Raw genomic sequence first — 57,671 nt, 5'->3', positions numbered from 1 at the left:
AAGACGGATACACCATTCAAATAGCCAACCAAGCAACTGTAGAAATAGGATGGATAAATGCCGCTATTTTAAAAGAATTCGAAATAAAAGACAAAGTATTCTATGCCGAATTCAACTGGGACAAAGTAATCGATTTATTAAAATTGAATAAAATTAGTTTGAGTCCAATTCCTAAAACACAATTCGTAAGAAGAGACTTCTCCTTATTATTAGATAAAGCTGTTAAGTTTGATGCTATATCTGCAATAGCGACTAAAGTAGATAGAAAAATATTAAAAGAGGTAGGTTTATTTGATGTGTACGAAGGGAAAAATTTAGAGGAAGGCAAGAAGTCATATGCCGTATCATTCATTTTCCAAGACAATGAGAAAACATTGACAGATGGACAAATAGATAAGATAATGGATAAAATTCGTTTACAGCTTGAACAACAATTGAAAGCGGAGTTAAGGTAATATAGATTACCTATTGACTTTTCTTACCGATCCATCTTCATAAATATAAACCTTTGCGCCAATATAACTTTCTGTTACTTGCTGTCCAAATAAATTCACAATCATGAATACTTTTGATTGATCAACACGATTATCTATTGATTCCATTCCAATGATTTTCGACTCACCATCTATATCAACTTGTGTTAAACGATAATAATTTATAGATTTATTATAGTCAACATCGGAGATGGAGTAATGAGTCATTTTTGAAGTATTACCAGCCCCCTTAACGCGTGCAACAGTTTCCCATTCAATAAAATCTATCGATCTCTCAATTAAAAAATAATCAGAATTTAGTTCCGAAGCTGTAACCCAATTGAACAAATTCACACCTTGATCATTAAAAAGTAAAACATCGGTAAGCTCTACAGGCAAGGGTGTACAATCAAGTGAGGCGCCATCAGTCAAACTCCAATTTAAATCGAATGAGGAACCATCCGATGTAAAATTGTCAATTACTAGAATAAAAACCTCCCCTTCTAACGCAGTTATAGCATTAACAAAACCATCACCAAAATCATTTTCCGAATTGTCCCCAGCGCCAACTTGAAGTCCTGTATCACCAGTCGTACCAGCATACGAACATCGCAAGGGACTTTCATCGATAGGACATGTAATCATAGCCATTGGTCCCCAAACTGCAAAATCATAATCAACAGCTGTTTCAATCGTAAAGGCAAACACTCCATCGCTAGCGGCTTGAAAATAATACCATGAAGATTCATGTTCACCATTTAGACAACCATCGTTCGATCCATTCAAATCAACAAAATTACCATCACCATCACTATTACCAGTAAAAGTTGAAGAGCTACAGACTTGTGTTCCGCCACCACAATCGGCTTCTAAAGGAACACCTGGACACGGTACTGAAGCGGAAAAAGTAAGACTAAACTCATTAAGCACACCTACTGTTCCCGACTGATCATCACGCAACCACAATATCCAAGTTCCATCCGCATTCTGTCCATTATTCACTTGCTCTAAATCACCCTCAGGAATATAACTTCCATCAAAAGGAGCTGTGCCGAATACAACACTTGTTGCGGCTATCATATCGAAACAAGTAACAATATAATTATTCCCATCGCCTCCATTATCCGTTGTCAATTCATAAAAAACACCATCTGGATCAAAAAGATAAATATCTAAATCAGAATCACGATTATGCGAAATATCAATACAAACTTCACTTAATCCAAAATCGCAATCAATCTCACCAATTCCAGAAACAATCACCTCTTCTGTTACAATTCCTGGGTCAGGAATAATAACCCCTGGTACCGATGTAAATGTTTGACTGAAAAGCCCCCCCAAAAAGAATAAAAAAGTAGTAAAAAGGCATCCATTTTTCATAAGTTGGATTTTACGATAGTCCCCACTAGAATAAAACCTTCGGATTCTAGATTATTCGCCAAATCTATTAAATCGAAATCTTGTTGTGAATGCATTTCAAATTCATCCAGAGCGTCATGAAAGTAGAAAGTTTTAACTTTGAGTAACTGCCTTATTTCATCAATACAACCTTTCGCTTGTCCAGGACTGGTGACTCCGATAATGCCAAATTCATATTTATACTCTTGTCCATTGACATCCGGAACATATGAGAAAATAAGAATTAGATATAAAATTAGATTTTTCATTTGGGGTGATTCTAATTGATACGCTTAAAAGAACTAGTATTTTACATAAAGTAAATCCCTCTTAAATTACAATTAAATCCAATCACATCCAAATTAGACGCAAAAAAAAGTCCAAATGAACCAATTTTCAATTGAAAAATAGTTCATTTGGACTTTTTTTAAATCCGTACTATTGTACTATAAACTTCCAAATACCTTTTGAAGAATCTCAGTTACCCTTGCTGCAGGATCTTTTCTTATTTTATTTTCTTCTTCAGCTACTAAAGTAAACAAACCATCAATACCTTTTTGCGTGACATAATTATCAAGACTTGGATTCACTTCATCTTTCCCTGTGAATTTAGCAAACTTATTATAACGTGTAGCCACTGGTTCCCAATAACTTGTTAATTTAACTTTTTCAATTGCATCATGAACTACTGGGGCAAATGCCGCTACTAAAGAAGCAGATGTCTTATCCTTTAAAAAATTAGTCGCTGCATTCTCTCCACCTTTTAGAATATTAAAACCATCTGCAATACTCATATTAGTGATTGCATCAATAAATATGGGAGCTGCCAATTTAGAGGCTTCTTCCGCTGCTCTATTTAATGTTAAAGTAATTTCATCTACTTTTCCTTCTAATCCCCATTCTATTGCTTTATCCTTTAATGCTTGTGCATCTTCAGGGAATGGTAATTTTATTAAATCATTTTTAAAGAAACCATCTTGCATACTAGCCCTGCCAGCACCATTTTGAATACCTATTATTAAGGCTTCTTTTAAACCTTTAATTACTTCTTCATTAGTTAGCGCCGCTGTTCCGGTTGATTCACTTCCCGCACTAATCACCTCATTCGCTACTTCTTCTAAAATATCACATCCAGAAATTCCAACCATTAAGAAGGCTCCAGTTAATAATCCAATAATTCTCGTTTTTATCATTTTAAAAAATTTGGTCAAACTTATTTATATCTTTATAATCAAAAATAATACCAGCGCGTAAAGATATAACTTATTACAAAAGATGACTGCATCAATAATTACAATTGGCGACGAAATATTAGTCGGACAAACAATTGATACCAATTCGGCTTTTATAGCTAAACAACTTCATTTTATCGGGGTAAAAATTAGGGAAATAAAAAGTATTTCAGATACAGAAAAACATATTCAAGAAGCTTTAACGGAAGCATTAAAATATGACGATTTCATTTTTCTTACAGGAGGTCTAGGTCCTACCAATGACGACATCACAAAGAAGGTACTTACCGAATATTTTGATGATGAATTAATACTGTACCCAGAGATTCTCAATAAAATTAAATTTTTATTTGCGCGCTCTAAGAAACCATTTTTAGAAGTAAATATGCAGCAAGCCATGTTGCCTAAAAATGCACAAATCATAGAAAACATGAATGGAACAGCTAGTGGTATGCTGTTCAAAAAAAACAACCAATACATTCTTTCAATGCCTGGTGTTCCTTACGAAATGAAAGGAATCGTAGAAACTTATATTCCTATGATACAGGCCGAATTTGGCATTGGGAATTTCTATCATAAAACAAGAATCATTGCTGGAATTGGAGAATCCTATTTAGCTGAGATGATAAAAGATTGGGAAGAAAGCTTAAGAAATGAAAAAATTACAGTTTCTTACTTACCTAATTTAGGCACATTAAAATTGAGACTGACAGGTCGTTTAGATCAGAAGGAAATTATAGACTCCGCTTTAGAAAAGTTGGAAAAGGAACATCCTAAATATGTAGTTGGAACAGAAAATGAGACATTAGAGTCGGTAGTTTGTGATTATTTAGTCTCAAAGAAGCAAACACTCGGCACAATTGAAAGTTGCACTGGAGGCGCATTGTCTAAAAAAATTGTCAACATTTCTGGCGCTTCTACTTTTTATGAGGGATCATTAATTACATATTCCAATCGATTAAAAGCAAATTTGGTGAATGTTAAAGAAACAACTTTAGAAAAACACGGCGCCGTTTCGGAAGAAGTTGTTCGAGAAATGGCTATAAATGGTAAAAAGATTCTTGGAGTTGACTATGCAATTAGTATATCTGGAATTTCTGGTCCAAGTGGTGGAACGAAGGAAAAACCTGTTGGATTAGTGTGGATGGCCATTGCCACACCTGAAAATGTTTACTCAAAATCATTTAATTTCAGCCAAAATAGAACCAGAAATATAGAATTAACGGCATCTGCAGCGCTCAACTATTTAAGGTTAATTTTACTTGGGTTATATATAGAAGAATAAGATAAAAACACTATCTTTGCAAACTCAAAACCAATAGGGTTTGCAAATAATTTTAAGAATAATTTATATTTTTGCTTTTTTACTTGTATAAGCAAAAAATAGTTAGTTACTTTGCACTCCATTTTTGGAAGTAGAGCAGAAAAAAATATAGGAAATGTCAAAAATTTGTCAATTAACAGGAAAAAAGGTAATGAGCGGAAACAACGTTTCTCACTCAAAAAGAAGAACACGTAGAAAGTTCTTACCTAACCTTATCACAAAGAAATTTTATATTCCCGAAGAAGATAAGTATATCACTTTAAAGATTAGTACATCTTCTTTGAGAACAATCAATAAAATAGGAATCACTGCAGCGCTTAAAAGAGCGAAGCAACAAGGATTCTTAAAATAACCTTTTTATAAAGCATCACAATGGCGAAGAAAAGTAAAGGAAATAGAATCCAAGTTATTTTAGAGTGTACAGAACACAAAGAGTCAGGAATGGCTGGTACATCTAGATATGTAACAATGAAGAACAGAAAAAATACTCCAGACAGATTAGAGATTAAGAAATTTAATCCTATCTTGAAGAGAATGACTGTTCACAAAGAAATTAAGTAAAACAAATTTAACGTTATTCAACTAACGTTTTCTTTAAATAAATAAAGACATGGCTAAAAAGACAGTAGCAAGTTTACAGACAGGTGGCGGTAAAGAGCACACAAAGTGTATCAAGATGGCAAAGAATGAAAAAACTGGTTCATACTCTTTCAAAACTGAGATTGTACACAATGACATCATTAAAGATTGGTTCGAAAACAACTAATCAATTGATTTATTAATCATATTATAGCTTCTTTCAATATATTTGGGAGAAGCTTTTGTTATATTTAGCAATGGGAATTTTCAATTTTTTTTCAAAAGACAAAAAGGAGAGTCTAGACAAAGGTTTAGAAAAGACTAAGTCGAGCTTTTTATCTAAATTAACAAGAACGGTTGTCGGTAAATCTAAAGTTGATGCCGACGTTCTAGATGAACTTGAAGAAGTTTTAATCACGTCAGATGTTGGTGTTGAAACGACTTTAAAAATCATTGAAAGAATTGAAGAGCGAATTGCCCGTGATAAGTATGTAAATACGGACGAGCTTAACAATGTTCTTAAACAAGAAATTGGTAAACTCCTCGAAGAGAACAATACAACAGATCTAGTCAATTTTGACGTGCCAAATATTTCAGAATCACCATATGTAATTATGGTTGTTGGTGTAAACGGTGTTGGTAAAACGACAACAATTGGTAAATTATCTCACCAATTTAAAAAGAACAATAAAAGTGTAATTCTTGGTGCTGCGGATACTTTTCGTGCTGCGGCTGTCGATCAATTAATCATTTGGTCTGAACGTGTAGGCGTTCCAATTATTCAACAAGGAATGGGTGCTGACCCTGCCTCTGTTGCTTTTGACACTTTACAATCAGCCAAAGCTCAAGGAGCAGATATTGCAATTATCGATACAGCCGGAAGATTACACAATAAAGTTAATCTGATGAACGAGCTGTCGAAGATTAAAAATGTAATGAGCAAAGTCATTCCAGGTGCCCCCCATGAAATCTTGTTGGTTTTAGATGGATCTACTGGTCAAAATGCTTACGAACAAGCGAAACAATTTTCATTAGCAACAGAAATTAATGCATTGGCCATAACAAAATTGGATGGCACAGCAAAAGGTGGCGTTGTAATTGGTATTTCTGACCAAATGAAAATCCCTGTTAAATACATCGGTGTTGGAGAAGGAATTGAAGATTTACAGATTTTCAATAAAGCACAGTTTGTAGATTCGCTTTTTAGCTAATCAATGCCAAAATTATTTCATGAAAACAAAAACACTTAAAAAAAACAAAGTTAATGTTGTAACCCTAGGTTGCTCCAAAAATATCTTTGATTCGGAAGTAATGATGGCGCAACTGAAAGCCAATAAGTTTACTGTCGAACATGAAGCGCAACAAGATGATTCTGAAATTGTAATTATCAATACTTGTGGTTTTATAGACAATGCTAAACAAGAATCAATTGAAACGATTATTCGTTACGCTAATGCTAAAGCAGAAGGCTTGGTTGATAAAGTTTATGTTACCGGTTGTTTATCGGAAAGATATAGAGAAGAATTAGAAACGGATATTCCAGAAATTAATGGTTATTTCGGTACTAGAGAATTGCCGCGTCTATTAAAGACTTTAAAAGCGGATTATAAAAAAGAATTAGTAGGAGAACGTTTATTAACGACTCCAAGTCATTATGCCTATTTTAAAATAGCTGAAGGTTGTGACAGACCTTGTGCTTTCTGTGCGATTCCACTTATGCGTGGAAAACACGTCTCCACTCCTATCGATACTTTGGTTAACAACGCAAAAAGCTTAGCAGATAAAGGCGTAAAAGAATTAATGTTAATTGCTCAGGATCTTACTTTTTATGGATTAGATATCTATAAGAAAAGAGCATTGGCTGAATTATTAGAGAAACTTTCTGATGTTGACGGAATTGAATGGATGAAATTGCATTATGCATTCCCTTCAGGATTCCCTATGGACGTTCTAGACGTGATGCGTGAACATTCAAATATTTGTAATTATTTGGATATGCCATTGCAACACGGATCTTCTAAAATGCTTAAAGCAATGAAACGTGGAATTACACGTGAGAAGACCGAAGATTTAATCCATACGATTAGAGAAAAAGTTCCAGGAATCGCATTAAGAACGACTCTGATTTCTGGATTCCCAGGTGAAACAGAAGCAGATTTTCAAGAAATGTATGATTGGGTTGAGCGTTCAAGATTCGAACGTCTAGGTATCTTCAATTATTCTCACGAAGAAAATACATCAGCATTCGCTTTAGAAGATGATGTTCCTGCAGAAGTAAAACAAGAACGTGCTGATATCATCATGGAATTACAATCTGGAATTTCACATGAATTAAATCAAGAGAAGATTGGAAAAACACTGAAGGTTTTATTTGATAAACACGAAGGTGACTTCTTAATTGGACGAACTGAATTTGATTCGCCTGAAGTTGATAATGAAGTTTTAATTCCTGCGCCTGCAGATCCTAAATTATTGATTGGAACTTTTGCAAATGTTAAAATAAACTCAGCTGATCATTACGATCTTTTTGGAGATTTAGTTTAAACCTTTTGTATTGTCTTTTTCTTCTTCCTCAGTTACATCTTCGTAATCTGTAAAGCCTTCATCGTTTTGTTGCTGTTCTCTGAATTGCTCAAAAGGATTTGATGCTGCTCCACCACCTTGTTGAAATCCTCCAAACCTAGACTTTGGTCGACTGTTAATTGGCTGACCTGTCAAAATATTACCAATAACATTCGAGGCACGTAGTAGAATATTAACAAGGAAGAAAAATCCAATAATCTTAAAGATCCACCCTATTATCACAGCATTGTAGATACTTAAAATGGCTCCTGAAAACCAATTCACAATGAAGTTATCAACCATTGCTGGCACCATTAAACAGATTACAAAATAAACCACTGATCCTAACAGTAAAAAGCGTTCCACCTTCGGATCTATTTGATTGGTAAATCTTGCCAACATAGGATTCTGAGCCAATTGACTCATCATTGCTCTATTTTGTAATTTACCTAATAAATATAAAGCCAATACAATGGTACCTATTACCATGTGAGAAACAGCAACATTCCCATCTAAATCGGAACCTTTATTTACGACAACAAAATTGGCAGTCACAGAAACCAATAAAAAGTACTTGACAATACGAATGATATAATCCTGCGTTTGACGTTTTTCTCTAACTGGGCCACGTAACAATTTAGTACCTAAAATAATTACGCCCCAAATAAACCCAAAAATTGAAAAATTAATTCCAAGTAAAAAAATAAAATTTAATATCTCCATCTAGTTGTTTCTTGACCAATTCCGTACAAATTGCGTGCAAAATACATTTTTTCTGAGTTTCTATGACAAATCAACAATTGATTGTGCCAAGCTGGCACCTTAAGACAATTTCGTTTTAACTTTGTCCCAAGCTTTAATTTGCCAATTGGTTTTTCCTGTAGCGACGTGGTTATCCTTAAGATCATACAATTCAATCTGACAAGTCACCATTATTTTATCTGTTTTCTCAAGCGGTTTTACGACGGTCTCTAATAACCAATCCTCTTCAATTTCAAACCTCGCAATGATATCAGTCTTTGCTTGATAATGATATTTCATTTCAAGTGATTCCATAATTAAGCGATACTTGTCATTCCCTATTTTAGTTAGAATTAAAAAACCTGAACTGAACTCGGCCGCAGTTGCCATTCCACAAGCATGAACACCTCGAATGTGATTCATGTTTTTTCGTCGATAAGGAATAATGGTTTCAATTTTATTGTCCCATAACTGTTTTACCTTAATGCGATGGGGTTTATTAAAAGGAATCATATATCCCAATCCTAAATTTAACAACCATAGGCTGAATTTAGAATCTTTAGCTTTTACAATGTATTTTTCAAAATTCATACTTAAAAATCTTACTTTATCTTAATTCAGCATTAAAAATCGTCCTAAAATTCCGTATTGCTTCGAAAAAATCTTAAAACAATACTATCTTTGTGACACATCAAAAAGTCAAGTTTAATGAGAAAATTAGCACTAATATTAATAATATTTATCGGAATCAACACCAGTTCAAAAGCTGTTGAAGGAATGTGGATACCATCCTTAATTGACATGTTTCATTCGGACATGGTAACTTACGGATTAAAATTGACACCCGAACAAATTTACTCTACCAATTCAACTAGTTTAAAAGACGCTGTTGTTCAATTTAACGGCGGCTGTACAGCTGAAATTGTTTCAGAAAAGGGTTTATTATTAACAAACCACCATTGTGGATTTAGTGCGATTCAATCCCACTCTACTGTAGAAAAGGATTATTTAAAAAATGGCTTTTGGGCTAAAAACAATTCCGAAGAATTAGCATGTCCATGGTTACGTGTAACATTTGTAAGAGGAATTATTGATGTAACGGACAAAGTACATGCAGGAATTGCAACTACTGCTTCAGATAAGGATATTGCGAATGCAATCCTTGCGAACATCAAAATAATGGAAGTAGAAGCTTCTGTAGATGGGAAGTTGGCTAAAATCAAACCTTTTAACCAAGGAAATGAATATTACATGCTTATAACAGAAGATTATAATGATATTCGTTTAGTCGGTACGCCTCCATCAGCCATTGGTAAATTCGGCGGAGATACTGACAACTGGGTTTGGCCGCGTCATACAGGTGATTTTTCTGTTTTTAGAATATATGCAGATAAAGACAACAAGTCTGCTAAATATGACGAAGCAAATATTCCTTTCAATCCTGATCATTCATTACCGATCAGTCTAAAACCTGTAAACAAAGGTGATTTCACAATGGTTTATGGTTTCCCAGGATCAACAGATCAACATTATTCTGCAAAAAAACTAGACTTCTATGTCGAACAAGAACGTCCAGCTAGAATTGAGATGAGACAAAAAACAATTGATATTTTAAAACCAGCTATGCGAAATAGTGATTTAGTTCGAATTCAATACGCTTCTAAACAAGCTAGAATTGCAAATGCATGGAAAAAATGGATCGGTCAAATTGGCGGTTTAAGAGAATTAGATGCAATAGAGAAGAAGAAGGTTTTTGAAGAAGAGTTTATTGCAAAAGCAGCTGAAAAAACAGAATGGAAAAAAGAGTATTATACTTTAATCCCTGAACTTAGCAAACTACAAAGTGAAAATGAAAAATACGAATTCGCTAGAGTAATGTTTATTGAGTATTTTTATGTTGGACCTGAATTCTTGACATATGTTTTAGATTTTAGTAAAATAATTAATGCATACGAGCAGTTAGACAGCGCAGGTGTATTGCAAGAAGAACTAGATCGTCTTGAATCAAAGCGTAAAAGTTTCTTTAAAAACTACAATAGAGAAATAGATGTTGATATTTTTAAAGCATTAACACCTATTTATGCTGACGCCGTAGATGCTTCTCTTCTTCCAAATGGTTTTAATGAAAACTGGAATGGGATGTTGAATGACATTATCAATAAATCTCAATTATTAGATTCGACCAGTGTTAAAACAATTTTATCTAAAATGAGTAAAGGCAAAGCAAAGAAGTTAGGAAAAGATCCGGCTTATGCTTATGCTAGAATAATCTACAACAACTATTTTGAAAAGACAAGTGCGAGCTATAATTCATTTGTAGATAAAGAGACTGAATTAATGCAAAAATATGTTGCAGGTATCATGGAAATGTTTCCGGATAAAAAGATATGGGCGGATGCCAATTCAACGTTGAGAATTGCTTATGGGCAAGTTGACGGTTCGCAACCTTATGATGGAATGGAATATTTACATTACACCACAATTGACGGAATAATGCAAAAACACGCAACAGGTAATCCTGATTTTGAATTGCCTGATAGATTCATTCAATTGTACAATGAAGGTGATTATGGACAATATGCGCAAGATGATGAATTATGGATTTGTTTTACAGCTTCAAACCATACCACTGGTGGGAATTCTGGAAGTCCGGTTATTGATGCTGAAGGAAATCTATTAGGAATCAACTTTGATAGAAGTTGGGAAAGTACTATGAGTGATTTTATGTTTGACGAATCAAGATGTCGAAATATTGTCGTTGACATTCGTTATGTATTATGGGTAATTGACAAATATGGCGAAGCAAGTCATTTAATTGATGAAATGAAGTTCGTGAAATAATTTATGAAGTTCGTTTTCAGCATATCTATCACATTATTCGTGATAACATTTGTGGCATGTAAAAAAGACATTCCAGCTCCTTTAGCGAATGCCGATTTTTATGTTGAGAACAATAATTGTAACGCTCCTTGCACCCTTTATTTCTATAATCAATCCGCGCATGCCATAAAGTGGCGCTGGGATTTCGGGAACTCAAAACAATCTTCGAAAGAAAATCCAAGTATTAACTATGCAAGTGGAGGACTTTTCGATGTGGAATTGGTCGTTTGGAACAGTGATGATATTTCAGATACAATTGTGAAATCAATTAAAGTAAATTAAATTGTAAGTATTATTGATTATTGTCGTCGAAACAGGAACAAAAAAAAGGAAGACATGACAACTTATAATATTAACGAGTACTTAGCATTAATTTCAGATTTATTAGCGCAAGATAAAACAACAGGAACAAATCATGCTCCTGATATGATCAACTATACTAAATTAAACAGTAAGCGTTTAAATAGATGGTTGGCAAAAGGTGAATTATTACCAGAATCTATATCTGCGATTAGGAGCATCGACACGAAGCAAACTTGGACTGTTATAACAGAGGCTTGGTGTGGTGATGCAGCACATAGTATAGGGTTCATCTCAAAATTGGCAGAATTAAACGATAATATTGAATTAAATTTTGTTTTAAGAGATGAGAATTTACCATTGATTGATAAATATTTAACGAACGGTGGCAGATCAATTCCTAAACTTATTGTGAGAGACGAAAAAGGAGAAGATATTTTTGATTGGGGACCAAGACCAGCAGCAATACAAGCAGCCTATCTTGAGATGCGTGCAAATGAATTACCCTATGCAGATATCAGTATTGAATTGCAAAAGTTGTACAATGCAGATAAAGGTGTTTCCATTCAAAATGAAATCATTCAATTATTAGCTTTAAAACCTATTCAGTAGCCTCTACTGAATTTGTTTCTTCATTTTCAATAGACTTTTCAGAAGTGGCTTGAGAGACTAAATAAGCCACTAAAAGAATCAATAAAAGTACAAGGAACATTTTTTTATTCCTGTATAAAGGCACCTTTGATTTTTTAGTCAAACGATCGTATTCATGCTGAAGATGGTTTAAATCCTTGTACTTTTCTATCGCTTCTTTCGAAGGTATTTTTGGCGCGCCATCTTTATTTATTTTATACTTTCTCATGATGCATTAATCAACTTTCGAACTTTCTTTAATAATCTGTATAATTTCATTTTTGCATTGGCTTCCGAGATATGATAAATTGCAGCAATTTCCTGAAATGAACAATGTGAAAAAAATCTTAACTCAATGAGTTCTGTTTGTTCAGGTTTTAATTGACTTAAAACCGACAGCATTTTTTCTAATTCCTGTTCCTTTTCGTTCCCATTCAAAGTAAGTTCCTCCATCAAAACAAAAGCATCCTTCTCATTAATCTCAACGTTGACAGTTTTTTTATTGTCTCTAAAGTATAAATTTACTTGATTGGATGCAATTCGATATAGCCAGGCCGAAAACGGAAAGCCACGATCTTCATATTTGTGAATATTCATCATAGCTTTCACCATCGACTCTTGGCAAATATCTCCTGCAATTGCTTCGTCACGTACCCGTTTGAAAATAAAAATATAAATCTGTTCAAAATATTTATTGTACAGCATTCCAAAAGCTTCACGATTAAGTTTTGCTTGTTTCACCAATAAATGATCAATGCTTTGACTTCTTTTTAGTAATTTCTTCAAAAAAGGTACATTTAGTTTTAGATGGAATACAAACAATTAAAAAAGTAACACTTTAGGGCATCTTTTCTTTTAAAGACTTTATTACCTCACAAATAGAGGCATAAGTATTTTCTGAGATTTCATCGATTTCATTCCAGTTTAAAAACTCAACAGCTGTTATCCCTTCTTCAGCTTGCGGAACAGGTTCGACAGACTCCTCACCTTCCTCTAACCAATACCAATAGGTCTTTTTCAACATTCTCCTACTCTTCTGCTTATAAGTATGCCAAGTATTGGTTAAATGCATTTTTATTTTAGGTTGAATGACACCACACTCCTCCTCTATTTCTCTAATGGCACCAAATTCGGGCGTTTCATTCGGTTCTAATTTCCCCTTCGGAATATCCCAAACACCATTTCTCATGATAAACATAAACGAATCGCCTCGTTGAACTAAACCGCCAGCTGCTTCAATATGTTTATAACCATCAAACACTTCATGAAAAGATGCTTTACCCTTAACCTCAATTGTTAACTGATTAGCATCACTCTTTAAAAAGTCCTTGATTTTCTGTTTAATATCTTTGCGTTTTAATCCGCCCGATAATTGTGAATTAATTTGAAAAATAATCAGCTTATTTTCTATAAAAACTTTATACATTTGTTCCCTATGATTTTAGATAAAGATAAGGCCCTAAAAATAGCAGATTTTTTATTACAAATCAAAGCTGTTAAATTAAATCCTTCAAGTCCCTTTACTTGGTCGAGTGGAATGTTGTCTCCAATATACTGTGATAACCGTAAAACTTTATCATATCCAAGTATTAGAACTGCGATCAGACAAACATTTTCTGACCAAATTAGGAAACAATTTGAAACAGTCGAAGTTATTGCTGGTGTTGCAACCGGTGGAATTGCGATTGGAGCTTTGATAGCAGAGGAATTAGGACTTCCTTTTATATATGTTCGATCATCGGCTAAAGGTCATGGTCTTCAAAATATGATTGAAGGTGAATACCGAACCGGTCAACGCGTTATTGTAATTGAAGATTTAATTTCTACTGGCGGCAGTAGTTTATTAGCTGTCGAAGCATTACGTGCAGAAAAATTAAATGTAATAGGACTAGGCGCGATTTTCACTTATGGATTTCAAGAAGCAGTTGATAACTTTGAAAACGCCAATTGCCCATATTTCACTTTAAGTGATTACGATATCCTTATAGAAAAAGCAATTAAAGAAAGTTATATCTCAGAAAAAGATTTGACATCATTAAAAAATTGGAAACTCAACCCGAAAACTTGGACGAATAATGGCAACTAAAATTGAAAGTCAGAAAGTAACAGTCAATGCATCTATTGAAACAGTCTATGCATTTCTATTGGATTTTAATAATATTGAACAGTTATTGCCAAAAGATAAAATATCCGAATGGAAATCAGATTTTGATCAATGTTCTTTCAAGGTTCAAAATGCCGCGTTAATTCCGCTGATTAAATCATCTGTAAAAGAAGGTGAAAACATTCACATTATATCTGGAGATAAAGCTCCTTTTAAATTTACTTTAGATATCAATTTCACTAAAGTAAATGAGCAAACTGAAACAGTTTTAGAATTTAATGGTGAAATCAATGCGTTCTTAAAAATGATGGTTGTTAAACCTTTAACAAATCTATTTGACTATATGGCAAATAGAATCCAACAGCTACACAAATAAAATATTAGAGGAATTTAATCTCCTTAATATCGAACGTTTCTATACTATTTTTGGTTTTTATTTTGAGACGACCAAAATCGTTTATCCCCAAAATTTCTCCTTGAAATTCAACACCATTTGCCATAAACATGTGCTTTTCCATAATTCGGTACATGTGTTTATAATAAGCGAATAATAATAAATCAAAATTCCCTTGCATTAAATGATCAAGGTAAAAATCAATATAACCATAAACTTGTAAGAAAACATCTGCAATTTCGCAAGTCCTTCCTTTTTCTAGCTGGATAGAAGTTATTTTATCAGCATCTTCGAATTTTGTTTGATTAATATTCAATCCGATTCCGATGATAGTCGTTGTGATTTTATCAATTTGAATTTGATTTTCTACTAGTATACCCGCTATTTTTTTATCATTGACATAAATATCATTCGGCCATTTTATTTTAGCATCAATTCCTAAGTCATTTAAAGTTTTCCAAATACTTAAACTGGCAATAATATTTAAATAAAAGGCTTTAGCGGGATTAAGTTCCGTTCTCAACATCCACGTTCCTGTCAAATTTTCGCCTGCTTCACTTTGCCAATTATTACCTCTTTGGCCACGTCCAGCAAGCTGTCTTTTTGTCAGGATTACTGTACCACTTACATATTTTGTCCTCTTTATTAGATTGGCAGCATAATTGTTTGTAGAATCAACAGTGTTTAAATGGATAAGATTTAATTGTAATCTTTTATAGTTCATGCAAACAAAAGTGCCCAATTTTAAATTTAAATGAAACAAAAAACCTAATTTTGTTCACCAAATAAAAAACAATGCAGAAAACAGTTGGAGAAAGAGAATTGAAAACAAAAATATTAGTAGATACCATAGTTGATGGAATTCAAGAAGTGAAGGGTAAAGACATTACAATTTTGAACCTTTCCGAACTTCCTAATGCTGTCGCAGATTTTTTTATTATTTGTAGCGGTGAATCAAGTACACAAGTTGAAGCAATTGCTCAATCTGTTACTAGAACAACACGTAAAGAAATTCAAGAAAAACCTTGGCATCAAGAAGGTGTTAGAAATGCTGAATGGATTTTATTAGACTATGTCAATGTAGTATTACATGTGTTTTATAAGGATATTCGATCATTCTATAATTTAGAAAGTTTATGGGCTGATGCAGAATTGATAGAAATTCCCAATATTGATTAAATAAATTATGGCAAATAACAATAAACAATCTCCCGATAGTAAGGGGAATAAAAAAGGATTTAATGCTTACTGGATCTATGCAATTATAGTAGTATTATTAATTGCGTTTAACCTTTTCTCATTAAAGCCAAAAACAATTGAGATCAATAAAAAAGATTTTGAAGAATTAGCTGATCTCGGTCTAATCGAAAAATTAATCATCATAAAGAATGAGGAAAAAGGTGAAATTTACCTAAAACTTGATCAGCTTGATGAAATTAAAGCTTTAGATTCGACCAAATACAAAGGCCTTAAAGAAAAACAAGGTTTTGAAGGTCGATCTCCTGATTTGATTTTTGACACACCAAATATGGAGTCGTTTGAAGATCAATTACAAGAAATGGAGGACACACTCGAAGCTCGTGGACCTAAATATGCTTTTAAAGTAGATAGAGAAACAAGAACAGATTGGGCCGGTGGCGTTTTAAGCTGGTTATTATTCCCAGTTATTCTAATCGTATTCTGGATCTTCATCATGAGAAGAATGTCAGGCGGCGGCGGTGGCGGCGGAGCTGGAAATATTTTCAATATCGGTAAATCAAAAGCAACAGTTTTTGAAAAAGGTAAAGGAACCAATACAACATTTAAAGATGTTGCTGGTTTAGAAGGTGCAAAAGAAGAAATTGAAGAGATTGTAGATTTCCTAAAAAATCCGAAAAAGTATACCGAATTAGGAGCTAAAATTCCTAAAGGAGCCTTATTAGTAGGACCTCCAGGGACAGGTAAAACTTTATTAGCTAAAGCCGTTGCAGGTGAAGCAAAAGTTCCATTCTTCTCTTTATCAGGTTCTGATTTCGTTGAAATGTTTGTAGGTGTAGGTGCTTCAAGAGTACGAGATTTATTTAAACAGGCGAAAGAAAAAGCGCCGGCAATCATCTTTATTGATGAAATTGACGCTATTGGTCGAGCAAGAGGAAAGAATGCCAATATGGGATCGAATGATGAACGAGAGAACACTTTGAACCAATTATTGACAGAGATGGATGGTTTTGGTACTAATAGTGGTGTAATTATCCTAGCTGCTACCAATAGAGCTGATGTTTTAGATTCTGCTTTAATGAGAGCTGGTCGTTTCGATCGTCAGATCTATGTTGACATGCCAGATATCAACGAAAGAAAAGAAATTTTCCAAGTTCATTTAAAACCTTTAAAATTAGCGAAAGATTTAGATGTTAGCTTCTTAGCGAAACAAACACCAGGTTTTTCAGGTGCTGATATTGCTAATATTTGTAATGAGGCTGCATTAATTGCTGCCAGAAAAAAGAAAAAGTTTGTTGAAAAACAAGATTTCTTAGATGCTGTTGACAGAATTGTTGGTGGATTAGAAAAGAAAAATAAGATCATCACCCCACAAGAAAAGAAAACGATTGCTTTTCACGAAGCTGGACATGCAACTACATCGTGGTTATTAGAACATGCTTCTCCGCTCGTTAAGGTTACGATTGTACCAAGAGGTAGATCTTTAGGAGCGGCATGGTATTTACCTGAAGAAAGACAAATTACTACAACAGAACAATTGTTGGATGAGATGTGTTCTGCTTTAGGTGGTAGAGCCGCTGAGCAAATTATGTTTGGAAAAATATCTACTGGAGCATTAAGTGATCTTGAAAAAGTAACGAAACAAGCTTATGCTATGGTTTCTGTTTACGGTTTAAGTGCTGAATTGGGTAATATTTCTTATTATGACTCTCAAGGTCAAGGAGGATTTACAAAACCTTATTCTGAAGATAGAGCAAAAACAATTGATCAAGAAGTGTCTAAAATTATTGAAGAGCAATATATTAGAGCTGTTCAAATTTTAACTGACAATAAAGAAAAATTGATCTTGTTAGCGAATAAATTACTCGAGAAAGAAGTTATCTTTAAAGACAACTTAGTAGAAATCTTTGGTAATCGCATTTGGGATGAGCAAACGGGAGAGACTAAAACTGTAGATTCTAATATTGTCGAAGGAGCTGCTCCTGCTGATATAGTTGTTGATGAAATTGATGAAAAGGATATTAAACCTGTCACCGATTCAGACTCTACTATTGATAAAGATAACGATACAAAATCTGATTCTGAAACGAATTAATATAAAGACGAATGGAAAATAAAGTAGTCGTTTTTTCAAGCACACAAGAAGCTATTGTACATATTATAAAAGGGATGTTGGAAGTAAACAACATCCCCTCTTTGGTTTTTAATCAAAAAGATTCGAGTTATAATAGCTTTGGGGAAATCGACTTACTTGTTTCTAATGAATTGGCTGATGAAGCAAAAGAATTGATCAGGTCGTATCAAAACAACTAACAAATGTGGCAACGGGCAATAACTGGCTTCTTTTTTATTCTTACAATTATATTAGCTATTGTTCTAAAAATCTGGTTATTCCAAATAGTTTTTGGTGTTTTAATGATTTTGGCTTTAAAAGAATTCTATACTCTATTTAAAGCAACAGATACACAGCCACAAGTAGCCACAGGAATTACTTCTAGTCTTGTAATTTACATTTTATTTTCATTAAGCTTCTATTGGCCTGTGTTATCAAAACATGTCTTAGCCATTAGCATCGTACTTTTTAGTGCAATTGCATTAATCGAATTATTTCGAAATAAATCCAATCCTTTTCAAAATATTGGTATTACAATCAGCGGATTGTTTTATACGCTATTACCAATTCTTTTATTGAATTTGATGATTGAATTCGATCCAACAACGCTTTGGATCACATCTTTTTGGCCTGTCCTTAGTATCTTTATTCTTATTTGGTGCAGTGATACTTTCGCCTATTTAGTTGGTAGAAAAATTGGTAAGACCAAATTGTTTGAACGTATCTCCCCAAAAAAGTCATGGGAAGGCTTTATCGGAGGTATGATTTCCGCGATAATTGGAGGATTAATTATTGCTTACTTCACAGACGAATCATATTTAAAATATACAGTTTTTGCCATTATCATTTCTGCTGTCGGTACGGCAGGTGACTTGGTCGAATCAATGTTAAAAAGAAGTGTCAATGCTAAGGATTCAGGTACAATTCTTCCCGGTCATGGCGGAATTTTAGATCGAATTGACGCCATTTTAATTATAATCCCTATTATTTTTTATCTCGACTATTTTATTTTTAACTAGATTTTCAACATGAAATTACACAAAGAAGGTTACAAAATTATCGCTTTCTCATTCCTTTTAGCGGCAATACTATTCAGTATTAATCATACATTCTTGTGTGGTTTCCCAATTATATATTGGCTCATAAACGCCTTTATCATTGTTATGATGATATTGGTAATCCAATTCTTTCGTGTTCCCAGTCGACCAGTTATTATAGACGATAATCTGATTCTATGTCCTGCAGATGGAAAAGTCGTAGTAATTGAAGAGACTGTTGAAAGCGAATATTTTAATGACAAAAGAATTCAAATTTCAATTTTTATGTCACCACTTAATGTTCACGCAAACTGGAATCCGATTAGTGGTATTACCAAATATTTCAAATATCACCCTGGTAAATTTTTAGTTGCATGGCATCCAAAATCTTCAACAGAAAATGAAAGATCAACAGTTGTAGTAGAACATCAAAATGGAAAGGAAATACTATTTAGACAAATCGCTGGTGCAGTAGCTAGAAGAATTGTTTGTTATGCCGAAAAGGGAACCCAAGTTAATGCGGGTAGCGAATTTGGCTTTATAAAATTTGGATCTAGAATAGATGTATTCCTTCCAATCGGAACAGAAATATGCGTTGATCTTGAACAAAAAGTACAAGGAAAAACTACTGTATTGGCAAAATTTTAAATTTAATATTTAGATCTTTTAACAAATTATTTGCTCGAATCTTATATTATTTTTCGTAAATTGCTTTAAAATTAAATACATAGACGAAATGAAAAAATTATTTATAACAATGTCATTGATGGCATTTTTAGGAGGCTTCACAATGAATTCTTATGCTCAAGAAGGAGAAAAGAAAAGTGAAGCTACTAAAACAACAAAAGAATCTAAAAAAACAACAAAGACTGCTGATAGTAAAACGAAAACATGTGCAGAAAAAGCATGTTGTAAAAAAGGCGGAGACGCTAAAAAAACAGCAACTCCTAAGGCGACAAAATAAGCCAACCATTTAAAACACTGAAAGCCCCTATCTTATTAAGATGGGGGCTTTTTTTTGATCAATTTCTGACCAAATTATAACAATAATATTCAATTTTTGTTAAATTATATTCATATGCTTATTCCGCATTAAAAAAAAAACAAACAACCAACAACACGCTATTATACAAAGACTTAATAGAAAGTTAATTTTAAAAAAACGTAAAAAGAAATAAAAATTAAAAAAAAATTAAAATTTTAATAATTATTAGGCAACTTCACAGAATATTTAGAGTCTTAATTAATGAATCAATTATTTTAATCAACATGAAACTAATAAAAATACTTTCGCTCGCATTTGTACTAGTTAGTGTTAGTTCTTACTCACAAGATTATGTTTTAGAAGAACTAACAGTAGCTACAATAGATGAAAATTATTATGTCACAGTTCCTGTGACACCAATAGAAGAATATTATTATATCGATATTTCTCATTTATCTTTTGAAAGTGAAGAACAAGCTAATAATTATATCAATGCTTTTCTTTACGCGAATATTACTCGTCCTGTACTTAACTATGAAGAGCGTTATGTTGTTCTTCAAATTATGCTAGAATTTATTGGAGATGATAGAGATCCTGCAAATTTGCAGACTTATTTGAATAGATTGTCAAAACCAAATAAATATTAGATAACAGCACTAATAAAAATAGACTTTATGAAAAATATTATTAAAATATCCATAGCTATCCTCAGTGTATTTGTGCCATTTACTAACTGGGCACAAATTGAAGGTACCAATGCATTCTTAATGGCTCCAAGTATTGAAATTGGTATCCATAATAATGGTTATGAAGGATCATCAGTAGGTCCAGCAGGACCAGATCATGCTCGACTTGGCCCAAGATTAGGTTTCGTTGCAAATCCTGAAGATGATGCTTGGACGAATTATGACGGTGATTATTATTTACCGGGTTCTCCAGAAAATACTTTTGGTATTCAAATTGACGGAATTGATTATCAAAATTCCGCTTCACCTGAATATGACATTCCCGCAGTAGGTGTAAGTGACTACGAAGTAATAGGAAAATGTAAAATGGTTCAGTGGAATGGTTCTGTTGGTGGAATTGATATCAACTTACTTTACAAACTTGATACTACAACTACTTACTATACTGTTGATGTTACTTTGGTAAACACGAATGCTGTAGACAAATCAAATATTTATTTTTATAAAACATTTGATCCAGATAACAATCAAACAATAGGTTGGAATTTTGTAACTTTTAATGAAATTGAGTCTCAACCTTCACCATTCTGTTCAAAATCAATTGTTAGTGCAACGCAAATTAACTCTTGGACAAGTTATGTTGGTCTTGGAGCAATTGATCCTCAAATTCGTGTTAGTAAAGGTAACTTTGCTGTAGCGCAAGGTGATTGGATTTATAATGCATCGGGCCCAGGTATGACGGGTGTAGTAGGACCTCCTGGAGGATTAGTTGATGAAGCGATTTCTATATGTAAAAGAATCCCTACTTTCAGAGCTGGAGCAACTGAAAACTTCCAGTTTGTAGTTATTCTTGATGCTAGTCAAGTTGAGGAAGCTATTCAAAGTTTATATTATGTTGACTTTGACGGTGGATTAGGTGCATCGGCATCTTGTTTATACGAAGATGTTCCAGATACAATTGATTTTGATTGTGGTGGTAGTTCTGTTGAACTTTCATTCGATGGTCCTTTTGTTGGTCCAGCTTATGATATTTACTGGTATAACGATGATACAGGCGAAGAAATTGGTGATGAAGCTACAGTAACTGTTGAGCCTTATGGTACGACAAAATATAGAGTTGAAGCAACTCCGGTTACTGATTGTTTCGAATTAGACATTATACGTTATGTAATTATACGAGGTGTAGGAACTGCTCCGGGGATAGAATTTATAAATCCCGGTCCACAATGTAACCCTATAAATCCCGAAGATTTATTAATTCGAGATACGCTCGACATACCTGATACTGAAATGACTTTCCATAGTTCAGAACCTGACAATATGCGTGACATGGATGATCTATGGCCTGGAGGCCCAATTGGACCTGGAGATGAAATTTGGGTAATGATTGGCGATCCAATCGGAGGTTGTTATGATAAAAAACCTATTGTAATCGAATTTAGTGTTTACAGTGCAGGTCTAGATAGTACTGGTTTCTTAATGTGTAACTCAGGACTTGAAACTGCAGATTTAAATACTTTCCTTGTTGATACCATATTTACAGTAGACGATATATTCTATTGGGAAGAAGTCGATGCCACTGGTGGTGCTTTCAATCCACTAACTGGTATTCTAGATCCTACTGGTTTAACTGCTGGAGATTATACTTTCAGATATATTGTTAGTGTAGAAGGTGATTGTGACAATGACACTTCTTTCCATACAATCACTATTTATGATCAACCTACTTCAGGAGAAGATAATACTGGTGAAATTTGTAATGTAGTTGGTGATCAATTTAATCTGAACACACTACTTTCAGGACATGATGCAGGTGGTTTCTGGGAAGAGATTACGCCTACAGATGGTGCCTTTGACGAAAGAACAGGTGTACTATCAGTTGGACTTCCTTTACCAGATGGTGATTTCAGATTCAGATATATAACGCTTGGAACGGAACCTTGTATTAATGATACCGCTACTTTTGTAATATCAGTACAACCACTTCCTTTATTAGATGCTGGTCTTGACCAATCAATTTGTATTGGTGATGAAACTGTAGTAAGTGCTACAGGTTCCCCTGCGACTTATACATGGACTCCTGCTGGGATCATTAACGATACACCGTTTACACCTGAATTAGGAGAATTAAATTATACTGTAACTGCAGAATCTGAAAATGGTTGTATCACTGTAGATGACTTATCTATCATTGTTCACCCGTTACCAATTATATCTTTTGCAGTAAGCGATCCTGAAGGTTGTACTCCATTCACTACAGAGTTTACAATCACATCTGATATTGAAATCTTTAGAACGGATTGGTCGTTCGGTGATGGTGGAACAATTATTGGAACAGCTGCTGAAACAGTATCACATACTTACGAGTATGGTGGTTTATATGACGTAAGAGCAACAGTAACGGATATCTACGGATGTAAAAGTACTGTTGAGTATGACGAATATATAACGGTAGAAACAATGCCTATAGCAGCGTTCTCTCATAACCCTCAAGCAGCTTTCACTAATAATACAGAAGTAGAATATACGAATCAATCATTATTCGCTACTGATTATTCATGGGATTTCGGCGATGGAAGTGAAACAACTCCTGAAGAAAACCCTATTCACTTCTTCCCTAGTGAACCAGGTGACATCTTCTACCCTGTTGAATTATCAGCTTGGAATTATTTAGGATGTACTGATAAAGTAACTGTATATGTTCAAGTGAAGAGTATTATCATCTTCTACATTCCAAATACATTTACACCTGACGGTGATCCATTTAACAATGAATTCCTTCCTATATTCGAATCAGGTTATGATCCATACGACTACCACATGACTATCTTTAATAGATACGGCGAAATGGTTTTCGAAACATACGATGCAACAGTTGGATGGGATGGTTCTTACGGTAACGGAGGTTTAGTTGATGATGGTGTCTATATATGGCAACTTGACTTTAAAGAAAAACATTCTGACAAACGTCATCAACACAATGGTCATATTACCATTATGAAATAAAAAAGAATTATAATAATTCAAAGGCGGATACAAAATTGTATCCGCCTTTTTTATTGGGCTAATTTTTATAAATTAATAGCATTCTAAAAGAGGGACTCTACTACCGTTATTGACATCATACTTTATTAAGGTAATCCTGACCTCGAATTCAACAGAGTTATGTTTGTAGCTCTTTTTAATCAACAAAAAATTAAGATGAATTAATTCAACCTATTACGGCCATTTTTTTGGTAAAGACCAATTTGGAAATTAAAAATGATGTTTGATTATTAAGATTGCGAAAGATTAAATTCATATCCTCTACATGACTCTAACTATCGAATGAGATGCTTATAGGTATCCTTTAAACAAGACATCATCAAATCATCAATCGTGTCAATATCATTTCTAGTAGGCAATAAAGAATATGTACCTGATTGTTGTTTAATTCTTTCCAAAGTTAAAGTCAATAATTGATCTGTACTCCAAGGCATGTCCTCAAAAATATAATACAATTCAGGACTATTTAACCCAATGACATAATAACCACCATCTATTGACGGTCCGAATACAAAATCATGCTCTTCAAGACGTTTTAAAGCTGTATGCAGATCTTCACTTGTTAACTCAGGTAAATCCGTTCCAATTCCAACAACTCTTTTATAACCATCTTTAAAAGCCTGCATAAACGCTGAATTCATCCTTTGACCTAAGTCTCCATCCGACTGTTTTACTTGCTCAGCAGAAGTCCAATAATTTTCAAAAGGATAATTAGTATAACAAACGCGTACGTCAACTTCAATTAATGATTCTGATACTGCTTCTGTGTGTCTCAGTAATTCCTTATAAACAGTTAAGGCATTCTCATCTCCTATTGTAGCAGCTAACCTTGTTTTTGCTTTACCTAACTGAGGGTTTTTCGCAAAAATTAAAAGTAAATTCTCTCGCATTAATAAACTGGATTTCCATTTTTAAGCCATTGCCCCCAACTTTTAGAATAAACATGAAGGTCTTCTGTTAATTGATCTTGATTATCATATACCGGATAATCATTGTTCTTCCAATAAATAATTCCGCCATATAAATTATAGACTATTTGATCCGGATTTTTTGCTAGAATTTTTTCTCCTATAGATTCACTCCTCGCCCCTATTGTGCAATATACAATTACAATTTTATCTTTTATTAAATCCTCATTTTTAGCATAATTAAAACCTAAAAATCCAACACGAACAGCTCCCTTAATTTTAGAAACCTCATACTCTCGTTCTCCTCTAGTATCCAAAATAACATACTTTGATTTTTGTTTCATCATTGCTGTTAACTCGGCAGGACTAATTGTTTCAACAGTATTTTTATAATGTGTCTTCAACATTTCGTCATAAGACGCTTCCGTTTGCTGACTGTAAATTGATAAACAGCCAAATAACACATAGAAAAAGAATAATTTCTTTAGCATATTACTCATTTAATGACCAATCATATGGCAAGTATTCAACTTTAGCATCTGCATTAATTGTTAAAGTAGAATACTTATTTAAATAATCTATAATCGTCTTACCTTCACTTGTAAAATCTGTAGCATACCAATTAAATATTTCAGACAACTTTACTTTCTTCGCTGAAATAACATTGTATTTCGTATTATTAATATATGCTTTAGTTAATGTTGTTAATTGCGAATTCACATTCTTAGCTATAAATGCTCTATTCCATAATTTAGGACAAGTCTGAGCAGCGCAATTAATTCCAAAATGAATACGTGGATCATTCATTTTTCTTAAAATTTCATTCTCTAAATAATTCAAAGTATAAGATGTACCTCCAATATTCACTAATTTTAAATGCCAGATATCTTTACCACTATACGAAGCGTCTTTAACCGATTGAACGGGATACTTAACCAATAAAAATTTTACAGTATAAGCATTATAAGCATTCATATAGAATGATTTTCTCTCACCAAGTGACCAATCAGATTTCGGCTTAGTATCACGCAAAACTTGAATGTATGCGTCAAGCGTATCCATTTTAATTTTAAACCCTTTATAATTCACCGTACCTGAAGAACTGACATTCTCTTTCAACAACCTGTTCCAAATTGAGTGATCAACACTGGCAAACGATGCGTTTATACTTAAAACACCTAATACTAAAACTAAGAACAAATTTTTCATCTTTTATTTTTTACATGAGACAGATAGAAAGTAAATTACTTACAAAAGTCATACTTATTATTTGCATACAACAATTAACGTTCCAAATATAGCCACTCAACAATATTAAGTCAGTATTCCAAAAATTAAAACCAATCCAAAACTGATCATCGCGATAGACACGATAAGATTTAGACTTTTTAATTTGATTTTTTTTAATAGAAATTTTCCAGTAATAGCACCCGCAAAAGCTGCAATCAATGATAAAACAATCCAATTCCATGGAAGAGTAACATTTTGAATATCGTCTGAGGTGAAATATATTGTAGATCTAACAATATCAATAGCCAATGCCACAACTATGCCCGTTGCAACAAAGACCTCTGGCTTTAATTGATACTTAATAAGAAAAGCAGACCTTAAAGCGCCTTGATGACCGGATAAGCCACCAAAAAAACCACTAATTGCTCCACCGATCCATAATTTTTGTTTTGAAAACCTGATTGACCAAGCGGGGATAATCTCCACTAAGGCCAATATAATTAGGATACTACCAAAGATCAAATTCAATAAATTGACATTAAAAATCTGATCGGAAATTTGATAAGTCCACACTGTAAAGTCATCGATATACAATAAAAGAAAGGCCCCAATTGCCGCAAAAGGTAAGGCTGCAATACCAAACGGCAATGCAATCTTCCAATCAACACTTTTTTGCATGAGCGCAAATTTGAAAATATTATTTGCAAAATGAACAATAGCTGTTGAAGCTATTGCCAAAGTAAGATCTTGAAATAGCAAATAAAAAACGGGTGTCAATAAAGTACCGAGACCAAATCCACAAAAGAAAGTAAGCCAACTAGCACCAAAAGAAACAAGTATAATTAATACCAAATCCATTCAATAAAGCTATAAAAAATTTAATGCTTTAAAAGGAACAGGCACATTTTTACATGCCAGGAACAATGCCTTTAGCAGATTGCGCCATTTCCATTTCTTTCGTTCTGTTTGCTTGCTCCAATGCTCTATTCGCTGCCGTTTGAATCAATCCAATCAGTTCTACTTGACTTAAATTATTATCCTTAGCTTCAATACTTGTGATTACGCCATTCCCATTCACTTCTACCCTTACGGCACCTTCTTTAGCTTCACCAATAAGTTTAATATGATTCAATCGCTCTTTAGTCTCTTCTACTTTCGCTTGCATTTCTTGCAACTTCTTCATCATATTATTCCCAAACATATCCTAAAATTTTAGTTAATTATTAAGCACAAAAATACTGAAGAAAAACCGATCATCTATTATCTTTGCAATGAAAAATAAGCCAAATGAGAGACATAATTGAAGCAGCTTGGGACAACCGAGAATTATTAAAAGAAAAAGCAACGCAACGAGCTATAGAAGCAGTAATTCAGCAACTTGACGAAGGTGTTTTACGCGTAGCAGAACCACTTAATAACGGAGAGTGGCAAATCAACGAATGGGTTAAAAAGGCAGTTGTATTGTATTTTCCAATTCGAAAAATGGAAACGATTGAGGTTGGTCCATTCGAATTTCACGATAAAATGGCGCTTAAAAAGAACTATAAAGAACGAGGTATTCGTGTTGTTCCTCATGCAATTGCTCGACATGGTGCATATATTGCTTCAGGTGTGATAATGATGCCTTCTTATATTAATATTGGGGCTTATGTTGGGAGTGGAACAATGGTTGACACATGGGCAACTGTTGGGTCTTGTGCTCAAATTGGTAAAAACGTACATTTAAGCGGAGGTGTTGGAATTGGAGGTGTTTTAGAACCACTACAAGCAGCGCCGGTTATTATTGAGGATAATGCTTTTATCGGTTCAAGATGTATCGTTGTTGAAGGTGTTCGAGTTGGTGAAGAAGCTGTTTTAGGTGCTAATGTTGTTCTGACAATGTCGACTAAAATAATTGATGTTACTGGTGATGAACCTGTTGAAATAAAAGGATATGTTCCGAAAAGAAGCGTTGTAATTCCAGGTTCATACACTAAAAAATTCCCTGCAGGTGAATTTCAAGTGCCTTGTGCTTTAATTATTGGAAAAAGAAAAGAAAGTACAGATAAAAAGACTTCGCTAAACAATGCATTACGTGAAAATGATGTAGCTGTTTAAGCTTAATTTTTATCCGTCAGAACATAAATATTGTACTTTACGTGCTGATTAGAAAATAATAAGAATATCCTATTGCGTTCAAAATACGTAGTAGGATATTTTTATATAATCAAGTGAAAGGTGTAATTGTAAGCAAAGTATTAAGCTACAACTTCTTCATTCAGGCATTGTTCTTCTGGTCGAGCACCACAAAAACTACAATTCTCACCTTCTTCTGTGAACATAGGATTATTGCTCGCACAAGTTCCTGCAAATTCACCGTTCTTTTTACCCCAAATTTTTATTGCTATTCCAGCAAATCCCAAAGCAAGTAAACCAATTGTAATTAATACTAATTTCATAACATTTAAATTATGGTACAAATTTACTGAAACTTTAGGCGGTAATAAAGTTTAGTTCAAAAAAAATAACCAAACAACCTAAAGCTGTTTGGTTATTTCCTTGAATTATAACACGATCTAACTATTTTTCATATCGTTAAATTCGTCCTTAATACTTTCTTTTGTTGGCATTTGAAAATCGCCTGAATCTTTAATTACAAAAGGAACAGCTAAGACGACAATTCCAGCCAAAATTGTTAAATATGCACCAATTGCGGCATAGGTTAGTTTAATGTCGACGAAAAGCTTCCAAATCATAAAAAGCGTACAAATACCTCCAGCTATTGCAACCCCTTTTACCATTTTTTGCTCCATAGCAATATTTCTATCTCCTGAATATGCGAAATACGCTGCAACAGCGAAACATGCTATTGGAATAAACCCTGCCGCATCGTTCCCATAAAGTATTAAAGTATATGCTTTAACCCATGGCAGAAACATGGCAACCACACCAATACCTGAAGCAATTAATACTGCTAATCTTTGTTTATGCATAATATTAAGTTTAGTTGGTTAGTCCTCAAAAATAAAATTATTATCTGTAAAGAAAAATAATTTACTGATTAATAATGTATTATAAGAATTATAAAGCTATAATTTCACCTGTACCTAAACCTTCTCGAATAAGTATATTAGGATTACCAATATGAATAACATCTCCTGATCCATCAATCACAACTAAAGCTTTATTAAGATTCATGTTCAATAAAATATTTGCAGTTGAATTTTGATAAATAAATACATATTCATCAATAATCAAATTTTCAGTGTTTGCAGCCCCATTATTCTGAACTTTAAGTTCGGCCTTTGTCACACGGCCACCTAAAGTAAAATCTGCTGCTCCATTGGAAACGATAAACCCTAATTCATAAGCTCTGACATTCATCTTAGCACTACCACCTCCATCGCGCATTTCAACATATAAATTCTCTGTCACAATCGTATCCACAAATATGACTGAATCTGTGACATCCATAAAAAAAGTATCATAAAAAGGATAATGAATTTCAACTTCCACTAAATCTTCTTCACTTCTTAAAAAACGACATTTATTTTCATTATTGATATTTAAAACATGATCTGCATTACCCACGGTGATAAAGTTAACCATGTTCGATCCTCCATTAATTACTATTTTATTTAAGGTGTCTTGATAAATTTTATAACGGATATTCTTATTTAAGACAAAATGTCGAACAGAATCTAAAGGCACTTCAATTGTAATTTGATCTCCTATTCCTTTAAAACAAGCTCTATCTTCCGATTTTTTACAAGCGCCAATTAAAAATAAAATTAGCAGAAACGGAATAATATATTTATACCTTCTTATCATCATTAATTAAATCTATATCCTACTCCCATTTCTAAATAATCTGCAATTCCTAAATGGGCTTTAATACCCACCATCATATTCCAATTTTCATTAATTAAATAGCGTCCTCCAATTCTATTATAAATCCATCCCGCAGCATCTACTGGATTAAAAGCATAAGCTCCAACGCCAAAATAGATTTGTGTTTTATAAATATTTGCGGCTAAACCAACATAACCGCCAAATTGTAATGCATCTGTAAATTGTGTTGCCGTTGTTGAATAAAACCATCGATTCGCTTCGCTATAAATAAAGTCTAACCCCAATTCTAGATCCCATTTAAAACTCAATTGTTTTTTATACAACCCTTGCAATGCCATCACTCCAAAAGTTCTACTCACTTTAAAGTTCGGTAAATTTTGTTTTATACCAGCAAAAAAATGAACTTCCCAATTAGGTGTGTCACGCATTTTAGCGTCCTCTGGTTTAGGAATGCTCGAATTAAAACGAACCCTTTTCTTAAGATCATATCCTAATGTAATCATTCCAGAATATGTATTGATTCCCAAATTAGGCGCCTTAATTGCAGAATTCGATTGATGCGTAAAATCAAAACCAATACCGATATTAAAATTATTAATATACTTTACCCAAAGAATTTGACAATTAATAAATCCGTTTAAATGTGTTCCAATAGCTGTGTTTTTCGTATTTCCCACAGGATCATATTTCTCAGTAATAAAACTAATACCATTACCCAATTTAAAATCGATGAAACCTATTTTTTCATTTTGCAACAGTGAAAATTTAGTGAATCGATAAATTGATATGGCCTGACCTAAAACTTCCTTATTCCCATAATCCTGGAAGGCTATTGAATATCCTCTTGATGGAAACTTATAAGCATTACTCCACTTGCTATTTGAAATATCCTGCTTTTGAAAAGTTAACTCCAAAATACTAGAACGATTTTTAGGCAAATGTTCCATTGTAGGTCTATGCGCCGTAATCATTCCCGATTTAGGCGCAATAGAGAATTGTAAGGAGTCATTGATTTGACCGTTACTAATCCCTAAGAAAAACAAAAGAATAATGAGTAAAACTAATTTCAAAGTTTGCTGTTTAGACTAAATTTGTGCTAAATTTATAAAAATGATTAATAAACTAAAAGCGTTTGAGCGCTTATTAAATATAATGGACGAATTACGTGAAAAATGTCCATGGGATAAAAAACAAACGCTTGCATCTTTACGCCATCTAACGATCGAAGAAACTTATGAATTAGCAGATGCTATTATCGAAAATGATTTGGATGAATTGAAAGGCGAAATTGGTGACCTGATGTTACATATGGTCTTTTATTCTAAAATCGCTTCAGAACAAGGTGCTTTTGATATTACAGACGTACTCAATGGCATCTCTGATAAATTAGTTCATCGTCATCCACATATATACGGTGATGTAAAAGTCACAACCGAAGAGGAAGTAAAAGCCAATTGGGAAAGATTAAAATTAAAAGAAGGTAAAAAATCGGTTTTAGAAGGCGTTCCAAAATCATTACCTGCTCTTGTTAAAGCAACACGTATTCAAGACAAAGTTAAAGGGGTAGGATTTGAATGGGAACACAGTGATCAAGTTTGGGACAAGGTACTTGAAGAAATCGATGAGTTTCAAGACGAAGTGAAGGCCGGGGATGAACAAAAAATGGAAGAGGAATTTGGTGATGTCCTTTTCTCACTGATTAATTATGCTCGATGGAAAGGAATAAATCCGGAAGATGCACTTGAAAAAACGAATAAAAAATTCATTAAAAGGTTCCAATGGATGGAAGTTGAATCAAAAAATGACAATAAAGAATTATCTGATTTACCACTTTCTGAAATGGATAAATACTGGGAAGCTTCAAAATCTAAAATATAATGACAGGATCAGAAGCCATCACAATAGTTTTAGTCTTATCTTTAATAACGGCTATAATTAGTGGCAAATTAGCAGGCAGATACGGATACACTTTTAAATACTATTTTGTAACAGGATTTATTGCTTCCTGTGGAATTTTAGGCGTAATCGTTAAAATAATAATGGACTATCTCAATTAAACTTGTCTTCAATAGGAATAAGGCACAAAGTCCAAATAAATTAAATTATATTTGACCTTAGGAAATCAATAAAAATGAATGAACTTTTTTCAGCATTTAAAAAAATTAATTTAGCCGAATGGCTGATTCAAATTGAAAAGGATTTAAAAGGCAAACCTTTAGATCTTTTAAATTCAAAACCAGAACCAGATTTGGAGGTTAGTGCGATTCATCACGCTGACAATACTGTTTCAACTCCGGAGAATGATCTAAGTCGAAATCTTTATCGTAAAGACAATAGCTGGAGAATTAGGCAGTATTTTAATGAGAGTGATCCAAACGATCTGAATAAAATCATTCTATCGGCACTGAATGATGGTGTTGATGCGATTGGTTTTTCTTGTGATACACCTGAAGATTATCTAAAAATTACGAAGGATGTACTTTTTGAGCATATCGCAAGTGATATTACAATTACAAACCCTTCAGCATTTGTCAGCACAAAGTTTGACCCAAATACAAGGTTGAATTTTGATATCCTTGCTAATCATGCAGCTTTAGGTAAAAATGATTTTGATTTTTCAGATTTTATCAGTTTTTACAAGACGCATTTGAATAATGCAACTGTATTTGTTAATGGATCCATTTATGGAGAAGCTGGAGCATCTACAATACAAGAATTAGCAATTACGATTTCGCATTTAAACGAATATTTACATGCGCTTGTAAGTGAGGGTATTGATCTTGAAACGATCAATTCTAAATTGACAATTCAATTGGCTGTCAATGACAACTATTTTGTCAATGTCGCTAAGTTTAGAGTGATTAGGGAATTAGTACAGTTGGTATTCAGCGCATACGATTCGACTTACAAATTAAAAGCATTCAACTTAAGTGGAGTGACATCATTGCGACACCATGCAAGGAATGATCACCACAATAATTTATTGAGAGCAACGACACAAGCGATGTCTTCGATAATTGGGGGTGCGGAATTATTAACCATTCAATATTTAGCTGTAACTGAAAAAAAGGAACTCGAATTTCAGAGAAGAATGTCTAAAAACGTTCAATTAATTCTGAAAGAGGAATCTCATTTTGCTCAAGTGAAAGATGCTTCTGGTGGTTCTTATTATATAGAGAACTTAACTGAACAATTATTAGAAAAATCTTGGATCTTATTCCAAGATATTGAAAATAAAGGCGGTTTAATTGTAGAATTGAAAGCAAACAATGTTCAAGCCATCATTCAAACAAATAAAGATGCACTCATCGCAGATTTGAACAGTGGTAAAAAAACATTTTTGGGAATTAATAAATACAAAAATGCAACAGAAGAATGGATTGCAACTGAACCAAAAGAACAAGCAATAAAGAATACTGATTTTACTCCAATTGAATTATTTAGATTGGAAGAATATTATAAAGAAAATTAATATGCAGCGCGTTAAATTCGATCATATCAAACCTACTAGATCTGCTCAAGCACAACCTGTAGAAAAAGCTGTCAATTTTGAAACAGCTGAAAAAATTAAATTACAAAATTATTATACGGCTGAGGACATCAAAAAAGTTGAGCATATCAATTTTGTAGCTGGAATAGCGCCCAATTTACGTGGCCCATATTCTACCATGTACACTATGCGTCCTTGGACAGTTCGGCAATATGCAGGATTTTCTACAGCTGAAGCATCGAATGCTTTTTACCGTAGGAATTTAGCGGCGGGACAAAAAGGATTATCTGTTGCTTTTGATTTGGCGACACATAGAGGCTATGATTCAGATCATAAACGGGTGATTGGTGATGTTGGTAAAGCCGGTGTTGCCATCGATTCGATTGAGGATATGAAAGTATTATTCGATCAAATTCCTTTAGATAAAATGTCCGTTTCAATGACAATGAACGGTGCAGTTATTCCAATTCTAGCTTTTTATATCGTTGCTGCAGAAGAGCAAGGTGTTGACAAAAAAGATTTGGCGGGTACCATTCAAAATGACATTCTAAAGGAGTTTATGGTGCGAAACACCTATATCTATCCTCCCAAACAATCCATGCGAATAATTGCTGATATTTTCAGTTATACATCGCAATTTATGCCAAAGTTTAACTCTATTTCTATCTCAGGTTATCACATGCAAGAAGCAGGTGCAACGGCAGATTTAGAATTGGCATATACATTAGCAGATGGACTGGAATACATAAAAGCAGGAATTGCTGCTGGAATGGATATTGACACCTTTGCTCCGCGTTTATCATTCTTCTGGGCAATCGGCATGAACCATTTTATGGAAATTGCAAAAATGAGAGCAGGTCGATTATTGTGGGCAAAAATGGTAGAAGAATTTAAACCTAAAAATGCCAAGTCGTTGGCTTTAAGGACCCATTGTCAAACATCTGGATGGAGTTTAACTGAACAAGACCCTTTTAACAATGTAGCACGAACATGTATTGAAGCTTTAGCTGCTAGTTTTGGAGGAACACAATCATTACATACCAATGCATTAGATGAAGCCATTGCTTTACCGACCGATTTCTCAGCTAGAATTGCAAGGAATACGCAGATCTATTTACAAGAAGAAACAGGAATTACCAAAATAATCGATCCTTGGGCCGGTTCTTATTATGTGGAAAAATTAACTTCCGATTTGGTTGATAAAGCTTGGGAACATTTAAGAGAAATTGAATCGTTAGGAGGAATGGCCAAAGCAATTGAAGCCGGCATTCCAAAGATTCGTATTGAAGAAGCGGCGGCTCGTAAGCAAGCAAAAATTGACTCGAATAAAGATATTATCGTTGGTGTTAACAGGTTTATTAGAGAGAAGGAAGATGCCATAGAAATTTTAGAAATTGACAATACCGAAGTTCGTAAATCACAGATTGAAAAACTGAATCATACCAAGGCGAATAGAAACGATGCCGACGTTAAAGCTGCCTTAGCTGCCTTAACAGCCGGAGCTAAATCTGACGACAACCTGCTAGCATTAGCGGTAGATTGCGCTAGAAAAAGAGCTACATTAGGCGAGATTTCAGACGCAATGGAAGAAGTTTTTGGTCGATACGAAGCGAAAATAAGATCAATTTCTGGCGTTTATTCTAAAGAGGCTATGGGAGACAAAGAGTTCAATGAAGCAAAATTATTGGCTGATAAATTCAGTAAGTTAGAAGGTCGTCGACCGAGAATAATGGTCGCTAAAATGGGCCAAGATGGGCACGATAGAGGGGCAAAAGTCATCTCTACTTCATTTGCCGATATCGGATTCGACGTTGACATTGGTCCCTTGTTTCAAACTCCCGAAGAAGCTGTTAAACAAGCCATAGAGAATGACGTTCATTTAATTGGTGTAAGTTCATTAGCTGCAGGGCATAAAACCCTAATTCCAGCAGTGATTGCTGAGCTAGAAAAAAATGGTCGTGGAGACATAATGGTAATCGTTGGAGGAGTAATACCAGCGCAGGATTACGACTTTTTATACAAGCAAGGTGTGATGGGTATTTTTGGACCTGGCACAAAAATTGCAAAAGCTGCTATAGATGTCCTAAATATATTATTGAAATTCTACAAAGATTAGTCTTGTTAAAATTTCGTTAATAAATACAATTTTGTAACTTTAGGCATTATAATTGAGTTATATCTATTAAAATTTTACAATTGCTATGAAAAAATTATTCTTAATAATATTTGCTGGTGCGCTCACCTTTAATGTTAATGGCCAACCTCCAATGTATGATGATTTATTGATCTACTTTGCTGATGGTGATTACCAAAAATTGGTATCCAAAGCAGAAAAATACATGTCGGATTCAGACACTAAAAGTGATCCGCTTGTATATCTATATGCGTCAAAAGGAAATTTCGAAATGTCTAAGGATCAAAAATACGAAGAAGACTTTCCAAAGGCTTATAATGATGCGATTAAAAATGCTGGTAAGGCTTTAAAAAACGATAAAGACGGAAGCGTTTTTGACGAGCATAAAAAATACTTTACAGAACTAAAAGAAGCTGTAGTTGAAGAATTACGTAATATGGTAGACGTTGGCGATTACAGTCGTATGCGTGGTACAATTATTAAAGTTCAAAGATTAGATCCAACGGATGTAGGTTCGCAATACTTAATGGCTGCTGCTAAATACAACTTGAAAGATAAATCAGGTGGTAAAGAAGCATTAAAAGAAGCGGAAGCTGCTTTAGCCGAAGTAACAAGTGTTGAAGATTGGCGTGAAGTTGATCTATTAATGCTAAGAATGGGTGTTTTAGAATATTCAAAATACTTAATCGATGCACGTCAACCAGATGGAGCTAAAACTTTATTAGGTAAAGTAAAACAATGGTTCGAAGAAGATGAAATCTTTATGGAGTTTTACAATGAGTATGTAAACTAATCCGAATTCAAAATATTTAAAAAACCTTGTCATTATTTGGCAAGGTTTTTTTTTGCATTAAAAACGCCTGTCGATTCATTGCTATTAATAATATTGCATGCGAATGGAGGCAGATATAGGATCAAAATCAATTGTTGGAAACTAGCAGCATTTTCTATGAATATGATGCATTTTTAAATCAATTACAGTCTAAAAATTGCAATTTCAAACCCTACTCCACCCATACAGGGTTTTAAAACTACTGATTACATGCTTGTGATCGAAAGAATACTTCCTCCGCCATTTTAAATCGTCCCTTCAGGACTTACCCCTTAAAATAGTTTATTCAAAATACAGTTAGCGCCCCCCCATTGACGTGCGGAACTGGTTTAAAGAGATTTACTTCACGTGATCAACCTATAGCGACCATCCTGAACAATGATTTACAAAGAATAAACAACCAGATGAACTAAACTATCGAACTCTCTCCGTCAAAAACTCTATAATCTTATCATAAGTATATTCCAACTCCTCAGCTGTGATACAATATGGAGGATTGATAAAAATAATATTCCCCAATGGTCTTAAGAACAAATCATTTTCTAAGAAAAAGGCAAATGCTTCTTGTCTTATTCCTGCAAAATAAGTTGTCTCCGCCCCTATTTCAACCTCAATACTTAATATTGTTCCAATCGATTTGACATCCTTAATTTTAGGATGGTCTTTGTATTTCTCAATGAATTTGAGATGAGACTTCGTCAACATTTCAACTCCTTTTAGTGAATCACCTTGTTCAAATAGATCAAGTGATGCACAGATAGCCGCACAAGCCATAGGATTACCTGTAAAGGAATGCCCGTGTAATAATGCTTTGGATGTTTGCTCACTTAAGAAAGCGTCAAATATGGCCTCTGTAGCGACCGTGAAACCAATAGGCAGAATTCCACCTGTGATCCCTTTAGATAAACAAATAATATCTGGTTCTTGCTGAATTTGATTAATTGCAAACATGGTTCCTGTTCTATAAAAACCAGTCATCACTTCGTCCGCTATAGTAAGTACATCAAATTCTTTCGCTAAAGCAATTAAAGCATCTAGCCATTCCGCTTTATAAATCCGCATTCCTGCAGCACCTTGAATCAATGGCTCGAATATAAATCCAGCAAATTCTTTAGTTTCGAATAAAGCTCTGGTTTGATTGATGACATCCTGCCAATTATCATCCGTAGGAAAAGGAATAAAATCAACATCAAAAAATAAATGCTCGAAGGGTTCATTAAAAAAACCGCGTTGTCCAACACTCATCGCTCCAAAAGTATCACCATGATAAGCACCTTCAATCGCTAAGAATCTTTTTTTAGACTCCCCTTTATTATACCAGTACTGATATATCATTTTCAAACCGACTTCTACACTAGTTGAGCCGTTATCTGAGAAAAAAACCTTTGAAAATTGTTCCGGCAAATAATTCACGACACGTTCAGCTGCCTCAACAGCAATTGGATGTGTAACTCCTGCAAAAATCACATGATCAATTTTTGAAAATTGTTCACTAATTTTTTTGATTAAATAAGGATTCCCATGTCCGTGATTGATTGTCCACCAAGATGAATTAACATCCATATACTTCTTCTCCCCTTCTTCGTATAACCAAATACCTTCTGCTCGAACAATAGGTAAAGGATCTACAGCATTAAATGCTTGAGTAAATGGGTGCCAAATATACTGTTTGTCTTTTTCTATCAAAATAATGAATTATATAATGTCTGAAATAGTTTTAATTCCAATGGTACGATCTACGGTAAATCCTTCTGCATAATCCACACCAATACTTCGACCGAATCCGGCCCAACGACCTTTTAAAAAGTCGATAAAATCTTCACCTGAAATTGGTGTTTGTGGTCCTTCTGCATCAGGATTATAGAATTGTGTCTTATACGCTAAAATAGCTTCAATTTTCTTAGGTACTTGTGCCGTGATATCTACAACAAAATTAGGTTCTAAATAACGGTCTTGAATATAACCCAAAACGATTTTCGGTCGCCAAGGTTTTTGAGGTGCGCCTTCATAACTCGTTTCAATTTTTACCAATCCAGAAAGAAAACATGCCTCTTTGGCTAATTGTGCTCCTCTGCCATGATCAGGATGACGGTCAGATTTTGCATTGACAAAAACAACCTCTGGCTGGTAATAACGAATTTGCTCAATAATTTTAATTTTATTCTCTTGCGATAAATCAAAAAAACCGTCACCTAAATTCAGGTTAACACGATCGGTTACCCCCATTATCTTGCTCGCAGCTGCCGCTTCTTCGTATCTCGTTTCAATGGTTCCTCTAGATCCTAATTCTCCTTCAGTTAAATCAATTAAAGCAACCGTTTTACCTTGTTCTATCTCCTTCATCAATGTTCCTGCCGCTGATAATTCAACATCATCAGGGTGAGCACCAATCGCAACAAAATCTACTTTCATATTATTTTTTTTGTTTGCCATACTTTGAGTAATATGCTGTACAGATCGCTTCAAAACCACCCTCATATTGCTCTAAAGCTCCCCAATTAATTAAAATGGGAGTTTTATTCAGTTTTAAATTCTGTTCAAGTAATTTTTTAATCGCTCCATTCTTTGCCTCCTCAATAAACACTTCCGGATTCTTTACCAATACTAAAACTGTTTTATCATCAAGCCAAGTGAAGCCCGTGATGCTTTTCCAAGGAATTAAACCAACAGAAATTGATGATGTAAGATCCGAAATACCGTTTTTATCGAATTGGATTCCCGCATTTTCTGTTCGATATTGATTAATAAATGTCCCGGCTACAACACCAAAAATAGCGAAGAGGATAAAACCAATCGTTTTGAAGATAAGCGGTGAAAAATAATCTTGCGTTTCTGCGATATAAAAGAATCCTATTATAGACAATAAACCCAATGAGATATAAATAACAATTTGTCGAAGTACTCTATTTTTATTGATTCTAACCAAAGTAGCTGTAGTCATTCAAATTCTTTTTATTGCTTAAAAAATGTTTTTAACTGCAAACCAATCGCTTCTTTATCCCAATATTTATAGATTTCAAAAGCTAATACACCAAAGACTAATACATATTCCGCTATCAGTAAAATTGGACTCTCGTTAAAATCGGCATTGCCATATGCAAAGTAACTTAACATGGCAACAAGCGACCAAACCAATCCAAATTTATAGGTAGTGAAAACTGAAAATATCAGAATCAATGCGATATACCATGGATGAACAGTTGTTGCAAAAGTATAATAAATTAGGAAGGCAAACATGATCCCTTTCAACAAATCTAAATCATTTCTATATGCTCTAAAAACGGCTAGCAATAAAATTAAAACAGCCGCCATTTTAGAAAGAAATGGACCAACTGTTCGAACAGTATCATAACCATGTGTTTGAAAGCCGATTTCACGAATAATATAAAAAACAGAAGCATTAAATTCGAAACTCACAAAATACTCGTTGATACTTGCTAACATATTCGCCATATAAGATTCGTTCAATAATATTGCCCCTATCGCCAAGGTTACAAATAAGGTCATTGCTGTAAATCCAACAGAATTTTTGAATCCTAACTTTTTAAAGAAAAAAGGCAATAACATCAAAGGAATTAATTTAACTTGAATCGCCAATCCAAGCATGACACCACCCATCCACCAATTCTGTTTAAGTACAAAATAAACAGCACCAAGTAAGAAGAATATCATCACTCCTTCAAAATGTAAATTCCCTGAGAATTCGAGTATAATGAATGGATTTAAGAAATACAGCCAAATTTTATTCGTTTCTATCTTTAAAATTTTGGCAATTTTTAAGGCAAAGAAAACCGCACCAATGTCAGCTAGAATAACTATTATTTTCAGTAAGATTACATTAGTAACAACAGAATCCGTGAATAATGTAGGGATTAAGAATAAAAATTGATTCAATACAGGATAGCAAGAATAATGGCGTTGTGATAATTCGCCCATTCCATGATAAAGTTCCCGCATATAAGCACTATCCATAAAGCCAATATGACTGATCAATTCGTTTGGTGTATAAGCAAACGGATTAATTCCTTTCGTCATGATTTCACCATCCCAAATGAAACGATAAAAGTCATTTGACAACTCTGGCAAGGCAAAAATTAGCAATAATCGCAAAATTATGACCCCAAATAGTATCGATTTAAAATTATACTGACCTAATTTCAACCAAATTAGATAAAAAATAAAAAAGGCTGCTAAATATTGAGAAATGAAGAAGTAAAAATCTGTACGCTCAGTAAAATAGCCGATTGACAAGATAAGTCCTGCAAAAAGCAACCATAAAATGAGCTGAATTGGAATGAAATTTTTCTGAAGTTTTGCCATAATTGTAAAATGAAATTGTAAAAATCTATAATTTCTATCAAAATGAACCAAAAAAAAATTATTTTTGCATCTTATTTTAATAAGCAATGGCAAAAGATAGAAAAGCTAATACAGTAGAACCGATTGAAACTTTAACATCAACGGAAAATTTTATTGATAAATTTAAAAAACCTTTGATTATTGCAGGTGTTGCAATAGTTGTTGGTGTATTAGGTTACGTGGGTTACCAAAAATTTGTGAAAGCTCCCAAAATTGTAAAAGCGCAAAACGAAAGTTGGCAATCATTTTACGATTTTGAAAAAGATTCTTTATCAACGGCAATGCTAGGCACTGACGATTATTTAGGAATGGAAGATATCGCATCTCAATATAGCGGTACCCCTTCTGCTGATATTGCTAATTATGCTGCTGGTATTGCAGCTATGAAGAATAAAGATTTTGAAACTGCAATTTCAAGTTTTGAAAAATGTGATTTCGAAGATATCATTGTTGGAAGTTTATCAATTGGTTTAATTGGTGATTGTTATGTTGAGCTTGATCAATTAGACAAAGCCGTTAATCATTTTGAGAAAGCTGCTAATCGCGAAGAGAATAATTATACAACACCTTTATACTTGAAGAAAGCTGGTTTAGTTTACGAAAAACTAGATCAAAACGATAAAGCTGTTAAAGCATACAAGAAAATTAAAGAGAATTGGTCTGAATCTAAAGAAGCTTCGGACATCGATAAATATATTGCAAGAGCAAGTAATGGCAACGACATCTAAAAACCTTTCAGATTACACTAAGAATAATCTACCTGCATGTGAAAATTTCAATATTGGAATTGTTGTAGCAGAATGGAATGATGACATTACGAACAACCTTTTAAAAGGTGTTGTTGATACTTTAGTTGAAAACGGTATTGATAGAGAAAACATCACTATTAAAAGTGTTCCAGGTACTTTCGAACTTGCATTAGGATGCCAGTTTTTATTAGAGCATGACGAAGAGTTAGATGGTGTTATTGCTATTGGATGCGTCATTCAAGGTGAAACAAAACATTTTGATTTTGTTTGCCAAGCTGCTACTCAAGGTATTGCTGCTGTAAATTTAGAATACAATACACCGGTTATTTTCTGTGTATTAACAGACAACAATAAACAACAGTCTATTGATAGATCTGGTGGTAAACACGGAAATAAAGGTGTTGAATCAGCAGTTGCTTGTTTAAAAATGATTGGATTACAAAACGAATTATTATAATTCTCCGTAATACTTTCCCCATTTATTTTATCCTTTACTTATCTTAACCTTTAATCGGTTATAGTAATATCTGTGTTTTTTTAAAAAAAATAATTCAAGAATATTTTATAAAATTTCACTTCGGGACTCTAATTTCTTCTACCTTTGTGTCCCGTAGTTACAAAATCAAATTATGTCCAATTCAACAAAGTACATTTTTGTGACCGGCGGGGTTACTTCTTCTTTAGGTAAAGGAATTATTTCAGCGTCTCTAGCAAAATTATTACAAGCACGTGGTTATACTGTTACCATTCAAAAATTAGATCCTTATATCAACATTGATCCAGGAACTCTAAATCCATACGAACATGGTGAGTGTTATGTAACGAATGACGGTGCTGAAACCGATCTTGACTTAGGACATTATGAGCGTTTTTTAAATGTTAATACTTCTCAAGCAAACAATGTAACTACTGGTAAAATTTATCAATCTGTTATAGATAAAGAACGAAGAGGTGAATTTTTAGGTAAAACTGTTCAAGTTATACCTCATATCACAGACGAAATTAAAGAACGAATTCAATTACTTGGTAAGTCAGGTGATTTTGAAATAATTATTACTGAAATAGGTGGAACAGTTGGTGACATTGAGTCGTTACCTTATATTGAATCTGTTCGACAAATGATGTGGGAATTCCCAGATGATTGTCTTGTTATTCATTTAACATTGGTTCCATTCTTGGCTGCCGCTGGTGAATTGAAAACAAAACCTACACAACACTCTGTAAAATCACTTTTAGAAGTTGGTGTACAGCCAGATATTTTAGTTTGCCGTACAGAACATCACTTAGACAGTACGATTCGTAAAAAAATTGCTCAATTCTGTAACGTCAAACCTACAGCTGTAATTGAGTCAATTGATGCTGCATCAATTTACGAAGTTCCATTATTAATGCAACAAGAAGAGCTAGATAAGGTTGTGCTTCAAAAATTAGACTTACCTGCAATAGGTGATACTGAATTAGCAGAATGGAAAGGTTTTTTAGAAAAATTAAAGAATCCTAAACACATTGTTAAGATTGGTTTAGTTGGGAAATATATTGAGCTTAAAGATTCTTATAAGTCAATTGTTGAGTCATTTATTCACGCTGGTGCTTACAATGACTGTTTAGTTGAATTAGAATGGATTCATTCGGACGGAGTAACATTGGCCAATGTTGAAGAAAAATTAGCTGGCTTAGATGGTGTATTAGTTGCCCCAGGATTTGGATCAAGAGGAATTAAAGGAAAAATTAATACTATTCAGTATGTAAGAGAAAACAATATTCCATTTTTAGGAATATGTTTAGGTATGCAATGTGCCGTTGTTGAATTCGCCCGTAATGTAATCGGATGGAAAGATGCACATACAACTGAAATAGAAAAAGACTGTTCACATCCCGTGATCAATATCATGGCTGATCAATTGAATGTTGAAGATTACGGTGGAACAATGCGTTTAGGGGCTTATAAATGTCAATTAAAAGCTGATTCTAAAATTGGTGAAGCGTACAATCAAGAAATTATTTCTGAAAGACATCGTCACCGTTATGAGTTCAATAACGAATATTTAGCTGAATTCGAAAAGCACGGTATGATGGCTACGGGTAAAAATCCTGAAACAGGATTGGTGGAAGTTGTAGAATTACCAAATCACCCTTGGTTTGTTGGTACACAATTCCACCCAGAATATAAGAGTACAGTTGAACGTCCACACCCCTTATTTTTGGCATTTGTAAAAGCTGCTATTGATAATAAACGAGATTAATAAACAAATCTTAGTTTCCTTTTTCCCGAATAATTGCAGATGCTTATTATAATATGGTTTTTATACCTCATGAATAATCTCTGTTCTATTATTACAAATTTTCTCAATAGCCCACAACAGAGTTAGACTTGGGCTAAAAAAAATGAGTTAACTTACTAAAAATACGTTTACTTCCGTAAGCAGCGCGTGTTAATATAAGGATTTATTAGTCAAAAAACACCGTTTACAGGGCTTCTCACCAAAAACTGGTAGATTACATTATACTGATTCAGTGTAATGAATTTTCGTCGTGAATTCGTCTTCAAACCCATACATTGACTAAGAAAACTGAAAACAACTATATGCATTTGAAATAGTCGAACTGAGGTTAATAGGATTTTCTTTGCAGACAAAGAGAATAAATATTAATTTTGCACCCGTTAACCTTAAAAAAAGGTTCAAATATTACAAGGAATGGATAAAAGATCAATATTAGGATTAATCATAATTGCCGCAATACTATTTGTTTTTAGTTATTTCAATGCAAAATCAGTCGCAGAAAATGACACTGCATCGGTAAACAAACCGGCAAAAGTTGAAGAAGCTTCGCAAGAAATTGTTCGAAATGATGCGGCTGTAATCAAATCTAATTCGAACTTAGTTCCTGTATTAGACAACGCAACGGGCGAGCAAATTTACGATAGCATTCAAAAAGGTTTCTTATTCAAAGATACCATTACTAATCAAGACACTTTAATTAAGGTTACTGATAGTACTATTGAAGAAATTAGAGCATCAGAACCTGTTGCTTCAATCACACCTGAAAGTTATACTTTAGAAAACGATAAAATTTCTATTTCAGTAACCAATCAAGGTGGTCACATTAATGTTGCTAAACTAAAAGAGTATAAAACATATCGTGCTTATATGGCCGAAGAAGAAGAATATCTTCAGCTTTTTGATGAGAACTCTAATTATGGAATCGATTTTTACGATGGTAAAGGAAAGATGAATTCATCTGATTTTGCTTTTAACTTGGTTGATCAAACAGATTCTACTTTAACTTTAGAGATGGCCAATCCATCTGGTAAAATTGTTGGTTATAAATATACTTTAGGTGCCAATACTTACGATGTTGATTTCAGCATTTACTTCAAAGGTTTCTCAGATGCAGAAGCTGATGACTTGGCTTTTAATGCCAATATGAAATTATTGTCTACTGAAAAAGATTTGCCTTCAGAGCAAAGAATTAGTACTGTTTTCTTTAAATACAAAGATGATTCGTACGATTACTTATCAATTGGAGGTGATGACGAAGAGGTATTAGAAGAAACATTAGAATGGTTCGCTTTTAAACAAGCTTATTTCAGTGCTTTATTGATTAACGAATCAACAGGATTTAAACCAACAAACGATTCAAAATTAGAAGTACTAAGTCTAGAAGAGACGGATACGGCTTATATCAAAAAATACAAAGCGAACTTAAATCTAGGCATTACTAATATAGCCAATACAATTGATTTGAAATGGTATTTTGGACCGAATGATTACGAAATATTAGCATTACACAATAACGGTAGTGAAGATATTGTTGATTTAGGTTGGGGATTATTCAGATGGATTAATGTTTACCTCTTAATGCCTGTATTCTCATTCTTCATGAACTTAGGTTTAGGTGGCGGTATTGCAATCTTCTTATTGACTTTAATTGTTAAACTGGCTCTAAGTCCTGTTAACTATAAAATGTACAAATCATCTGCAATGATGAAAGTATTAAAGCCTGAAATAGATAAGTTAGCTAAAAAATTCCCTAAGAAAGATGATGCAATGAAGAAGCAACAAGCGACTATGGCATTGTATAGAGAGACAGGCGTTAGTCCAATGGCTGGTTGTATACCAATGTTAATACAAATGCCGATCTTATTTGCGATCTTTAGATTATTCCCTGCTGAGATTATTCTACGTCAGAAGAACTTCTTATGGGCAGAAGATTTATCAACTTATGATTCTATTCTAGATTTTGGATTCAACATTCCATTATACGGAGCGCATGTTAGTTTATTTACTTTATTGATGGCAGCTACAACATTGGTGTATACACATTACAACTCTAGCAATATGCAACAACCAACGATGGAAGGTTTACCGAACATGAAATATATTATGTACTTCATGCCAATCATGATGATCTTCTTCTTTAATAGCTACGCTTCTGGTTTAAGTTATTACTACTTTATTTCTACGTTGTTTACAATTGGAATTATGTTTGCCATTAAAGCATTTATGCTAGATGAAGATAAAATCTTAGCAAAGATTCAAGCCAATCGTGAATCACCTAAAAAGAAAGGTAAATCTAAGTTTGCTCAACGTTTAGAAGAAGCACAAAAAATGCAACAAGAACGCGCAAAATCGAAAAAATAAACGTTAGCTATTCAATTTAATTCGAAATAAATCCTTTTTGTTTATTAAAAATTAAGTGAGCACTTTTATTATTTTGCCTTATCTTTGCACTGCCTCAAATTAATTAAAACAGCGCATTCATGGCTAATCAAACAAAAGAATTTCAGCATTTAAAATTCTCGAATACTATAGGTCAAGATTTTAATGCTACTTTAAAAAAGCGCGTGCGTGCTTATTTTAAGGACAATAATATTTCTAGATACGCGAATACGAATATGAAAATCAAAACGATTTTTATGTTCTCTCTATATTTTATTCCTTACTTCTTAATGATATTTGGTGTTGTTACCAATATCTGGTTAATTGTTCTTTGTTGGGCACTTTTAGGCTTTGGTATGGCAGGCATTGGTATGTCTATCATCCATGACGCAAATCATGGCTCTTATTCGAAGAATAGTAAAGTCAATTACTTATTGGGAAGAGCAATGAATTTAGTTGGTGCATTTGCGCCTAACTGGAAAATACAACACAATGTATTGCACCATACTTATACCAATATCACACATTTCGATGAGGATGTTGATCCACCAGTTCCAATTGTTAGATTTACACCACACGATAAATACCGCAAGATTCACAAATATCAATTTTTATATGCTTGGTTTTTCTACAGTTTAATGACAGTTGCTTGGATTACAATTAAAGATTTCCAACAATTATTCCGTTATAAAGGAATGGGCTTAACCAAAACAGAGAATGAGAATTTTACACCACTTTTCTGGGAATTATTGATTTCGAAACTTGTATACTACACATATATTTTTGTGCTTCCATTAATATTTATGGACGTGCCTTGGTGGGGACTTTTATTGTTATTATTAATGAAACAATTAATTGCCGGATTTACTTTAGCTATTGTCTTTATTTTAGCACATGTTGTTCCAGAAGCAGCTTTCCCTAAAGCAACAGATGATTTGCGTATAGAGAACAATTGGGCTATTCATCAATTGGAGACAACGTCAAATTTTGGACCAAAAAGTAGGATTTTTCAATGGTTTATTGGCGGACTGAATTACCAAGTTGAACACCACTTATTTCCGAATATCTGCCATGTACATTACAAAAAACTTTCTGTTATTGTGAAACAAACAGCAGAAGAGTTTGGCGTTCCTTACTATTCAGAACCAACATTCTTTAGCGCGGTAAGAAGTCATGCAAGAATGCTAAAACAACTTGGCCAACCGACTCCTGCTGTATAAATTACGGTATATAAGGTGCGTTAAATTTCTGTGAAAAACGTTTGAAATTGATCAAATCCCTAATCCTAGTTTTTAAATGCCTACATTTGGGTACATTTAAAAATTTGCATGGATATAAAAAACCAAGAATTAAAGCCTTTAAAATTTTCAAAACTAATTGGTAAAGATTTCAATACAACTTTAAAAAAACGTGTTCGCGCCTATTTTAAAGACAACAATATCTCCAAGTATGCCAATACCAATATGAAGATTAAAACTGTCTTCATGGTATCCCTTTACCTCTCTCCTTACCTCTTAATGGTTTTTGGTGTTATCACCAATCCATGGCTTATTACTTTATGTTGGATGATTATGGGGGTTGGTGCAGCAGGGATTGGACTGGCGGTTATGCATGATGCCAATCATGGCGCTTATTCTAAAAGTGAAAAGGTTAATTTTATAATTGGTCGTGTAATTAATTTAGTTGGTGGTTATGCACCAACTTGGAAAATTCAGCACAATATATTACACCATACGTACACAAATATTCACGGGTATGACGAAGACATTTCTCCCGCATTGCCTTTATTGCGTTTTGCTCCTACTGATAAGTATAGTAGAGTTCACCGTTTTCAATATCTCTATGCTTGGTTCTTCTATAGTTTAATGACTGTAATGTGGATGACTACAAAGGATTTTCAGCAATTGTTCCGTTACAAAAAAATGGGGTTAACAAAAACAGAGAATGTAAACTTTAAACCATTATTTCGTGAATTGATTTTAACAAAAGTGTTCTATTACCTCTATATCATGGTTATTCCAATCATATTTATTGACATTGCTTGGTATTTTATTCCATTGTTAATTCTTATGATGCAAATGATTGCAGGTTTAATTCTGGCTATTGTTTTCCAACCGGCACATGTTACGCCTGACACTGGATTTCCAATGCCAGAAAGGGATTTAACTATCGAAAACAATTGGGCTATTCATCAATTAGAAACTACTTCAAACTTTGCACCTAAAAGTCGCATACTTTATTGGTTTGTTGGTGGTTTAAATTATCAAGTTGAACATCACCTTTTTCCTAATATATGCCACGTACATTATAAGGAATTATCTAAAATTGTAAAAGCTACAGCGCTTGAATTTGAAGTACCTTATTATTCGGAACCTACATTTTTTAGTGCGATTAAAAGTCATGCAAAAATGCTTCATAAGCTAGGGCAGCCAACTGAAGTTAATCTGGCGATGTCTTAATTGTCCCCCCTCTATTTTCGTTTGAATACCCTACCACAAAAAAGGTAGATCGCTTATTTATTTTTCCGTTTGGTCAAAAAAGCGTATCTTTGTACAAACAAAAAATGTATGGAGAAGTCCCACAAACAACTAAAACCCATCAAATTTTCCAATATAATTGGAAGAGATTTTAACACGACTTTAAAGAAAAGAGTACGTACTTACTTCAAAGAAAATAATATTTCAAAATACGCTAATACCAATATGAAAGTGAAAACCGCTTTTATGGTATTGTTATATTTTACACCATATTTCTTAATGATATTTGGTGCAGTTACTAATGTTTGGCTTATTGCTTTATGCTGGGTCGTAATGGGATTCGGAGTCGCTGGTATAGGATTATCAGTAATGCACGATGCTAATCATGGTGCTTATTCTAAAAATGAAAAAGTAAATTATTTTGTAGGTAGAATTGTCAACTTAGTTGGTGGTTATGCTCCGACTTGGAAAATTCAACACAATATCTTACACCATAGTTACACAAATATTCATGGTTATGATGAAGATATTTCTCCAGCATTACCATTACTTCGTTTCTCACCAACGGATAAATATATTAAAGCCCATCGCTTTCAATTTATTTATGCTTGGTTCTTTTATAGTTTAATGACTGTAATGTGGATCACAACTAAAGATTTTCAACAGTTGTTTAGATATAAGAAAATGGACTTAACCAAAACAGAAAACATCAAATTTGGTAAGCTGTTCATGGAGTTATTATTGACTAAAGTTGTTTATTATGCTTACGTTTTAGTTATTCCGTTATTGGTATTAGATATTTCATGGTGGTTAATTCCAATCTTTATTTTGATGATGCATTTAATTGCAGGATTTACTTTAGCGATTGTATTCCAGCCTGCACACGTTATTCCTGATACACAATTCCCTGTTCCAGAAACAGATCTTACAATTGAGAATAACTGGGCCATTCACCAATTACAAACAACTGCAAACTTCGCACCTAAAAGTCGAATTTTATATTGGTTGATTGGTGGTTTGAACTATCAAATTGAACACCATTTATTCCCGAATATTTGTCATGTTCACTATAAAAAATTATCGGTAATTGTTAAGCAAACTGCAAAAGAGTACGGAATTCCTTATTATTCTGAACCTACCTTTATCAGCGCGATTATCAGTCATGGTAAAATGTTAAAACAACTAGGTATGCCTACGGCTGCTAATTTAGCGAAAGCTTAATTTTAAAGCCACACATACAAACATGAAGACATCTATTAAAGCGGCTTTAATATTCGCATTAATCTGGATTATTACTGTAATGTCAATCTATCTATTAGGTTATTCAGTTGACTTATTTAGACCGGTTGAACTATTTGGACTATTCACTTTATTAGGAGCTGTCTTTACGGGCTTATTTCTTACTAAAAAAGAACAAGGATATGATGAGCGTCCTGCTTTAGATGACTTTAAAGTAGGGATGCAATCTGGATTATTATACACAATTATTATCACATCGTTTATTTATGTTTATCATGAAACTATCGATCCTTCTATCAGAGAAAGTATGATACAGGACCGCATCATGGCAATTAACGAACAAGTTCCTGATAATGCAACTTATCAAAAGATGCAGGAATTAGATCCGACTTGGAAAGATAAAAGTTTTGATGATTATATAGAAAATCAAGAAATACAAACAAGATCGTTTATATCAGCGAAATTCACGGCGCTAATACATTTATTTGTATTATTTATGTTCTCGCTTTTCTATTCTTTTTTCGTGACTATTGTAATCAGAAAAGTAATTTTGAGGCAATAAAATTATTGCCCCAAAAGCTCCTTCGCAAATTTATTGAGATCAAGTCCATGGAAATTTCCTGAACTCATCAAAAGTAAGTTGGCATCCTTCCAAGTCATTTCTTTTAGCGTAGATACAAATTCGTCTGCATCTGTCAATACAACTACATTGTCTGTTCCAAAGGCTGCCTTTACGTCTTCCTTTGTTATAGGATCTAATTTTTTATGTGCTACAACATCATGACTGAAGTATACTATTGCGATATCTGCAGCAGCCATTGCATTTTTATAATGGGGAAGAAAGTCTTTCTTCAAAGATGAGAACGTATGCAATTCCATGCATGCTACTAATTTTCTATCCGGATACTGTTCGTTCACAGCTTTCACCGTTGCTTTTAATTTAGAAGGCGAATGGGCAAAATCTTTATAAGCTATCGCAGTCGAATTTTCAGCAATCTTCTCTAATCGCTTAGCTGCTCCTTTAAAACTTCCCATCGCCGCATAAAAATCAGCATCACTTACACCTATTTCGTTGAGCATTAATTTGGCACCAATCATATTTTCAATATTGTGCTGACCGAAGATTTGGAATTCGTATGTTTTGCCGTCTAAATTAATTAAAGTCAATCCCTCTTCTATCGTATAATTCGGAGCACTATATTCAATCGTATTGATATCAGGGCGCACATCATTAATAAACCCTTTTAAAGCCGTATCATTTTTATAATAAATCAAGGTGCCGTTTTCTGCAATCTTATCTGTGAAGATTTTAAATTGATCCACATAATTTTCAAAAGTTGGGAAGACATTAATATGATCCCATGCAATGCCACTAATAATTGCAATATCCGGCGCATACCAATGGAATTTTGGTCTTCTATCAATCGGAGAAGATAAATATTCATCTCCTTCAATCACCATATATGGCGCATCAGTTAATTGCACCATACAATCGAATCCTTCTAAAAGCGCACCAACCAAAAAGTCAGTCTCAATATTCAATTGATTCATTACATGCAAAAGCATTGAAGTGATGGTTGTTTTACCATGACTCCCGCCAACGACCAATCGTTTCTTATTTAATACTTGTGATTGAACGAATTCTGGATAAGAATATATTTTTAATCCCAATTCTTGTGCACGCAATAATTCTGGATTATCAATTCGTGCATGCATCCCTAGAATAATAGCATCTAATTCAGTATGAATATTATTGATATCCCAACCAATTTTAGTGGGAAGAATTCCTTCTTTGTCCAATCGACCTTTAGATGGTTCAAATATTTCATCATCTGAACCTGTAACGATATCCCCTTTTCTTTTCAGTGCAATAGCCAAATTATGCATTGCACTCCCCCCTATTGCTATAAAATGTACGCGCATAAATTTATTTTCAACTAAGGTCATAAATAAATCAATAAGAATCGATCGACAGTACTTTAGTTTTCAACATGGAAAGTTGAAATTTGATAAATTAAGGTGACAAATACACGCTGAAAATCTAATTTTTGTGCATCTTTGATAGAAATAGCTTAAAAAGATAAAAGAATGAATTTATATCCCATTTCAACAGGTAATTTTAAACTCGACGGTGGTGCCATGTTTGGTGTTGTCCCAAAATCAATATGGAACAGAACCAATCCCGCAGATGCAAATAATATGTGTTCATGGAGCATGCGTTGTTTATTAATTGAAGACGGTGACAGATTGATGTTAGTGGATACTGGAATTGGAGATAAGCAGTCTGAAAAATTCTTCAGCTATTATGATATGTTTGGCGATGATACTTTAGAAAAGAGTATTAATGCAGCAGGTTTTAAATTAGATGACATTACGGATGTTATTCTTACACATCTTCATTTTGACCACTGTGGTGGCGCAATCGCAAGACAAGGAGAAAAAGGTTTTAGACCTGTCTTTAAAAATGCAACTTATTGGAGTAATGAGCGCCATTGGAAGTGGGCTACAGAACCGAATAAAAGAGAAAAAGCTTCATTTTTATCAGAAAACATTCTACCGATCCAAGAAAGTGGGCAGTTAAAGTTTATAGACCGTATTGATGACTTTACGGCTAATGTATTCCCGAATATCGATTTTCAATTCGTTGATGGACATACAGATAGTCAAATGTTGCCAATCATTAATTACAAGGATCAAAAACTTGTATTTATGGCCGATTTATTACCAAGTGTTGGGCATATTCCTTTGCCTTATGTAATGGGGTATGATACACGACCGTTATTAACTTTAAGTGAGAAAGAAAGCTTTTTAGATAAGGCTGAAAGAGAAAACTATACGCTCTTTTTAGAGCATGATTATAACAACGAATGTTGTACATTAATTAGAACAGATCGTGGAATAAGACTAGGCGAAACGTTTGACTTAAAAGAAATTCTTTAAAAAACTTCAAAATCATGGCGCTTTTTCTTATTTTGTAGCCATTAATCAAGTTCCACCTGACAATAACTTCAATTGCAATGAATAAATATCTAATAGACATTTTAAAAGCACAAGGTTCTGTGATCATACCTGGTTTAGGATCGTTAATGGTTCCTAGCCAAAAATCAGGCAAGGTTGTATTTAATCCACACCTTAAATTTAATGATGGAAGTTTAGCTAAATACATTGCTGAAAAGGAAGAGATTGAACTACAGGATGCACAGAATAAAATGGCCAAACATGTTAGAGAGATTGAAGCAGAATTGGGTAAAGGGAATGATTATGCGGTATTCGAATTAGGTGTTTTTACTAAAAATACAGCTGGAGATATTGTATTCACAATGGATAAAGATGTTGCGATTTTAACGGATGACGCACCAAAATCTACTGAGAAAAAAGTAGATAAAGTAAAAAGTAAAACGGATAAAAAATCAGTAGAAAAGCCAAAAGAAATTGTTAGCAAAGCAGCGGACATTGTTAAAGACTCAGCTGTTAAATCAAAAGATGTTGCTGATAAAACGGCAAAATCTGTCAGCGATAAAGTAAGCGACACGGTTGAAGAACTTAAAAAAGCGAAAGCCGAAGCAAAAGATAAGATTGATGCAATTGTTGACAAAGTAGAAGATAAAAAAGATGCGATTGTTGAGGATGTAAAAAAATCTAAAGAAACCATTTTTGACAAACTGAAGAATACTCCAGAAACGGTTGATTCGAAAAAGGACAAAGTGGTCGAAAGTATAAAAGACAAGGTAGAGGAATCAAAAGTTTCAAAACAAAGTCTAAATAAGTATGTACCGAACGAAAACCTTAAAGAGGATGCTAAAAAATTCTCAGCGAAAGCAAATTCTATCGTCAAAGAAACTGAAGCAACTTTAGGCGTTAAGCCAAAAGATTCGAAAAAGGTTGAAAAGGAGAAAGTGGTTATTGTCGAAAAAGAGAAGAAAAAACGTGCAGCTTGGCCATGGATTCTATTATTATTCTTAATTGGATTAGGAGTTGCTGGTTATTTCTATAAAGGTGAGATAATGAATTTTGTAGGAATGGGCGACCACAATGTCGCTTTGTCTGATTCTACAAATACACACTTAAATGATTCAATTCAAGACGCAAACCTTATTACAAGCGAAGATTTAGAAAACGCAAATATGGATTCGTCGGATTCTACTCAAGCAATAATGAACGAAGATGGTACTGAAGCAACAACAGACGAAGGTTTAAATGAAGATGATAATTCAGCTGATGCAATAGAAGAAGAAGCGCCGGTTGAAGAACCTGTTGTCGAATCGAAGCCAGTTGTGCAACAAAGTTCAGGCAGCGGTAATTTCCACTTAATCGGGAATTCTTTTGAAGAGAAAGGAAATGCTGATCGTTTCTTAGCTGATATGAAATCAAAAGGTCATCCTGCTAGAATTATTGGTCAATTTGATGGACTGTATTTGGTGTCATTAAATTCTTTCCCTTCAAGTAGTGCTGCTTATCAAGGTAAATCATCTGTTTCGAATGATGCGCCAAGTGCTTGGGTTTTTAAATGGCCTAAATAGTTGGTTAGTTATTGATTAGTGATTTTCCCTTTGCGATGTCCTTCGACAGAGAATTCGGACCCCTGCTTAAATTATGGAGGATGAAGGGGTAGGTTATACAATTTGATGGGAATTGACAGGTTCTAGTATACGAACCCTCATTAAAAACGTCATCAAAATATACTTACTACATTTTGTGAGCATACAAGGAAAACGATTTGACGTGGTGGATATGTGACCCATACCCTTCGGCTATCGCTCAGGGCGGGGCACTTCGGCTATCGCTCAGTACGGAGCAGGGTCGCTCATAACTGAAATCCCAAACAAGAACATTGCCCTCTGTGGATCACAGATCCTTGACCCGAAATACAGAACAAGAATCGTGACCCCTGCTATGCACTGATCCGCTGCAATGAGCCGCTGCACTAAGGCACTGCAATGAGCGCAGTCGAAGGGGCTGTCGAAGGCTAGGATTCGCATACCCCCCCAGAACATGGAACAACACTTTGCCCCCGTGTAAGGGGCAAACATAGATAACCCCAGAATATGGAACAACACCCCTGACCCTGGAGGGGTCACATATCCTCACCATTAAAATGAAACAAAACCATAATGCTGTTTTGCATCACATGTCCTCCAAATAATACTCAATCAAAAACTTGACTATCAAATGATTAATTGTATCTTAATCACGAATAAAACCCAAATTTTATGGCAGCAGGAACATTTTCTCAAATTTACATCCAGGTAGTAATAGTAGTAAAAAGACGACAAAAACTCATTCATTCTTTATGGGAGGATGATCTTTATAAATATATCACGGGGATAGTCCAAGGTAAAGGTCAAAAAATAATGGCAATAAATGGAATGCCTGATCATGTCCATATCTTAATAGGAATTAAACCAACGTGTCTAATATCAGATTTAGTCCGAGAAGTAAAAAAAGCTTCAAATGTCTTTGTTAACAGAAACAATTATTTAGATAAAAAATTCAGTTGGCAAGGTGGATATGGCGTATTTTCTTACAGCACTAGTGCTATTCCGAATGTGATACGTTATATTCTTAATCAAAAGGAACATCACCAAAAACAAACATTCACAGCTGAATATAAGACGTTGTTAGAACATTTTCAAGTTGTGTATAAAGACGAGTATTTGTTTGATGATATAACATTGCTGGAAGAATAGTAAAAAAAGGATATACTTACTACATTTTGTGAGCCTACAAGGAAAACGATTTGACGTGGTGGATATGTGACCCATACAGGGTCATAGTTTCTCGGAGACATTCATATTTTTAGTGATTTACGACCCCTACAGGGTCGCTCATAACTGAAATCCAATACAAGAACACTGACCATGCTCTGCACTAAGCCACTGCACTAAGCCACTGCACTGAGCCGCTGCACTGAGCACAGTCGAAGTGACAGTCCAAGTGGCTGTTGAAGGCTAGGATTCGCATACCCCCCCAGAATATGGAACAACACCCATGACCCTGGAGGGGTCACAAATACATAACCTCAGAATATGGAACAACACCTTGACCCTGGAGGGGTCACATATACTTACCGAAAATCACTAACCATCAAGTACATCGTTATTTGACACAGGAAATAACACCTTTATCTCTTCTTTAAAGTTTAGGAGATACGCTATAGGAACTAAGCACCAAGAATAGGTTACAATCATACGAATAAAATTAAAAACGGGATCCGCTTCAATTGTTATCAATTCAATTACAATTATACTAATAGAATAGACAACCATAAAGAATCCAATCCGTTTCAACCATTTTTTTGTTCGTGCCTTAGAAATGAGAATCGATACTCCATATAAAAGTGATATCAACATAACGATAAACTGTAGCTCCGCGAGTGCTTCAAAATAATCTACTTTTTTGTTTACTATTTGCCAATAAATCAGAAAAATAACCAAATAACCTAACACATTAAGAGCAAAAGCAAATAATGTAAATCTAAATTGATTAAGAAAAAAATACATCCCTATAAATAACGAAGAAATTAAGAATATAAGGCCAACTATTATAATTACTAATTCCATTTGTTCAAAGAACAATCGAAATAAAAATCCTTCTATCATACCTGTGAACCAAAAAATATGACTTATTAAATTCAACAAGACAAAAAACTGTGTCGTCCTTAAAAAATTCTTGTTCATATTATTCATTTACTTCACTTCCCAAATCGACCCATTCTTTGTTGTCAGCTTAGACAACTTGCCTTTTGTAGTGAGGTCATTCAAAAATACCTCAGCGGCTACCCTCGGTTTACCCGACAATACCGAAAATTCCTTAGCTGTTAACGTATTGTATTTTTCGAATAAGAATTCCCAATTTTTAGGGTATTCCTTTTTAACAGCTTCAGGATTCATTTTTAGAATAGCCATCTCATAAAATGCATAATCTTTCGATCCATAGACCATTTCTTTATTCCCCGCATCATCAATAAAGAACATCGTAGGGAATCCTCGAACGCCGAATGACGCTTTTACATTTAAATCTTCTTCGAACAAAACTTTCGCTTGGCCGTCAAAATCGATTTTTAGTTGTTTAACATCTAAACCGACTTGTTTCGCGGCCTCTTCCATCACTTCCCACTTTGCGATATTCTTCTTCTCTAAGAATACCATTTCTCGCATCTCACGCATGAACAATAATGCCTTATGCTCGTCTTGCATCTGCGCCGCTTTGAATGCTTCTGAAGGTGGATAAGACGAATCTAAAGGATCTTCTAACCAAACATCCCCATCAATTGGCATGTCATAATGAATACTGACCTCATCCCAGTGATGTGCCACATCTGACGGTTTGCTTATTCCACCACTATTATAATTCCAATCGGGCAATAAACCACCCATGCGGTAGTCAATCTCAATCGCATCACCATATTCCAACTTCAACTTCCGCAATTGTGGCTCTATTCCCCAACATGACGAACAAATAGGATCAGTAAAATAGACCACCTTAATTGTTTTATTCCCGCTTACTTCAGCCTTCAACGACTTGTTTTCAGTCGAGTCGCCAGGCGTCTCGCAAACGCCTGTTTCGATATCACATAATAATGGATTGGTTTGGGTTGAATCTGTTGCCATAGTTGAAGTAGATTTTGTTTGTGCTGTGCAACTCGAAATGGTTGCTGTCAGTGCAAATATTAAAAAGAATGTCGATCTGAATTTCATAGCTGCTTTTGTATTGTTTTAGGCTTTGTCAAAGTTACGGAATGTAGGGATAATAGTGGTTAGTTGTAAAGTTTCACAAGGTTGTTAACGGAAGTTGATTAATCTTGTCTTGTAAATTTAGTAGTTTATTTTCAAACTTTTTTGGTTCTACAATAAATATTTCAGGTTCTAATTGATACCATTTATAAATTGCTTGAATTGGTGTTTTAACATCAAGTTCTTTTCTCAGTGAGCCATGTCTTCTGTATAAATTGTAGTTACACATAAAATTAAAGAGATCTTTATGCATCTGGTCGTATGAATTATAAGAGTGTTTTAAAATTGTATTAGACTTAATGGTTCTATTTACTCTTTCTACCATGCCATTCGTCTGAGGGGACGCAG

The 57,671-nt window shown here is 34.0% G+C and carries 63 protein-coding genes (1 of these 63 running past the window's edge); 37 read left to right on the top strand and 26 right to left on the bottom strand.

Annotated features, from left to right (window positions below; genetic code table 11):
* Positions 1–455, top strand: the final stretch of a protein-coding gene (gene pheT / locus T367_RS0118695; protein ID WP_027421195.1) for a phenylalanine--tRNA ligase subunit beta. Its footprint begins 1,972 nt before the window's first position; 455 of the gene's 2,427 nt are visible here — the last part of the coding sequence; its start codon lies off the left edge, out of view; the stop codon is at positions 453–455.
* 6 nt (positions 456–461) lie between these two features.
* Here the strand turns inward: pheT and T367_RS24330 are convergent, their stop codons facing one another.
* From T367_RS24330 to T367_RS0118680, 3 genes are all read right to left on the bottom strand, one after another.
* Complete coding sequence (locus T367_RS24330; RefSeq protein WP_027421194.1) at positions 462–1,853, bottom strand: proprotein convertase P-domain-containing protein; 1,392 nt, start codon at positions 1,851–1,853, stop codon at positions 462–464.
* The gene (locus T367_RS0118685; RefSeq protein WP_027421193.1) at positions 1,850–2,140 is read right to left on the bottom strand and encodes a Fes1 domain-containing protein; all 291 of its coding nucleotides are present in this window, start codon (positions 2,138–2,140) and stop codon (positions 1,850–1,852) included. Before T367_RS0118685 ends, T367_RS24330 begins: the two co-directional genes overlap by 4 nt.
* Before the next feature lie 177 nt (positions 2,141–2,317).
* On the bottom strand, positions 2,318–3,064 hold the full coding sequence (locus T367_RS0118680; RefSeq protein ID WP_051568669.1) for a DUF4197 domain-containing protein: 747 nt from the start codon (positions 3,062–3,064) through the stop codon (positions 2,318–2,320).
* Positions 3,065–3,146: 82 nt separating this feature from the next.
* Between T367_RS0118680 and T367_RS0118675 the strand changes: the two genes are divergently transcribed.
* From T367_RS0118675 to rimO, 6 genes are all read left to right on the top strand, one after another.
* Positions 3,147–4,388 (top strand): CinA family nicotinamide mononucleotide deamidase-related protein, encoded by a 1,242-nt coding sequence (locus T367_RS0118675; RefSeq protein ID WP_027421191.1) that lies wholly within the window; start codon positions 3,147–3,149, stop codon positions 4,386–4,388.
* A 154-nt stretch (positions 4,389–4,542) separates the two neighbouring features.
* A complete protein-coding gene (gene rpmB / locus T367_RS0118670; protein ID WP_027421190.1) occupies positions 4,543–4,779 on the top strand; it encodes a 50S ribosomal protein L28 in 237 nt (78 codons plus the stop codon).
* Between the two features lie 20 nt (positions 4,780–4,799).
* Positions 4,800–4,988 (top strand): 50S ribosomal protein L33, encoded by a 189-nt coding sequence (gene rpmG, locus T367_RS0118665; RefSeq protein ID WP_027421189.1) that lies wholly within the window; start codon positions 4,800–4,802, stop codon positions 4,986–4,988.
* A gap of 49 nt (positions 4,989–5,037) precedes the next feature.
* Positions 5,038–5,193 carry a DUF4295 domain-containing protein gene (locus tag T367_RS24580; RefSeq protein WP_072032229.1) on the top strand — a complete coding sequence of 52 codons (156 nt, stop codon included), beginning with the start codon at positions 5,038–5,040 and terminating at the stop codon, positions 5,191–5,193.
* A gap of 70 nt (positions 5,194–5,263) precedes the next feature.
* Entirely contained in the window at positions 5,264–6,217 is a 954-nt protein-coding gene (ftsY, locus tag T367_RS0118655) for a signal recognition particle-docking protein FtsY (protein ID WP_027421188.1), read from the top strand.
* Positions 6,218–6,236: 19 nt separating this feature from the next.
* On the top strand, positions 6,237–7,550 hold the full coding sequence (rimO, locus tag T367_RS0118650) for a 30S ribosomal protein S12 methylthiotransferase RimO (protein ID WP_027421187.1): 1,314 nt from the start codon (positions 6,237–6,239) through the stop codon (positions 7,548–7,550).
* Here the strand turns inward: rimO and T367_RS0118645 are convergent.
* Both T367_RS0118645 and T367_RS0118640 read right to left on the bottom strand, forming a co-directional pair.
* A complete protein-coding gene (locus T367_RS0118645; protein WP_027421186.1) occupies positions 7,542–8,291 on the bottom strand; it encodes a hypothetical protein in 750 nt (249 codons plus the stop codon). The two genes, rimO and T367_RS0118645, sit on opposite strands and share 9 nt — an antisense overlap.
* Before the next feature lie 99 nt (positions 8,292–8,390).
* Entirely contained in the window at positions 8,391–8,900 is a 510-nt protein-coding gene (locus T367_RS0118640) for a DUF4442 domain-containing protein (RefSeq protein WP_027421185.1), read from the bottom strand.
* 117 nt (positions 8,901–9,017) lie between these two features.
* Between T367_RS0118640 and T367_RS0118635 the strand changes: the two genes are divergently transcribed.
* The 3 genes from T367_RS0118635 to T367_RS0118625 are packed head-to-tail and all read left to right on the top strand — an operon-like array spanning position 9,018 to position 12,101.
* Complete coding sequence (locus T367_RS0118635; protein ID WP_027421184.1) at positions 9,018–11,150, top strand: S46 family peptidase; 2,133 nt, start codon at positions 9,018–9,020, stop codon at positions 11,148–11,150.
* Positions 11,151–11,153: 3 nt separating this feature from the next.
* Complete coding sequence (locus tag T367_RS0118630; RefSeq protein WP_084274490.1) at positions 11,154–11,471, top strand: PKD domain-containing protein; 318 nt, start codon at positions 11,154–11,156, stop codon at positions 11,469–11,471.
* Positions 11,472–11,525: 54 nt separating this feature from the next.
* Positions 11,526–12,101, top strand: coding sequence for a thioredoxin family protein (locus T367_RS0118625; RefSeq protein WP_035845979.1), 576 nt, complete (start codon positions 11,526–11,528; stop codon positions 12,099–12,101).
* On the opposite strand, the gene T367_RS0118620 is transcribed toward T367_RS0118625, so the two are convergent.
* Genes T367_RS0118620 through T367_RS23145 form a run of 3 tightly spaced genes read right to left on the bottom strand, consistent with a single transcriptional unit; the run spans position 12,091 to position 13,545 of the window.
* Positions 12,091–12,348 (bottom strand): hypothetical protein, encoded by a 258-nt coding sequence (locus tag T367_RS0118620; RefSeq protein WP_027421181.1) that lies wholly within the window; start codon positions 12,346–12,348, stop codon positions 12,091–12,093. The two genes, T367_RS0118625 and T367_RS0118620, sit on opposite strands and share 11 nt — an antisense overlap.
* Positions 12,345–12,905 carry an RNA polymerase sigma factor gene (locus tag T367_RS0118615; RefSeq protein WP_027421180.1) on the bottom strand — a complete coding sequence of 187 codons (561 nt, stop codon included), beginning with the start codon at positions 12,903–12,905 and terminating at the stop codon, positions 12,345–12,347. Before T367_RS0118615 ends, T367_RS0118620 begins: the two co-directional genes overlap by 4 nt.
* 52 nt (positions 12,906–12,957) lie before the next feature.
* Positions 12,958–13,545, bottom strand: a complete 588-nt coding sequence (locus T367_RS23145; RefSeq protein ID WP_051568668.1) for an NUDIX hydrolase — start codon at positions 13,543–13,545, stop codon at positions 12,958–12,960.
* A gap of 9 nt (positions 13,546–13,554) precedes the next feature.
* Here T367_RS23145 and pyrE point away from each other — a divergent pair, with 9 nt between their 5' ends.
* Both pyrE and T367_RS23140 read left to right on the top strand, forming a co-directional pair.
* Complete coding sequence (pyrE, locus tag T367_RS0118605; RefSeq protein ID WP_027421179.1) at positions 13,555–14,205, top strand: orotate phosphoribosyltransferase; 651 nt, start codon at positions 13,555–13,557, stop codon at positions 14,203–14,205.
* A complete protein-coding gene (locus tag T367_RS23140) occupies positions 14,195–14,599 on the top strand; it encodes an SRPBCC family protein (protein WP_035845975.1) in 405 nt (134 codons plus the stop codon). The genes pyrE and T367_RS23140 overlap by 11 nt, the downstream gene beginning before the upstream one ends.
* A gap of 4 nt (positions 14,600–14,603) precedes the next feature.
* Here the strand turns inward: T367_RS23140 and T367_RS0118595 are convergent, their stop codons facing one another.
* Positions 14,604–15,341, bottom strand: a complete 738-nt coding sequence (locus T367_RS0118595; RefSeq protein ID WP_027421178.1) for a biotin--[acetyl-CoA-carboxylase] ligase — start codon at positions 15,339–15,341, stop codon at positions 14,604–14,606.
* 71 nt (positions 15,342–15,412) lie between these two features.
* On the opposite strand from T367_RS0118595, the gene rsfS reads away from it, so the two are divergent.
* The 8 genes from rsfS (at position 15,413) to T367_RS0118555 (ending at position 23,641) form a co-directional block, all read left to right on the top strand.
* Complete coding sequence (gene rsfS / locus T367_RS0118590; protein ID WP_027421177.1) at positions 15,413–15,796, top strand: ribosome silencing factor; 384 nt, start codon at positions 15,413–15,415, stop codon at positions 15,794–15,796.
* Between the two features lie 7 nt (positions 15,797–15,803).
* Positions 15,804–17,909: an ATP-dependent zinc metalloprotease FtsH gene (gene ftsH / locus T367_RS23135; protein WP_072032228.1), complete on the top strand. Its 2,106-nt coding sequence runs from the start codon at positions 15,804–15,806 to the stop codon at positions 17,907–17,909.
* Positions 17,910–17,920: 11 nt separating this feature from the next.
* Complete coding sequence (locus T367_RS0118580) at positions 17,921–18,127, top strand: putative signal transducing protein (protein ID WP_027421176.1); 207 nt, start codon at positions 17,921–17,923, stop codon at positions 18,125–18,127.
* Positions 18,128–18,130: 3 nt separating this feature from the next.
* Complete coding sequence (locus T367_RS0118575; protein ID WP_027421175.1) at positions 18,131–18,946, top strand: phosphatidate cytidylyltransferase; 816 nt, start codon at positions 18,131–18,133, stop codon at positions 18,944–18,946.
* A 9-nt stretch (positions 18,947–18,955) separates the two neighbouring features.
* Positions 18,956–19,612, top strand: coding sequence for a phosphatidylserine decarboxylase family protein (locus tag T367_RS0118570; RefSeq protein WP_027421174.1), 657 nt, complete (start codon positions 18,956–18,958; stop codon positions 19,610–19,612).
* 88 nt (positions 19,613–19,700) lie between these two features.
* A complete protein-coding gene (locus T367_RS0118565) occupies positions 19,701–19,928 on the top strand; it encodes a hypothetical protein (protein ID WP_027421173.1) in 228 nt (75 codons plus the stop codon).
* Positions 19,929–20,233: 305 nt separating this feature from the next.
* Complete coding sequence (locus T367_RS0118560) at positions 20,234–20,596, top strand: hypothetical protein (protein WP_027421172.1); 363 nt, start codon at positions 20,234–20,236, stop codon at positions 20,594–20,596.
* Between the two features lie 27 nt (positions 20,597–20,623).
* Positions 20,624–23,641: a T9SS C-terminal target domain-containing protein gene (locus T367_RS0118555; RefSeq protein WP_027421171.1), complete on the top strand. Its 3,018-nt coding sequence runs from the start codon at positions 20,624–20,626 to the stop codon at positions 23,639–23,641.
* Positions 23,642–23,955: 314 nt separating this feature from the next.
* Here the strand turns inward: T367_RS0118555 and T367_RS23130 are convergent, their stop codons facing one another.
* From T367_RS23130 to T367_RS0118530, 5 genes are all read right to left on the bottom strand, one after another.
* A complete protein-coding gene (locus T367_RS23130; RefSeq protein ID WP_051568667.1) occupies positions 23,956–24,570 on the bottom strand; it encodes a TIGR04282 family arsenosugar biosynthesis glycosyltransferase in 615 nt (204 codons plus the stop codon).
* Positions 24,570–25,079, bottom strand: coding sequence for a rhodanese-like domain-containing protein (locus T367_RS0118545; protein ID WP_169736088.1), 510 nt, complete (start codon positions 25,077–25,079; stop codon positions 24,570–24,572). The genes T367_RS23130 and T367_RS0118545 overlap by 1 nt, the downstream gene beginning before the upstream one ends.
* Position 25,080: 1 nt before the next feature.
* The gene (locus tag T367_RS0118540) at positions 25,081–25,797 is read right to left on the bottom strand and encodes a DUF547 domain-containing protein (RefSeq protein ID WP_027421169.1); all 717 of its coding nucleotides are present in this window, start codon (positions 25,795–25,797) and stop codon (positions 25,081–25,083) included.
* A 105-nt stretch (positions 25,798–25,902) separates the two neighbouring features.
* Positions 25,903–26,676 carry a sulfite exporter TauE/SafE family protein gene (locus T367_RS0118535; protein WP_027421168.1) on the bottom strand — a complete coding sequence of 258 codons (774 nt, stop codon included), beginning with the start codon at positions 26,674–26,676 and terminating at the stop codon, positions 25,903–25,905.
* A gap of 49 nt (positions 26,677–26,725) precedes the next feature.
* A complete protein-coding gene (locus T367_RS0118530; protein ID WP_027421167.1) occupies positions 26,726–27,019 on the bottom strand; it encodes a YbaB/EbfC family nucleoid-associated protein in 294 nt (97 codons plus the stop codon).
* Positions 27,020–27,105: 86 nt separating this feature from the next.
* Here T367_RS0118530 and T367_RS0118525 point away from each other — a divergent pair, with 86 nt between their 5' ends.
* The gene (locus tag T367_RS0118525) at positions 27,106–27,915 is read left to right on the top strand and encodes a 2,3,4,5-tetrahydropyridine-2,6-dicarboxylate N-succinyltransferase (RefSeq protein ID WP_027421166.1); all 810 of its coding nucleotides are present in this window, start codon (positions 27,106–27,108) and stop codon (positions 27,913–27,915) included.
* A 140-nt stretch (positions 27,916–28,055) separates the two neighbouring features.
* Here the strand turns inward: T367_RS0118525 and T367_RS0118520 are convergent, their stop codons facing one another.
* The 4 genes from T367_RS0118520 to T367_RS0118505 all read right to left on the bottom strand — a co-directional run bounded on the left by T367_RS0118520 (position 28,056) and on the right by T367_RS0118505 (position 30,719).
* The gene (locus T367_RS0118520; RefSeq protein WP_027421165.1) at positions 28,056–28,256 is read right to left on the bottom strand and encodes a hypothetical protein; all 201 of its coding nucleotides are present in this window, start codon (positions 28,254–28,256) and stop codon (positions 28,056–28,058) included.
* A 117-nt stretch (positions 28,257–28,373) separates the two neighbouring features.
* Positions 28,374–28,790: a hypothetical protein gene (locus tag T367_RS0118515; protein WP_027421164.1), complete on the bottom strand. Its 417-nt coding sequence runs from the start codon at positions 28,788–28,790 to the stop codon at positions 28,374–28,376.
* Between the two features lie 88 nt (positions 28,791–28,878).
* The gene (locus tag T367_RS0118510; RefSeq protein ID WP_027421163.1) at positions 28,879–29,631 is read right to left on the bottom strand and encodes a GIN domain-containing protein; all 753 of its coding nucleotides are present in this window, start codon (positions 29,629–29,631) and stop codon (positions 28,879–28,881) included.
* Positions 29,631–30,719 (bottom strand): acyloxyacyl hydrolase, encoded by a 1,089-nt coding sequence (locus T367_RS0118505; RefSeq protein ID WP_157454311.1) that lies wholly within the window; start codon positions 30,717–30,719, stop codon positions 29,631–29,633. Before T367_RS0118505 ends, T367_RS0118510 begins: the two co-directional genes overlap by 1 nt.
* A gap of 40 nt (positions 30,720–30,759) precedes the next feature.
* Here T367_RS0118505 and mazG point away from each other — a divergent pair, with 40 nt between their 5' ends.
* The 5 genes from mazG to T367_RS0118480 all read left to right on the top strand — a co-directional run bounded on the left by mazG (position 30,760) and on the right by T367_RS0118480 (position 36,066).
* The gene (gene mazG / locus T367_RS0118500; RefSeq protein WP_035845938.1) at positions 30,760–31,527 is read left to right on the top strand and encodes a nucleoside triphosphate pyrophosphohydrolase; all 768 of its coding nucleotides are present in this window, start codon (positions 30,760–30,762) and stop codon (positions 31,525–31,527) included.
* Positions 31,527–31,706 carry a hypothetical protein gene (locus T367_RS0118495; RefSeq protein ID WP_027421160.1) on the top strand — a complete coding sequence of 60 codons (180 nt, stop codon included), beginning with the start codon at positions 31,527–31,529 and terminating at the stop codon, positions 31,704–31,706. The genes mazG and T367_RS0118495 overlap by 1 nt, the downstream gene beginning before the upstream one ends.
* A gap of 74 nt (positions 31,707–31,780) precedes the next feature.
* Complete coding sequence (locus T367_RS0118490) at positions 31,781–33,121, top strand: methylmalonyl-CoA mutase family protein (RefSeq protein ID WP_027421159.1); 1,341 nt, start codon at positions 31,781–31,783, stop codon at positions 33,119–33,121.
* 1 nt (position 33,122) lies between these two features.
* Positions 33,123–35,255 (top strand): methylmalonyl-CoA mutase, encoded by a 2,133-nt coding sequence (scpA, locus tag T367_RS0118485; protein WP_027421158.1) that lies wholly within the window; start codon positions 33,123–33,125, stop codon positions 35,253–35,255.
* Positions 35,256–35,340: 85 nt separating this feature from the next.
* Positions 35,341–36,066, top strand: a complete 726-nt coding sequence (locus T367_RS0118480) for a hypothetical protein (RefSeq protein WP_027421157.1) — start codon at positions 35,341–35,343, stop codon at positions 36,064–36,066.
* 453 nt (positions 36,067–36,519) lie between these two features.
* Here the strand turns inward: T367_RS0118480 and bioA are convergent, their stop codons facing one another.
* The 4 genes from bioA to T367_RS23125 are packed head-to-tail and all read right to left on the bottom strand — an operon-like array spanning position 36,520 to position 40,425.
* Positions 36,520–37,791 (bottom strand): adenosylmethionine--8-amino-7-oxononanoate transaminase, encoded by a 1,272-nt coding sequence (gene bioA / locus T367_RS0118475; RefSeq protein WP_245593077.1) that lies wholly within the window; start codon positions 37,789–37,791, stop codon positions 36,520–36,522.
* Positions 37,792–37,800: 9 nt separating this feature from the next.
* Entirely contained in the window at positions 37,801–38,517 is a 717-nt protein-coding gene (gene bshB1 / locus T367_RS0118470; RefSeq protein WP_027421155.1) for a bacillithiol biosynthesis deacetylase BshB1, read from the bottom strand.
* A gap of 1 nt (position 38,518) precedes the next feature.
* Positions 38,519–39,046 (bottom strand): STM3941 family protein, encoded by a 528-nt coding sequence (locus T367_RS0118465; RefSeq protein ID WP_027421154.1) that lies wholly within the window; start codon positions 39,044–39,046, stop codon positions 38,519–38,521.
* Between the two features lie 11 nt (positions 39,047–39,057).
* Positions 39,058–40,425, bottom strand: coding sequence for a glycosyltransferase family 87 protein (locus T367_RS23125; RefSeq protein ID WP_035846648.1), 1,368 nt, complete (start codon positions 40,423–40,425; stop codon positions 39,058–39,060).
* Between the two features lie 86 nt (positions 40,426–40,511).
* Here T367_RS23125 and T367_RS0118455 point away from each other — a divergent pair, with 86 nt between their 5' ends.
* The 8 genes from T367_RS0118455 to T367_RS0118420 all read left to right on the top strand — a co-directional run bounded on the left by T367_RS0118455 (position 40,512) and on the right by T367_RS0118420 (position 50,152).
* Entirely contained in the window at positions 40,512–41,192 is a 681-nt protein-coding gene (locus T367_RS0118455) for a tetratricopeptide repeat protein (protein WP_027421153.1), read from the top strand.
* The gene (gene ribH, locus T367_RS0118450) at positions 41,176–41,670 is read left to right on the top strand and encodes a 6,7-dimethyl-8-ribityllumazine synthase (RefSeq protein WP_027421152.1); all 495 of its coding nucleotides are present in this window, start codon (positions 41,176–41,178) and stop codon (positions 41,668–41,670) included. Before T367_RS0118455 ends, ribH begins: the two co-directional genes overlap by 17 nt.
* A gap of 172 nt (positions 41,671–41,842) precedes the next feature.
* Entirely contained in the window at positions 41,843–43,456 is a 1,614-nt protein-coding gene (locus T367_RS0118445; RefSeq protein WP_027421151.1) for a CTP synthase, read from the top strand.
* Positions 43,457–43,909: 453 nt separating this feature from the next.
* On the top strand, positions 43,910–45,856 hold the full coding sequence (gene yidC, locus T367_RS0118440) for a membrane protein insertase YidC (RefSeq protein WP_027421150.1): 1,947 nt from the start codon (positions 43,910–43,912) through the stop codon (positions 45,854–45,856).
* A gap of 119 nt (positions 45,857–45,975) precedes the next feature.
* Positions 45,976–47,094, top strand: a complete 1,119-nt coding sequence (locus tag T367_RS0118435; protein ID WP_035845885.1) for a fatty acid desaturase family protein — start codon at positions 45,976–45,978, stop codon at positions 47,092–47,094.
* A gap of 108 nt (positions 47,095–47,202) precedes the next feature.
* Complete coding sequence (locus tag T367_RS0118430) at positions 47,203–48,333, top strand: fatty acid desaturase family protein (protein WP_035845878.1); 1,131 nt, start codon at positions 47,203–47,205, stop codon at positions 48,331–48,333.
* A 108-nt stretch (positions 48,334–48,441) separates the two neighbouring features.
* Positions 48,442–49,572: a fatty acid desaturase family protein gene (locus tag T367_RS0118425; protein WP_035845870.1), complete on the top strand. Its 1,131-nt coding sequence runs from the start codon at positions 48,442–48,444 to the stop codon at positions 49,570–49,572.
* 22 nt (positions 49,573–49,594) lie between these two features.
* The gene (locus T367_RS0118420; protein WP_027421146.1) at positions 49,595–50,152 is read left to right on the top strand and encodes a DUF4199 domain-containing protein; all 558 of its coding nucleotides are present in this window, start codon (positions 49,595–49,597) and stop codon (positions 50,150–50,152) included.
* 2 nt (positions 50,153–50,154) lie between these two features.
* Here T367_RS0118420 and T367_RS0118415 read toward each other — a convergent pair whose 3' ends face one another.
* Positions 50,155–51,513 (bottom strand): UDP-N-acetylmuramate--L-alanine ligase, encoded by a 1,359-nt coding sequence (locus tag T367_RS0118415; RefSeq protein WP_027421145.1) that lies wholly within the window; start codon positions 51,511–51,513, stop codon positions 50,155–50,157.
* A 165-nt stretch (positions 51,514–51,678) separates the two neighbouring features.
* On the opposite strand from T367_RS0118415, the gene T367_RS0118410 reads away from it, so the two are divergent.
* From T367_RS0118410 to tnpA, 3 genes are all read left to right on the top strand, one after another.
* Complete coding sequence (locus T367_RS0118410; protein ID WP_027421144.1) at positions 51,679–52,530, top strand: MBL fold metallo-hydrolase; 852 nt, start codon at positions 51,679–51,681, stop codon at positions 52,528–52,530.
* A gap of 77 nt (positions 52,531–52,607) precedes the next feature.
* Positions 52,608–54,110, top strand: a complete 1,503-nt coding sequence (locus T367_RS24325; RefSeq protein ID WP_051568665.1) for an SPOR domain-containing protein — start codon at positions 52,608–52,610, stop codon at positions 54,108–54,110.
* Positions 54,111–54,800: 690 nt separating this feature from the next.
* On the top strand, positions 54,801–55,277 hold the full coding sequence (gene tnpA / locus T367_RS0118400) for an IS200/IS605 family transposase (protein ID WP_027421143.1): 477 nt from the start codon (positions 54,801–54,803) through the stop codon (positions 55,275–55,277).
* 390 nt (positions 55,278–55,667) lie between these two features.
* On the opposite strand, the gene T367_RS0118395 is transcribed toward tnpA, so the two are convergent.
* The 3 genes from T367_RS0118395 to T367_RS23115 form a co-directional block, all read right to left on the bottom strand.
* Positions 55,668–56,267, bottom strand: coding sequence for a hypothetical protein (locus T367_RS0118395; protein ID WP_157454310.1), 600 nt, complete (start codon positions 56,265–56,267; stop codon positions 55,668–55,670).
* A 9-nt stretch (positions 56,268–56,276) separates the two neighbouring features.
* Positions 56,277–57,200: a DsbA family protein gene (locus T367_RS0118390; protein ID WP_027421141.1), complete on the bottom strand. Its 924-nt coding sequence runs from the start codon at positions 57,198–57,200 to the stop codon at positions 56,277–56,279.
* A gap of 160 nt (positions 57,201–57,360) precedes the next feature.
* Positions 57,361–57,671: integrase core domain-containing protein (locus tag T367_RS23115; RefSeq protein ID WP_157454191.1), on the bottom strand; the 311-nt coding region annotated here is incomplete at its 5' end.

The organism is Crocinitomix catalasitica ATCC 23190, from assembly GCF_000621625.1.
GTDB lineage: Bacteria > Bacteroidota > Bacteroidia > Flavobacteriales_D > Crocinitomicaceae > Crocinitomix > Crocinitomix catalasitica.
Note: the sequence above shows the minus strand (reverse complement) of the source record. Positions and strands in the feature narration are given on the sequence as shown.

Excerpts from the sequence above, each read along its gene's own strand:
- T367_RS24330 (WP_027421194.1), bottom strand. The coding sequence starts at position 1,853 with ATGAAAAATGGATGCCTTTTTACTACTTTTTTATTCTTTTTGGGGGGG.
- T367_RS0118685 (WP_027421193.1), bottom strand. The coding sequence starts at position 2,140 with ATGAAAAATCTAATTTTATATCTAATTCTTATTTTCTCATATGTTCCG.
- T367_RS0118680 (WP_051568669.1), bottom strand. The coding sequence starts at position 3,064 with ATGATAAAAACGAGAATTATTGGATTATTAACTGGAGCCTTCTTAATG.
- T367_RS0118675 (WP_027421191.1), top strand. The coding sequence starts at position 3,147 with ATGACTGCATCAATAATTACAATTGGCGACGAAATATTAGTCGGACAA.
- rpmB (WP_027421190.1), top strand. The coding sequence starts at position 4,543 with ATGTCAAAAATTTGTCAATTAACAGGAAAAAAGGTAATGAGCGGAAAC.
- rpmG (WP_027421189.1), top strand. The coding sequence starts at position 4,800 with ATGGCGAAGAAAAGTAAAGGAAATAGAATCCAAGTTATTTTAGAGTGT.
- T367_RS24580 (WP_072032229.1), top strand. The coding sequence starts at position 5,038 with ATGGCTAAAAAGACAGTAGCAAGTTTACAGACAGGTGGCGGTAAAGAG.
- ftsY (WP_027421188.1), top strand. The coding sequence starts at position 5,264 with ATGGGAATTTTCAATTTTTTTTCAAAAGACAAAAAGGAGAGTCTAGAC.
- rimO (WP_027421187.1), top strand. The coding sequence starts at position 6,237 with ATGAAAACAAAAACACTTAAAAAAAACAAAGTTAATGTTGTAACCCTA.
- T367_RS0118645 (WP_027421186.1), bottom strand. The coding sequence starts at position 8,291 with ATGGAGATATTAAATTTTATTTTTTTACTTGGAATTAATTTTTCAATT.
- T367_RS0118640 (WP_027421185.1), bottom strand. The coding sequence starts at position 8,900 with ATGAATTTTGAAAAATACATTGTAAAAGCTAAAGATTCTAAATTCAGC.
- T367_RS0118635 (WP_027421184.1), top strand. The coding sequence starts at position 9,018 with ATGAGAAAATTAGCACTAATATTAATAATATTTATCGGAATCAACACC.
- T367_RS0118630 (WP_084274490.1), top strand. The coding sequence starts at position 11,154 with ATGAAGTTCGTTTTCAGCATATCTATCACATTATTCGTGATAACATTT.
- T367_RS0118625 (WP_035845979.1), top strand. The coding sequence starts at position 11,526 with ATGACAACTTATAATATTAACGAGTACTTAGCATTAATTTCAGATTTA.
- T367_RS0118620 (WP_027421181.1), bottom strand. The coding sequence starts at position 12,348 with ATGAGAAAGTATAAAATAAATAAAGATGGCGCGCCAAAAATACCTTCG.
- T367_RS23145 (WP_051568668.1), bottom strand. The coding sequence starts at position 13,545 with ATGTATAAAGTTTTTATAGAAAATAAGCTGATTATTTTTCAAATTAAT.
- pyrE (WP_027421179.1), top strand. The coding sequence starts at position 13,555 with ATGATTTTAGATAAAGATAAGGCCCTAAAAATAGCAGATTTTTTATTA.
- T367_RS23140 (WP_035845975.1), top strand. The coding sequence starts at position 14,195 with ATGGCAACTAAAATTGAAAGTCAGAAAGTAACAGTCAATGCATCTATT.
- T367_RS0118595 (WP_027421178.1), bottom strand. The coding sequence starts at position 15,341 with ATGAACTATAAAAGATTACAATTAAATCTTATCCATTTAAACACTGTT.
- rsfS (WP_027421177.1), top strand. The coding sequence starts at position 15,413 with ATGCAGAAAACAGTTGGAGAAAGAGAATTGAAAACAAAAATATTAGTA.
- ftsH (WP_072032228.1), top strand. The coding sequence starts at position 15,804 with ATGGCAAATAACAATAAACAATCTCCCGATAGTAAGGGGAATAAAAAA.
- T367_RS0118580 (WP_027421176.1), top strand. The coding sequence starts at position 17,921 with ATGGAAAATAAAGTAGTCGTTTTTTCAAGCACACAAGAAGCTATTGTA.
- T367_RS0118575 (WP_027421175.1), top strand. The coding sequence starts at position 18,131 with ATGTGGCAACGGGCAATAACTGGCTTCTTTTTTATTCTTACAATTATA.
- T367_RS0118570 (WP_027421174.1), top strand. The coding sequence starts at position 18,956 with ATGAAATTACACAAAGAAGGTTACAAAATTATCGCTTTCTCATTCCTT.
- T367_RS0118565 (WP_027421173.1), top strand. The coding sequence starts at position 19,701 with ATGAAAAAATTATTTATAACAATGTCATTGATGGCATTTTTAGGAGGC.
- T367_RS0118560 (WP_027421172.1), top strand. The coding sequence starts at position 20,234 with ATGAAACTAATAAAAATACTTTCGCTCGCATTTGTACTAGTTAGTGTT.
- T367_RS0118555 (WP_027421171.1), top strand. The coding sequence starts at position 20,624 with ATGAAAAATATTATTAAAATATCCATAGCTATCCTCAGTGTATTTGTG.
- T367_RS23130 (WP_051568667.1), bottom strand. The coding sequence starts at position 24,570 with ATGCGAGAGAATTTACTTTTAATTTTTGCGAAAAACCCTCAGTTAGGT.
- T367_RS0118545 (WP_169736088.1), bottom strand. The coding sequence starts at position 25,079 with ATGCTAAAGAAATTATTCTTTTTCTATGTGTTATTTGGCTGTTTATCA.
- T367_RS0118540 (WP_027421169.1), bottom strand. The coding sequence starts at position 25,797 with ATGAAAAATTTGTTCTTAGTTTTAGTATTAGGTGTTTTAAGTATAAAC.
- T367_RS0118535 (WP_027421168.1), bottom strand. The coding sequence starts at position 26,676 with ATGGATTTGGTATTAATTATACTTGTTTCTTTTGGTGCTAGTTGGCTT.
- T367_RS0118530 (WP_027421167.1), bottom strand. The coding sequence starts at position 27,019 with ATGTTTGGGAATAATATGATGAAGAAGTTGCAAGAAATGCAAGCGAAA.
- T367_RS0118525 (WP_027421166.1), top strand. The coding sequence starts at position 27,106 with ATGAGAGACATAATTGAAGCAGCTTGGGACAACCGAGAATTATTAAAA.
- T367_RS0118520 (WP_027421165.1), bottom strand. The coding sequence starts at position 28,256 with ATGAAATTAGTATTAATTACAATTGGTTTACTTGCTTTGGGATTTGCT.
- T367_RS0118515 (WP_027421164.1), bottom strand. The coding sequence starts at position 28,790 with ATGCATAAACAAAGATTAGCAGTATTAATTGCTTCAGGTATTGGTGTG.
- T367_RS0118510 (WP_027421163.1), bottom strand. The coding sequence starts at position 29,631 with ATGATGATAAGAAGGTATAAATATATTATTCCGTTTCTGCTAATTTTA.
- mazG (WP_035845938.1), top strand. The coding sequence starts at position 30,760 with ATGATTAATAAACTAAAAGCGTTTGAGCGCTTATTAAATATAATGGAC.
- T367_RS0118495 (WP_027421160.1), top strand. The coding sequence starts at position 31,527 with ATGACAGGATCAGAAGCCATCACAATAGTTTTAGTCTTATCTTTAATA.
- T367_RS0118490 (WP_027421159.1), top strand. The coding sequence starts at position 31,781 with ATGAATGAACTTTTTTCAGCATTTAAAAAAATTAATTTAGCCGAATGG.
- scpA (WP_027421158.1), top strand. The coding sequence starts at position 33,123 with ATGCAGCGCGTTAAATTCGATCATATCAAACCTACTAGATCTGCTCAA.
- T367_RS0118480 (WP_027421157.1), top strand. The coding sequence starts at position 35,341 with ATGAAAAAATTATTCTTAATAATATTTGCTGGTGCGCTCACCTTTAAT.
- bshB1 (WP_027421155.1), bottom strand. The coding sequence starts at position 38,517 with ATGAAAGTAGATTTTGTTGCGATTGGTGCTCACCCTGATGATGTTGAA.
- T367_RS0118465 (WP_027421154.1), bottom strand. The coding sequence starts at position 39,046 with ATGACTACAGCTACTTTGGTTAGAATCAATAAAAATAGAGTACTTCGA.
- T367_RS23125 (WP_035846648.1), bottom strand. The coding sequence starts at position 40,425 with ATGGCAAAACTTCAGAAAAATTTCATTCCAATTCAGCTCATTTTATGG.
- T367_RS0118455 (WP_027421153.1), top strand. The coding sequence starts at position 40,512 with ATGGCAAAAGATAGAAAAGCTAATACAGTAGAACCGATTGAAACTTTA.
- ribH (WP_027421152.1), top strand. The coding sequence starts at position 41,176 with ATGGCAACGACATCTAAAAACCTTTCAGATTACACTAAGAATAATCTA.
- T367_RS0118445 (WP_027421151.1), top strand. The coding sequence starts at position 41,843 with ATGTCCAATTCAACAAAGTACATTTTTGTGACCGGCGGGGTTACTTCT.
- yidC (WP_027421150.1), top strand. The coding sequence starts at position 43,910 with ATGGATAAAAGATCAATATTAGGATTAATCATAATTGCCGCAATACTA.
- T367_RS0118435 (WP_035845885.1), top strand. The coding sequence starts at position 45,976 with ATGGCTAATCAAACAAAAGAATTTCAGCATTTAAAATTCTCGAATACT.
- T367_RS0118430 (WP_035845878.1), top strand. The coding sequence starts at position 47,203 with ATGGATATAAAAAACCAAGAATTAAAGCCTTTAAAATTTTCAAAACTA.
- T367_RS0118425 (WP_035845870.1), top strand. The coding sequence starts at position 48,442 with ATGGAGAAGTCCCACAAACAACTAAAACCCATCAAATTTTCCAATATA.
- T367_RS0118420 (WP_027421146.1), top strand. The coding sequence starts at position 49,595 with ATGAAGACATCTATTAAAGCGGCTTTAATATTCGCATTAATCTGGATT.
- T367_RS0118415 (WP_027421145.1), bottom strand. The coding sequence starts at position 51,513 with ATGCGCGTACATTTTATAGCAATAGGGGGGAGTGCAATGCATAATTTG.
- T367_RS0118410 (WP_027421144.1), top strand. The coding sequence starts at position 51,679 with ATGAATTTATATCCCATTTCAACAGGTAATTTTAAACTCGACGGTGGT.
- T367_RS24325 (WP_051568665.1), top strand. The coding sequence starts at position 52,608 with ATGAATAAATATCTAATAGACATTTTAAAAGCACAAGGTTCTGTGATC.
- tnpA (WP_027421143.1), top strand. The coding sequence starts at position 54,801 with ATGGCAGCAGGAACATTTTCTCAAATTTACATCCAGGTAGTAATAGTA.
- T367_RS0118395 (WP_157454310.1), bottom strand. The coding sequence starts at position 56,267 with ATGAACAAGAATTTTTTAAGGACGACACAGTTTTTTGTCTTGTTGAAT.
- T367_RS0118390 (WP_027421141.1), bottom strand. The coding sequence starts at position 57,200 with ATGGCAACAGATTCAACCCAAACCAATCCATTATTATGTGATATCGAA.